General features: G+C 29.6%; 70 protein-coding genes and 1 tRNA gene (1 of these 71 running past the window's edge). 3 read left to right on the top strand and 68 right to left on the bottom strand.

Annotated features, from left to right (window positions below; translation table 11 throughout):
- Nucleotides 1–475: the 5' portion of an alpha/beta fold hydrolase gene (locus MRZ80_RS01175; RefSeq protein WP_292535402.1), read on the bottom strand. Its footprint begins 269 nt before the window's first position; the window shows 475 of its 744 coding nt (coding positions 1–475); the start codon lies at nt 473–475; its stop codon lies off the left edge, out of view.
- 248 nt (nt 476–723) lie between these two features.
- On the opposite strand from MRZ80_RS01175, the gene MRZ80_RS01170 reads away from it, so the two are divergent.
- On the top strand, nt 724–1,737 hold the full coding sequence (locus tag MRZ80_RS01170) for a DNA cytosine methyltransferase (protein WP_292535400.1): 1,014 nt from the start codon (nt 724–726) through the stop codon (nt 1,735–1,737).
- Here the strand turns inward: MRZ80_RS01170 and MRZ80_RS01165 are convergent.
- The 32 genes from MRZ80_RS01165 to MRZ80_RS01010 form a co-directional block, all read right to left on the bottom strand.
- Nucleotides 1,734–2,498 carry an Eco47II family restriction endonuclease gene (locus MRZ80_RS01165; RefSeq protein ID WP_292535398.1) on the bottom strand — a complete coding sequence of 255 codons (765 nt, stop codon included), beginning with the start codon at nt 2,496–2,498 and terminating at the stop codon, nt 1,734–1,736. The two genes, MRZ80_RS01170 and MRZ80_RS01165, sit on opposite strands and share 4 nt — an antisense overlap.
- A gap of 168 nt (nt 2,499–2,666) precedes the next feature.
- Nucleotides 2,667–3,167 carry a ferritin gene (locus MRZ80_RS01160; protein WP_292535396.1) on the bottom strand — a complete coding sequence of 167 codons (501 nt, stop codon included), beginning with the start codon at nt 3,165–3,167 and terminating at the stop codon, nt 2,667–2,669.
- 300 nt (nt 3,168–3,467) lie between these two features.
- Nucleotides 3,468–4,451: a short chain isoprenyl diphosphate synthase IdsA gene (gene idsA, locus MRZ80_RS01155; RefSeq protein ID WP_292535394.1), complete on the bottom strand. Its 984-nt coding sequence runs from the start codon at nt 4,449–4,451 to the stop codon at nt 3,468–3,470.
- 82 nt (nt 4,452–4,533) lie between these two features.
- On the bottom strand, nt 4,534–5,874 hold the full coding sequence (locus MRZ80_RS01150) for an RNase J family beta-CASP ribonuclease (RefSeq protein ID WP_292535392.1): 1,341 nt from the start codon (nt 5,872–5,874) through the stop codon (nt 4,534–4,536).
- 4 nt (nt 5,875–5,878) lie between these two features.
- Nucleotides 5,879–6,928 (bottom strand): type 2 isopentenyl-diphosphate Delta-isomerase, encoded by a 1,050-nt coding sequence (gene fni / locus MRZ80_RS01145; protein ID WP_292535390.1) that lies wholly within the window; start codon nt 6,926–6,928, stop codon nt 5,879–5,881.
- A gap of 75 nt (nt 6,929–7,003) precedes the next feature.
- Nucleotides 7,004–7,792, bottom strand: coding sequence for an isopentenyl phosphate kinase (locus MRZ80_RS01140; protein ID WP_292535388.1), 789 nt, complete (start codon nt 7,790–7,792; stop codon nt 7,004–7,006).
- A 53-nt stretch (nt 7,793–7,845) separates the two neighbouring features.
- The gene (gene mvk, locus MRZ80_RS01135; RefSeq protein ID WP_292535386.1) at nt 7,846–8,817 is read right to left on the bottom strand and encodes a mevalonate kinase; all 972 of its coding nucleotides are present in this window, start codon (nt 8,815–8,817) and stop codon (nt 7,846–7,848) included.
- 822 nt (nt 8,818–9,639) lie between these two features.
- Entirely contained in the window at nt 9,640–10,236 is a 597-nt protein-coding gene (gene rpsB / locus MRZ80_RS01130) for a 30S ribosomal protein S2 (RefSeq protein WP_292535384.1), read from the bottom strand.
- 62 nt (nt 10,237–10,298) lie between these two features.
- Nucleotides 10,299–11,543: a phosphopyruvate hydratase gene (gene eno, locus MRZ80_RS01125; protein ID WP_292535382.1), complete on the bottom strand. Its 1,245-nt coding sequence runs from the start codon at nt 11,541–11,543 to the stop codon at nt 10,299–10,301.
- Nucleotides 11,544–11,695: 152 nt separating this feature from the next.
- The gene (locus MRZ80_RS01120) at nt 11,696–11,914 is read right to left on the bottom strand and encodes a DNA-directed RNA polymerase subunit K (protein ID WP_292535380.1); all 219 of its coding nucleotides are present in this window, start codon (nt 11,912–11,914) and stop codon (nt 11,696–11,698) included.
- Between the two features lie 151 nt (nt 11,915–12,065).
- Entirely contained in the window at nt 12,066–12,233 is a 168-nt protein-coding gene (locus MRZ80_RS01115; protein WP_292535379.1) for a DNA-directed RNA polymerase subunit N, read from the bottom strand.
- Between the two features lie 6 nt (nt 12,234–12,239).
- On the bottom strand, nt 12,240–12,644 hold the full coding sequence (locus MRZ80_RS01110; protein ID WP_292535377.1) for a 30S ribosomal protein S9: 405 nt from the start codon (nt 12,642–12,644) through the stop codon (nt 12,240–12,242).
- Nucleotides 12,645–12,669: 25 nt separating this feature from the next.
- Nucleotides 12,670–13,098 (bottom strand): 50S ribosomal protein L13, encoded by a 429-nt coding sequence (locus MRZ80_RS01105; RefSeq protein ID WP_292535375.1) that lies wholly within the window; start codon nt 13,096–13,098, stop codon nt 12,670–12,672.
- 10 nt (nt 13,099–13,108) lie between these two features.
- Nucleotides 13,109–13,477, bottom strand: coding sequence for a 50S ribosomal protein L18e (locus tag MRZ80_RS01100; protein ID WP_320786671.1), 369 nt, complete (start codon nt 13,475–13,477; stop codon nt 13,109–13,111).
- Nucleotides 13,474–14,271 carry a DNA-directed RNA polymerase subunit D gene (locus tag MRZ80_RS01095; RefSeq protein ID WP_292535371.1) on the bottom strand — a complete coding sequence of 266 codons (798 nt, stop codon included), beginning with the start codon at nt 14,269–14,271 and terminating at the stop codon, nt 13,474–13,476. Before MRZ80_RS01095 ends, MRZ80_RS01100 begins: the two co-directional genes overlap by 4 nt.
- Nucleotides 14,272–14,295: 24 nt before the next feature.
- Nucleotides 14,296–14,688 (bottom strand): 30S ribosomal protein S11, encoded by a 393-nt coding sequence (locus tag MRZ80_RS01090; RefSeq protein WP_292535369.1) that lies wholly within the window; start codon nt 14,686–14,688, stop codon nt 14,296–14,298.
- A 36-nt stretch (nt 14,689–14,724) separates the two neighbouring features.
- Entirely contained in the window at nt 14,725–15,291 is a 567-nt protein-coding gene (locus MRZ80_RS01085) for a 30S ribosomal protein S4 (RefSeq protein ID WP_292535367.1), read from the bottom strand.
- A gap of 49 nt (nt 15,292–15,340) precedes the next feature.
- Entirely contained in the window at nt 15,341–15,796 is a 456-nt protein-coding gene (locus MRZ80_RS01080; protein WP_292535365.1) for a 30S ribosomal protein S13, read from the bottom strand.
- A gap of 475 nt (nt 15,797–16,271) precedes the next feature.
- Nucleotides 16,272–16,355: transfer RNA gene (locus MRZ80_RS01075), tRNA-Ser, on the bottom strand.
- Between the two features lie 341 nt (nt 16,356–16,696).
- Nucleotides 16,697–17,662, bottom strand: coding sequence for an RNA-guided pseudouridylation complex pseudouridine synthase subunit Cbf5 (locus MRZ80_RS01070; RefSeq protein WP_292535363.1), 966 nt, complete (start codon nt 17,660–17,662; stop codon nt 16,697–16,699).
- A gap of 142 nt (nt 17,663–17,804) precedes the next feature.
- Nucleotides 17,805–18,164 (bottom strand): hypothetical protein, encoded by a 360-nt coding sequence (locus MRZ80_RS01065; protein WP_292535362.1) that lies wholly within the window; start codon nt 18,162–18,164, stop codon nt 17,805–17,807.
- A gap of 414 nt (nt 18,165–18,578) precedes the next feature.
- Nucleotides 18,579–19,397, bottom strand: a complete 819-nt coding sequence (locus MRZ80_RS01060; RefSeq protein WP_292535360.1) for a DUF4013 domain-containing protein — start codon at nt 19,395–19,397, stop codon at nt 18,579–18,581.
- A gap of 208 nt (nt 19,398–19,605) precedes the next feature.
- Entirely contained in the window at nt 19,606–20,409 is an 804-nt protein-coding gene (locus MRZ80_RS01055) for a DUF4013 domain-containing protein (protein ID WP_292535358.1), read from the bottom strand.
- 200 nt (nt 20,410–20,609) lie between these two features.
- Nucleotides 20,610–21,401, bottom strand: coding sequence for a DUF4013 domain-containing protein (locus tag MRZ80_RS01050; RefSeq protein WP_292535356.1), 792 nt, complete (start codon nt 21,399–21,401; stop codon nt 20,610–20,612).
- A 130-nt stretch (nt 21,402–21,531) separates the two neighbouring features.
- Entirely contained in the window at nt 21,532–22,329 is a 798-nt protein-coding gene (locus MRZ80_RS01045) for a DUF4013 domain-containing protein (protein ID WP_292535355.1), read from the bottom strand.
- Nucleotides 22,330–22,505: 176 nt separating this feature from the next.
- Nucleotides 22,506–23,327 (bottom strand): DUF4013 domain-containing protein, encoded by an 822-nt coding sequence (locus tag MRZ80_RS01040; protein ID WP_292535353.1) that lies wholly within the window; start codon nt 23,325–23,327, stop codon nt 22,506–22,508.
- A gap of 196 nt (nt 23,328–23,523) precedes the next feature.
- A complete protein-coding gene (locus MRZ80_RS01035) occupies nt 23,524–24,348 on the bottom strand; it encodes a DUF4013 domain-containing protein (RefSeq protein ID WP_292535351.1) in 825 nt (274 codons plus the stop codon).
- A 150-nt stretch (nt 24,349–24,498) separates the two neighbouring features.
- On the bottom strand, nt 24,499–25,071 hold the full coding sequence (locus tag MRZ80_RS01030; RefSeq protein WP_292535350.1) for a hypothetical protein: 573 nt from the start codon (nt 25,069–25,071) through the stop codon (nt 24,499–24,501).
- 525 nt (nt 25,072–25,596) lie between these two features.
- Nucleotides 25,597–28,509: a DEAD/DEAH box helicase family protein gene (locus MRZ80_RS01025; RefSeq protein WP_292535349.1), complete on the bottom strand. Its 2,913-nt coding sequence runs from the start codon at nt 28,507–28,509 to the stop codon at nt 25,597–25,599.
- Nucleotides 28,510–28,526: 17 nt separating this feature from the next.
- The gene (locus tag MRZ80_RS01020) at nt 28,527–30,347 is read right to left on the bottom strand and encodes a site-specific DNA-methyltransferase (protein WP_292535347.1); all 1,821 of its coding nucleotides are present in this window, start codon (nt 30,345–30,347) and stop codon (nt 28,527–28,529) included.
- 196 nt (nt 30,348–30,543) lie between these two features.
- A complete protein-coding gene (locus MRZ80_RS01015; protein WP_292535345.1) occupies nt 30,544–31,368 on the bottom strand; it encodes a DUF4013 domain-containing protein in 825 nt (274 codons plus the stop codon).
- Nucleotides 31,369–31,539: 171 nt separating this feature from the next.
- Entirely contained in the window at nt 31,540–32,511 is a 972-nt protein-coding gene (locus MRZ80_RS01010) for a DUF4013 domain-containing protein (RefSeq protein ID WP_292535343.1), read from the bottom strand.
- Between the two features lie 153 nt (nt 32,512–32,664).
- On the opposite strand from MRZ80_RS01010, the gene nudC reads away from it, so the two are divergent.
- Entirely contained in the window at nt 32,665–33,540 is an 876-nt protein-coding gene (gene nudC, locus MRZ80_RS01005; protein ID WP_292535342.1) for an NAD(+) diphosphatase, read from the top strand.
- A 372-nt stretch (nt 33,541–33,912) separates the two neighbouring features.
- On the opposite strand, the gene MRZ80_RS01000 is transcribed toward nudC, so the two are convergent.
- The 32 genes from MRZ80_RS01000 to MRZ80_RS00845 all read right to left on the bottom strand — a co-directional run bounded on the left by MRZ80_RS01000 (nt 33,913) and on the right by MRZ80_RS00845 (nt 52,344).
- The gene (locus MRZ80_RS01000) at nt 33,913–34,134 is read right to left on the bottom strand and encodes a 50S ribosomal protein L14e (protein ID WP_292535340.1); all 222 of its coding nucleotides are present in this window, start codon (nt 34,132–34,134) and stop codon (nt 33,913–33,915) included.
- 16 nt (nt 34,135–34,150) lie between these two features.
- Nucleotides 34,151–34,669: a (d)CMP kinase gene (cmk, locus tag MRZ80_RS00995; protein WP_292535338.1), complete on the bottom strand. Its 519-nt coding sequence runs from the start codon at nt 34,667–34,669 to the stop codon at nt 34,151–34,153.
- Nucleotides 34,666–34,935, bottom strand: coding sequence for a 50S ribosomal protein L34e (locus tag MRZ80_RS00990; RefSeq protein ID WP_292535336.1), 270 nt, complete (start codon nt 34,933–34,935; stop codon nt 34,666–34,668). Before MRZ80_RS00990 ends, cmk begins: the two co-directional genes overlap by 4 nt.
- 46 nt (nt 34,936–34,981) lie before the next feature.
- Nucleotides 34,982–35,521 carry an EMC3/TMCO1 family protein gene (locus MRZ80_RS00985; RefSeq protein ID WP_292535334.1) on the bottom strand — a complete coding sequence of 180 codons (540 nt, stop codon included), beginning with the start codon at nt 35,519–35,521 and terminating at the stop codon, nt 34,982–34,984.
- Between the two features lie 15 nt (nt 35,522–35,536).
- Nucleotides 35,537–36,094 (bottom strand): adenylate kinase, encoded by a 558-nt coding sequence (locus tag MRZ80_RS00980; protein ID WP_292535333.1) that lies wholly within the window; start codon nt 36,092–36,094, stop codon nt 35,537–35,539.
- 139 nt (nt 36,095–36,233) lie between these two features.
- Nucleotides 36,234–37,583 carry a preprotein translocase subunit SecY gene (secY, locus tag MRZ80_RS00975; protein WP_292535331.1) on the bottom strand — a complete coding sequence of 450 codons (1,350 nt, stop codon included), beginning with the start codon at nt 37,581–37,583 and terminating at the stop codon, nt 36,234–36,236.
- A gap of 71 nt (nt 37,584–37,654) precedes the next feature.
- Entirely contained in the window at nt 37,655–38,092 is a 438-nt protein-coding gene (locus MRZ80_RS00970; RefSeq protein WP_292535329.1) for an uL15m family ribosomal protein, read from the bottom strand.
- A gap of 17 nt (nt 38,093–38,109) precedes the next feature.
- A complete protein-coding gene (gene rpmD, locus MRZ80_RS00965) occupies nt 38,110–38,568 on the bottom strand; it encodes a 50S ribosomal protein L30 (protein ID WP_292535328.1) in 459 nt (152 codons plus the stop codon).
- Nucleotides 38,569–38,584: 16 nt separating this feature from the next.
- Nucleotides 38,585–39,265, bottom strand: a complete 681-nt coding sequence (locus MRZ80_RS00960; RefSeq protein ID WP_292535326.1) for a 30S ribosomal protein S5 — start codon at nt 39,263–39,265, stop codon at nt 38,585–38,587.
- Complete coding sequence (locus tag MRZ80_RS00955) at nt 39,262–39,843, bottom strand: 50S ribosomal protein L18 (RefSeq protein WP_292535324.1); 582 nt, start codon at nt 39,841–39,843, stop codon at nt 39,262–39,264. Before MRZ80_RS00955 ends, MRZ80_RS00960 begins: the two co-directional genes overlap by 4 nt.
- 2 nt (nt 39,844–39,845) lie before the next feature.
- On the bottom strand, nt 39,846–40,304 hold the full coding sequence (locus MRZ80_RS00950; protein ID WP_292535322.1) for a 50S ribosomal protein L19e: 459 nt from the start codon (nt 40,302–40,304) through the stop codon (nt 39,846–39,848).
- A gap of 93 nt (nt 40,305–40,397) precedes the next feature.
- The gene (locus MRZ80_RS00945) at nt 40,398–40,727 is read right to left on the bottom strand and encodes a 50S ribosomal protein L32e (RefSeq protein WP_292535319.1); all 330 of its coding nucleotides are present in this window, start codon (nt 40,725–40,727) and stop codon (nt 40,398–40,400) included.
- Between the two features lie 22 nt (nt 40,728–40,749).
- Nucleotides 40,750–41,310, bottom strand: a complete 561-nt coding sequence (locus MRZ80_RS00940) for a 50S ribosomal protein L6 (protein ID WP_292535309.1) — start codon at nt 41,308–41,310, stop codon at nt 40,750–40,752.
- Between the two features lie 18 nt (nt 41,311–41,328).
- Nucleotides 41,329–41,721 carry a 30S ribosomal protein S8 gene (locus MRZ80_RS00935; RefSeq protein ID WP_292535307.1) on the bottom strand — a complete coding sequence of 131 codons (393 nt, stop codon included), beginning with the start codon at nt 41,719–41,721 and terminating at the stop codon, nt 41,329–41,331.
- 16 nt (nt 41,722–41,737) lie between these two features.
- Nucleotides 41,738–41,890 carry a 30S ribosomal protein S14 gene (locus tag MRZ80_RS00930; RefSeq protein WP_292535305.1) on the bottom strand — a complete coding sequence of 51 codons (153 nt, stop codon included), beginning with the start codon at nt 41,888–41,890 and terminating at the stop codon, nt 41,738–41,740.
- A 3-nt stretch (nt 41,891–41,893) separates the two neighbouring features.
- Entirely contained in the window at nt 41,894–42,403 is a 510-nt protein-coding gene (locus MRZ80_RS00925; RefSeq protein WP_292535304.1) for a 50S ribosomal protein L5, read from the bottom strand.
- A gap of 2 nt (nt 42,404–42,405) precedes the next feature.
- Nucleotides 42,406–43,131, bottom strand: coding sequence for a 30S ribosomal protein S4e (locus MRZ80_RS00920; RefSeq protein WP_292535302.1), 726 nt, complete (start codon nt 43,129–43,131; stop codon nt 42,406–42,408).
- 2 nt (nt 43,132–43,133) lie between these two features.
- On the bottom strand, nt 43,134–43,487 hold the full coding sequence (rplX, locus tag MRZ80_RS00915; protein WP_292535300.1) for a 50S ribosomal protein L24: 354 nt from the start codon (nt 43,485–43,487) through the stop codon (nt 43,134–43,136).
- Between the two features lie 14 nt (nt 43,488–43,501).
- Nucleotides 43,502–43,900 carry a 50S ribosomal protein L14 gene (locus MRZ80_RS00910; protein WP_292535298.1) on the bottom strand — a complete coding sequence of 133 codons (399 nt, stop codon included), beginning with the start codon at nt 43,898–43,900 and terminating at the stop codon, nt 43,502–43,504.
- A 3-nt stretch (nt 43,901–43,903) separates the two neighbouring features.
- On the bottom strand, nt 43,904–44,224 hold the full coding sequence (locus MRZ80_RS00905) for a 30S ribosomal protein S17 (RefSeq protein ID WP_292535296.1): 321 nt from the start codon (nt 44,222–44,224) through the stop codon (nt 43,904–43,906).
- A 4-nt stretch (nt 44,225–44,228) separates the two neighbouring features.
- The gene (gene rnp1, locus MRZ80_RS00900; protein WP_292535294.1) at nt 44,229–44,510 is read right to left on the bottom strand and encodes a ribonuclease P protein component 1; all 282 of its coding nucleotides are present in this window, start codon (nt 44,508–44,510) and stop codon (nt 44,229–44,231) included.
- A gap of 117 nt (nt 44,511–44,627) precedes the next feature.
- The gene (yciH, locus tag MRZ80_RS00895; protein WP_095609304.1) at nt 44,628–44,933 is read right to left on the bottom strand and encodes a stress response translation initiation inhibitor YciH; all 306 of its coding nucleotides are present in this window, start codon (nt 44,931–44,933) and stop codon (nt 44,628–44,630) included.
- Between the two features lie 7 nt (nt 44,934–44,940).
- Nucleotides 44,941–45,147, bottom strand: a complete 207-nt coding sequence (gene rpmC / locus MRZ80_RS00890; RefSeq protein WP_292535290.1) for a 50S ribosomal protein L29 — start codon at nt 45,145–45,147, stop codon at nt 44,941–44,943.
- 13 nt (nt 45,148–45,160) lie between these two features.
- Nucleotides 45,161–45,913, bottom strand: coding sequence for a 30S ribosomal protein S3 (locus MRZ80_RS00885; RefSeq protein WP_292535288.1), 753 nt, complete (start codon nt 45,911–45,913; stop codon nt 45,161–45,163).
- 6 nt (nt 45,914–45,919) lie between these two features.
- Entirely contained in the window at nt 45,920–46,384 is a 465-nt protein-coding gene (locus tag MRZ80_RS00880) for a 50S ribosomal protein L22 (RefSeq protein ID WP_292535286.1), read from the bottom strand.
- A 15-nt stretch (nt 46,385–46,399) separates the two neighbouring features.
- Complete coding sequence (locus MRZ80_RS00875; RefSeq protein WP_292535284.1) at nt 46,400–46,810, bottom strand: 30S ribosomal protein S19; 411 nt, start codon at nt 46,808–46,810, stop codon at nt 46,400–46,402.
- A gap of 15 nt (nt 46,811–46,825) precedes the next feature.
- Nucleotides 46,826–47,551: a 50S ribosomal protein L2 gene (locus MRZ80_RS00870; RefSeq protein WP_292535282.1), complete on the bottom strand. Its 726-nt coding sequence runs from the start codon at nt 47,549–47,551 to the stop codon at nt 46,826–46,828.
- A 28-nt stretch (nt 47,552–47,579) separates the two neighbouring features.
- Nucleotides 47,580–47,840, bottom strand: a complete 261-nt coding sequence (locus MRZ80_RS00865; RefSeq protein ID WP_292535280.1) for a 50S ribosomal protein L23 — start codon at nt 47,838–47,840, stop codon at nt 47,580–47,582.
- Nucleotides 47,841–47,845: 5 nt separating this feature from the next.
- A complete protein-coding gene (gene rpl4p, locus MRZ80_RS00860; protein WP_292535278.1) occupies nt 47,846–48,625 on the bottom strand; it encodes a 50S ribosomal protein L4 in 780 nt (259 codons plus the stop codon).
- An 18-nt stretch (nt 48,626–48,643) separates the two neighbouring features.
- Entirely contained in the window at nt 48,644–49,657 is a 1,014-nt protein-coding gene (gene rpl3p, locus MRZ80_RS00855) for a 50S ribosomal protein L3 (protein WP_292535276.1), read from the bottom strand.
- Between the two features lie 86 nt (nt 49,658–49,743).
- Nucleotides 49,744–50,562, bottom strand: a complete 819-nt coding sequence (locus MRZ80_RS00850) for a putative RNA uridine N3 methyltransferase (protein ID WP_292535414.1) — start codon at nt 50,560–50,562, stop codon at nt 49,744–49,746.
- 285 nt (nt 50,563–50,847) lie between these two features.
- On the bottom strand, nt 50,848–52,344 hold the full coding sequence (locus MRZ80_RS00845) for an acetyl-CoA carboxylase biotin carboxylase subunit (RefSeq protein WP_292535274.1): 1,497 nt from the start codon (nt 52,342–52,344) through the stop codon (nt 50,848–50,850).
- A gap of 478 nt (nt 52,345–52,822) precedes the next feature.
- On the opposite strand from MRZ80_RS00845, the gene MRZ80_RS00840 reads away from it, so the two are divergent.
- Nucleotides 52,823–53,788, top strand: coding sequence for a biotin--[acetyl-CoA-carboxylase] ligase (locus MRZ80_RS00840; protein ID WP_292535272.1), 966 nt, complete (start codon nt 52,823–52,825; stop codon nt 53,786–53,788).
- A 275-nt stretch (nt 53,789–54,063) separates the two neighbouring features.
- Here MRZ80_RS00840 and MRZ80_RS00835 read toward each other — a convergent pair whose 3' ends face one another.
- From MRZ80_RS00835 to MRZ80_RS00825, 3 genes are all read right to left on the bottom strand, one after another.
- Nucleotides 54,064–55,212 carry a TIGR03576 family pyridoxal phosphate-dependent enzyme gene (locus tag MRZ80_RS00835; protein WP_292535270.1) on the bottom strand — a complete coding sequence of 383 codons (1,149 nt, stop codon included), beginning with the start codon at nt 55,210–55,212 and terminating at the stop codon, nt 54,064–54,066.
- A gap of 162 nt (nt 55,213–55,374) precedes the next feature.
- Nucleotides 55,375–55,689 carry a hypothetical protein gene (locus MRZ80_RS00830; RefSeq protein WP_292535268.1) on the bottom strand — a complete coding sequence of 105 codons (315 nt, stop codon included), beginning with the start codon at nt 55,687–55,689 and terminating at the stop codon, nt 55,375–55,377.
- A 224-nt stretch (nt 55,690–55,913) separates the two neighbouring features.
- Nucleotides 55,914–57,464, bottom strand: a complete 1,551-nt coding sequence (locus tag MRZ80_RS00825; protein ID WP_292535266.1) for a flippase — start codon at nt 57,462–57,464, stop codon at nt 55,914–55,916.
- Nucleotides 57,465–57,671: the final 207 nt, after the last annotated feature.

Here is a 57,671-nt window from a genome sequence, read left to right as displayed (position 1 = left end):
GTTCTAAGACATTTTTTGGTCGTGTTGTATTTGTCATATCATCAACTATAACATATGCAGGAGCAAATAAGAACAATGCATTAATATCAGATCTTTTATTTGCAACAAGACTGCTTATGAATCCTCCCTGACTGTGACCTGCAAGGTAGATACTATCATTGTTAATAAATTCAAGATCTTTGATAAATTCTATAACACATTCTAAATCCTCTACTTCTGATGTTAATGTCATATCACATATTTTACCATCACTAAGTGAGTCATAACCACCACCACGAAAATCAAATACAAATGCTGCAACACCCATACTTTGAAGTTTTTGTGCATATGCAATCATAAATGTATGATTTAAAGAAAGTCCATGTGATAGTATAACACAATCAAGCAACTCATCATTACCTTCCATGTCAGGTAGGTAAGCTTTTATGTAAATTTTTTCACTACCAACAAAACAGTCATATTCTTTTGTATTCATTTTATAATTTCATCTCCCAATTAATAATTTTTGTACTCTATTTATATAATCTAGTAATTTAAATATAAATAATATTAAAATAATTAAAATATATTGAAAATATTTCAAAAGATCTTAGAAAAATATATAAAAAAATAAAAATAATAATAGTATATAATCATAAAAATTAAACATAATATGAAACATATATAATATAGAATATAAATAATAAAAAAAAGAATTATACATTTAGGGGAATATTAAATAAAATGAAAGCTATTGAATTATTTACAGGAGCAGGAGGTCTTGCATTAGGTCTTGAAAATGCAGGAATTGAACATGAACTTCTTGTTGAAATTGACAAAGATTGTGTTGAAACATTAAAAAATAATAGACCAAACTGGAATGTTATACATGATGATGTTCATAATGTTGATTTTAGTAAATATGATGCAGATATAGTTGCAGGTGGTTTTCCATGTCAAGCATTTAGTTATGCTGGTAAAAGACTTGGATTTGAAGATACACGTGGAACATTATTTTTTGAATTTGCACGATGTGTAAAGGAAGTTTCACCTAAAATTTGTGTAGCAGAAAATGTTCAAGGACTCATAAGACATGATAAAGGTCGAACATTAAAGACAATGATTGAAGTACTTGAAAGTCTTGGTTATAGAGTAGAATATAAAGTACTTAATGCATGGGATTATGGTGTTGCACAGAAAAGAAAAAGAATGTTTCTCATAGGAGTTAAAGATGGTATTATATTTAACTATCCTGAAGTTTCAGATGAAAAACCTACACTTGCTGATGTTCTAAAAGATGTACCAGAATCTGATGGTATGAGTTATTCTGAAAATAAAAGAAAAGTTCTTGAACTTGTTCCTCCAGGTGGATGCTGGGTAGATTTACCTGTTGATATACAAAAACAGTACATGGGTAAAAGTTACTATAGTGGTGGTGGAAAAAGAGGTATGGCAAGAAGACTTGCATGGGATGAACCATCACTTACACTTACAACAAGTCCGGCACAAAAACAAACAGAAAGATGTCATCCTGATGAAACAAGACCATTTACTATACGTGAGTATGCAAGAATACAATCATTTCCAGATGCATGGCAATTTAGTGGAACAACCTCATCACAATATAAACAGATTGGTAATGCAGTACCTGTTAAATTAGCCGAAGCTGTTGGTAAATCAATAGTATCTGCATTAACTCAAAACAGTTTAAGTGAAAGTAGTACAACAAAATCTATACAAACAAAATTACCATTTTAGTCATCATAATTAAAAACATAATCACCATAACTATCTAAGATTTCCTGATCACTTTTTGATAATTTAAAATCAGGAAGATCATATTTATTTTTTAAAACATCATTTATTGCCAAAGGAAGTGCTTCATATACCTGTTTAAGTGCAGTTCTATCACCTGTTACAAGTTCATACACCTTATATCCACTAACTAATTTTATATTTTCATTACAATGATCAATTGTAACTTTACTTCCATCTGAATTTTCCCTATTTTCTTTCACATGCCATATTTTATCTTTTGATTTATATTTCTTCTCAACAATATAACAAATATAAGCCTTAGCATTAGGATGTTCATGAATAATATTTTCAAGTTTTAACATTGTTGCTAAAGATGAAGAAGAATTTAAAGTATTAAACTTATTTTTCAATTCAATAAATACAGTGTTATCATCATTTTTAAGATCAACACCATATGGACTTCCAATCTTTAAATCTTGCCATCCTGGAACCTTTCCCAATACTTTTTGATGGAATTCACCAATCTTATTATTTCGTGATTTATCTTTTTGTCTGTTAATTTCAGAATCTAACCATCCTTGAAGTGATATTTGTTTTGTATATACATCAAAGATTAATTTAATAAAATCAGTAGTATTTTTTCCATGTTTTAATTCATCTTCAATCATTTTCACAGAATTTTCCACTATGTATGATTTAACAACAAATTCAACAGCATCTAAAAAATCTTCATCACTAATAAAACTCACATACTTATTCATAAAAATTCCTTCAGTTTTAAACTCAATTAACTCTATTTTAAAAATTATATTATATATTTAATTAATTATCTTAATAAAAAGTAGTATTCAAGTTTTATAATAAAAATAGTTTTTTTTAATTTTAAAATAGGGTGGTGAAAAAATAAAAAGAATAAAAATTTAGAAAATTTATTCTTCGTTTGAAGTTAAACTTCCGTATTCTTTGTCTAATTCATATAAGAGGTGTCTTGAATCTACAGCCATTCTTACTTTTCTTAGATCTTCATGTGCTAATTCTTCTTCTTCAACTTGTTCTTCTACAAACCATAATAAGAATTGGATTGTTGCATGATCATTAAGTTCTTCTGCTAAATCCATTAAGTCGTTAATTAATGAAGTTACAAGTTCTTCGTGTTCAAGAATAGCTTCATATACAGCTACAATTCCATCCCATTGACGTTCTGGTGTTTCAAATCCTTCAAGTACTACACTACCATTTTTACGGATGATGTAATCATAGATTTTCATACCATGTTCAAGTTCTTCTTCTGCATGTACTCTGAGGGAGTTTGCAAATCCTGGTAAGTCTTCATCTTCAAAGTATGTTGCCATTGATAAGTATAAGTATCCTGATGCTAATTCTGCGTTGATTTGTTTATTTAATGCTTCTTCCATTCTTTTATCTAACATTTAAAATATCTCCTTATATTTTAGTTTTATATATCCAACCACTTTGTTGTAAATTATATCCTACTTTTTTTTGTTATTGAATAATATCCTTAAAAAAATTTTTTTTGTATTTACTCGTTAACAATTAAAAATATAGTAGCCATTATATTTAAATATTTATTGTTTATTTATCAATTAAAATTAAAAAATAAAAATATCACTAAAAAAAATAAAAATGGTATAAAAAAAGGGGGGAGGTTAGTGGCTTTAAAAAATATTTTAGGGTGTAAATTAATCTTAAAACATTTTTTCTAAGAATAATTATACTTTTCTACTAAATACATAATCAGCAAGTTTAAATAATACTTCTTTTGCATCTGAATCTGGAAGTACACTAAGTGCTTCTTTTGCTCTTATTACATGATCATATGCTGCAAGTCTTGCATGATCAATAGCACCATACTTGTTAAGTAATTCCATTGCTTCAGGAATAATAGCTTCATCATTTGCCTGGAGAAGCTCAATGAGTCTGTCATGATCTTCACTATTTGCTTTTTCAAGTGCAAAGAGAACCATCATTGTTTTTTTACCTTCTACAAGATCACTACCAACAGGTTTTCCTATTGAATCATCACCTGTAAGGTCGATGTAGTCGTCTTGTATCTGGAATGCAATACCAATATTTTCACCATATTTACGTAGTGCATCAATTTGTATTTCTGATGCTCCACCAATAATTGCACCAATTGTAGTTGATGCAGTGATAAGTGCACCTGTTTTTTTATAGATCATATCATTGTATGCATCAAGTGTTACATCAAATGTATCTTCAAATGACATGTCAAGTACTTGTCCTTCACAGATACTTATACATGCATCAGATAAAATTCTTAGTGAGTCAAGAACTTTTTCATATGGTATGTTTTCTGAAGCTGTTGAAATTAATGATTCATATGCTTTAGAAAATAGTGTGTCTCCTGCAAGAATAGCTGTAGGTTCTCCCCATACTTTATGTACAGCAGGCATTCCACGACGTGTATCATCATTGTCCATTATATCATCATGTATAAGACTGAATGTATGGATTAATTCAATAGCAACAGCAGCTTTAAGAGCTCTTTCTGTTGATCCTGATACTGCCTGACAACTTAACATTGTAAGAGCTGGTCTAATTTTTTTTCCACCAGCTTTTGTTAGATATTCTGATGACTCTCTAAGTTCATCTGGTTGTAAAGTAGATAGTAACGATTCTATTTCTCTATCTACATCTTCTGAGTATGCTTTTAATATTTCTAATATATCCATTATAAATCACCCTATTATATAAAATTCTCTTATATAGTATATTTCTATGTTTTAATATTACTACTTTTTTAATTTTTCTTTTCTAGTTAAATACTTGTGCCTGTCCATTACGTAGTACATGTACATCGTTGCCAAGTTTATATCCTTCTTCTTCTGCAAGTTCTACAAATGCTGAAAGATGGCTAATATCACCGTGTGCAGGTATTAGTTGTTCTGGTTGAAGCATACGTATAAAGTCACGCATATCTTCAGGTCCTGCATGTCCTGATACGTGTACATTGTTATAAATTCTTGCTCCTCTTTCTTTAAGACGTCTGTCAAGTAAGTTACGATTTGCAATATTTATAGGATTTGGTATTGTTGATGATGAAAATACAACGTTATCTCCAGGTTTTATTTCAAAGTTTGTCTTATTTGCAGCTATTCTTGGAAGAAGTGCATCAGGTTCTCCCTGGTGTCCTGTTACAATAAGCATGTACTTTGACCGGTGATCATTTGCACGTGCTAATGCCTTATTTATTGCCTTAGAATTTCCATATAAACTTACATTACGTGGAAGATTTAATATTCCCATTGACTCTGCAATTGAACAGTAACGTTCCATTGAACGACCAAGAATCATAATTTTTCTACGACTTCTTTCTGTAATTTTTGTAATTGCCTGAATTCTTTCAATATGACTTGCAAATGTTGTTACAATAAGACCTTTTTTCTCTTCGAGTGGTTCTTTAAGAACATCTTTTAGAAGATCTCGTGCAATTTTTTCAGAGTAGGTTTTACTTTCCTGAACTTCCTTAATATTAGTTGTATCTACAATTGCTGCTTTTACACCTTTTTTACCTAGTTCTCTGAATCTTCTATAATCAGGTGGTGGTGATACCATCTGGTGGTTGTCAAATTTAAAGTCGTTTGCATATATTACAACACCCTCTGGTGTGTGTAGTGCTGCTGTTATTGTTTGTGGTATACTGTGTGTTGTTCTTACAAATTCAAGTGTAAGATTTGGTGAAATTTGTTGTTTTTCTCCAGGATTTAATGCTTTAAGTGGATTGTTTACCTTAAATTTACGTTCACTTTTTATTGTTTTTTCAATTAATGCAAGAGTATATGGTGTTGCAATAATTGGTGCTTCATAACGGTGTGCAAGTTTTGCAATAGCACCAATGTGGTCAAGGTGTCCATGTGTACATACAATTGCACGTACCTTTCCATCTACCTCACGCATAAGTGTATCATCAGGTATTACTCCACGTTCAATTAAATCTAAACTATGCATCCGTGAAATATCAGTATCTTCATGTATGTGAAGTCTGTCAAGATGTATACCCATATCAAATATTACTACATCATCATTTACTTTTACAGCAGTCATGTTTTTTCCAATTTCTTCATATCCTCCAACTGCAATTACTTCTATTGTCATATATTTATATTCTCCTTGCAAATTTTTTTGTATCAATTTCTAGTTGTTCTAATACTTCTCGTGTTTTTCCTGTTATAATAACCTTTTTTTGTTGTAATTGTTCAATGTTTTCTGCTCCAACAAGGAACATTGCAGTTTTAAGTTCACGATTAAACTGTTTAATTTTCTCCTCAACATAGGTATGTCCAAGATAGGAATGTTTTAAAAATGGAAGAGCCATACCAACACAATCAGCACCAAGTGCTATTGCCTTTGCAGCTTCAAGTCCATTTCTTATACCACCTGATGAAATTACAGGAAGATTTGTTGCCTCAAGTACTTCAACAGTACTTACAGCAGTTGTTATACCCCAATCCCAGAATAGATTTCCAAGGGAGGGATTTTCAGCCCTGTATGTTTCAACAGCAGCCCAGCTTGTACCTCCAACACCTTCAATGTCAATCATATTAACACCAATATCTTCAAGGATCTTTGCATCCTGGCTACTAATTCCTGCACCAGTTTCTTTTGCAATGATTGGAATATCTACATTTGAACATATTTCAGATATAGAATCTACATATCCTTTAGCATTAATATCTCCTTCAGGTTGTATAATTTCCTGTAATGGATTAAGATGTATTGCTAGTGCATCACAGTTAAGCATCTCTATTGCATCGTATGCATATTCTACCTGTGGTGCTCCAATATTTCCTATTATTGCAGCTTCAGGTGCACAATTGCGTACTACTGTGAATGTTTCTTTAAGTTCAGGATTTGTAATTCCTGCTCTTTGACTTCCAACACCCATTGCAATGTTCATATTTTCTGCTGCTGTTGCAAGAGTTTCATTAATCTTTGTACTTTCAGGATGTCCACCAGTAATTGCTGTTATTATTAGTGGTGAATCTAGTGTTTTTCCATTAAAATCAATTGATGTATCAATTTCATCATAGTCTACTTCTGGTAATGATCTGTGAACAAGATTTATATCTTCAAATCCAGTGGTTATTGTATGTTCAACATCGTAGTTTTTACATATTTCAAGATGTTGAAGTTTTCGATCTGATATCATACATTAATCACATCCTTTAAATTTTATTTTATTTAATTCTATAATTTTTTAATATTCAAAAAATAAAGAGAAACCTTATTTTATAATTGTTCCTTTAACTTTACTACCTGATACTGCAGCTTTTATATTTCCTTCAACTTCACCATTAATAATCTGGGATGTAATACCTTTATCTGCAAGTTCTAGAAGTTCATTAATTTTACCTTCCATTCCACCTGTTACATCTGCATGAGAATTTTTTGATGTAAGATTAAGTTGTGTATCTTTTGTTACTTCCTCGATTAGTTGTGCATCAGGATTTGTTTTTGGATTATCTGTATAGATTCCATCAACATCAGATGCAAGAATTACCTTATCAGCATTTAGTTCTTCTGCAAGATATGTTATTATCTGATCACCTGAAAGAATTGCAAACTTAATTGCATCATTATAGTCAAGTACAGCATCACCATAAAGTACTGGTACAAAACCATTTTCCAGGTAGTTTTTAATAACAGTTGTATCACATACTGCAATTCTTTTATTTTCTGTTATTATAAATGATGATGGCTTAATTGCCACAGCAGGTATTCCTTTTTGTTGAAGTTTACGACACACCATGTAATTTAGGCGATGTACTGATGTTTGTGTTATACACATTCCCTCAATTTTACGTAGATGATCATTTACATCTTTTACTTCACTGCCTATTTCATAGTCTCGTGCATAGATATGTCCAAAAGATCCTGCTCCATGTACTATTATCATGTCTTGGTTGTATGATGTTAATTCATCAGCAATTCGCTCTAAATTAACTTCATCTATAGTTGGTGATTTTGCATCTTTTATTGTAAGAGCACTTCCACCGAGTTTTATTATCATCATATAAAAAACCTACTTATCTAATTTATTTCTTTAAATTATATTTTTTATTTTTCTTATTCATCTATTATCTCAGCATAAACCCCACTTTGTGACTGTTCACACATAAATGTAGGATAAAGTTTTGATAATTTCACGTAGACATAATCTATATCATCTGGTGTATATGCAATAATACATCCTCCACCACCACTACCTGTAAGTTTAGATCCAGCAGATCCAAATTTACGTGATTGATATACCATGTCAGATAACTCTGCAGTATTTACACCCATTGCATCAAGAAGTCCCTGATTAATATTCATTAAATCAGCAAGTTTCTGAGAATTACCATCTTCTAATGCCTTTTTTGCATCTATTGCAACGTTTGCTGTTGCTGTGAAGATATGCTCTAAAACCTCTGGATACTTCTCATATTTATTGCGTACTGATGCAACAAGCTTTCCTGTATTACCAGCAATTTCACAATTTGAAACTAGTAATGGTAATTTCATATCAAAATCTATAGGATTAAGATTTGAATTTTCATCAATATAGATAATTCCACCATATGTACTCATTGCTGTATCAATAGGACTTGCAGCTCCTTGTATTTTAATTTCAATAGAACGTGCAATTTTTGCAATCTCATCAAGTGATAAGTCATTACCACTATAGAGTGCAAGTGCTTTAAGTGTTGATACAGTTACAGCAGCTGATGATCCTAAACCTGCACCTAAATACATTTTAATATCAACAGATAAGTCAAAGCCACCCTCATATTCAAAGAGGCTTATAACTTCATATATATAATCAGTAATCTGTTTTTGACTATCATCATATTCATAGACTAGCTTTCCATTATTAAGCTTTAATTTCTTTGAATAGTTAATTGTTTCAACATTAATATTAACAATATCATCACTACGTGATGTAAGTGTTACATCTACTCCCCGATTTATTGCAACTGCAATAGCAGGCTTGTTATATACAACTGTATGTTCACCAAAAAGAATTATTTTCCCTGGTGCAAATGCTTTTATTTTCATAAAATGAATCAATTCCTAATAGTCAATATTATTAATTTTTTTTAAAATAAAAGGTAAAAATGATAATGAAAATTTTGTTCAAAAAAAAGAGTTTTTAAATTAAAAAGACAACAATTTCCCACACACACACTAAATATGTCGGAAAATATTTTCCTCTTTATAAATATGATAAATACAAAACATGGAAAAAAAAGATTTTAAAACTTTCCACTCCCATATTTATAGAAAAAAACTTGTTATAGCAGTAAATATTTCAAGTATCAATTCTTTGGAATTAAATATTAAATCTACTATAAAATAAATTTTTTCTTATAATATCTATCATTAGTAATTAAATTTTCAGAATTTAAATCATACCTGCAAAATAATATATGCTTAAATTTCCTAATTTAATTGGTGTTGAACAAAAAATATATCATATATCTCTATAGAATGGAAAAATAAAAATCCAATCTCTAAAGATAAATACCCCTTTTAATATGATTCTCAAGTATAAAAACCTATTATACTTAAATTACAAATCTGAATTATTTATTATGAGAATCTGTTATGAAGTATTTATGTATTAAGTATATAATAAATATTACTCTAATTTAATAATTTATAACTAAAAATAATTACATTACTTTAATTTAGTAAAAAAAATCTGAAAATTATAAATAAAAAAAGTTTAATAAAAAATAAGTTTTCTCTTTAATTAAAAGATTAAAACACAGGTAAACTATAAAAATTATAGCCTACAATGTTAATCTTTAAAGTGTCTGTGTACAAATATATTCAAAAGTCAAATTACCATCTACATATAACCTTAGTTAAATAAGATTATATTTTTAATTCAAAGTCTGATGGTTCTAAATCAAATTCTTCATCAGAGGATAAGATACCTCTTTCTCTTAGAATTTGTCTTGCAAGTAACCAGTAAACTAAAGCAATAGCTTTTCTTCCTTTGTTGTTTACAGGAATTGTAACATCAACGTTACATAATAAGTTTTCTGTATCACATAAAGCTACTACAGGAATGTTGTTCTGTTTAGCTTCAATAACAGCTTGTGAGTCAGCTCTTGGGTCTGTTACAACTAAGATTTTTGGTTCAATAAATTTGGAGTATTGAGGGTTTGTAAGTGTACCTGGTATGAATCTACCTGGTATTGTTTTTGTACCTGTTACTTCTCCGAATTTTTTAACTGGTGCTTGACCATACTGTCTTGTTGATACTACAAGTACTTCATCAGGGTCGTATTTTGATAAAAGTTTTGCTGCAACAATAATTTTATTGTTACTGCTTTTTACATCAAGTACGTGAAGCCCATCTGCTCTTACTCTGTAGATGTATTTTTCCATATCTTTTGTTTTTTGTTGTGTACCTATGTGTAATCCTGCTGCAAGGTACTTGTCTAATGGTATTAATAATTCTGACATATTAATTTCCTCTTTTATTGTAAATTTTTATTCATTAAAATATTATCTTTTAATTTCTTTAATTATAAATCAGCCATCTTAGGATTTAATAATTCTTCTTCGATTCTGACTAGTTCATTGAGTTTTGCAATTCTTTCTCCACCAGCTGCTCCTGTTTTAATAATAGGTGCATTGAATGCTACAGCAAGGTGTGCAATGGTTTCATCAGTTGTTTCACCAGAACGGTGTGATACAACAGGAACATATCCATTATCTTTTGCTAACTCAATTGTATTATATGTATCTGTAAGTGTTCCAATCTGGTTTGGTTTAATAATTAAACTGTTACCAGCATTAGCTTCAATACCTTTTGCAAGGATTTCAGCATTTGTTACAAACAAGTCGTCACCACAAATAAGACAATTATCTCCACTTTTTGCTGTAAGTTCAGCAAATGCTTCGAAATTATTTTCTTCAATTGGATCTTCTACATAGAATAATTTATATGTATCAATTAAATCTGCAATGTAGTCGATTTGTTCGCCAGTTGTTCTTTGAACACCTTCACGTTCATATACATATTTTTGTTCTTTTTCATTCCAAAATTCACTAGATGCAACATCTAAACCAGGTCTTACTAAAATACCAGTTTCGTCACTAATTTCTTCACATGATGTGAATTGAATTTCTAAAGCTTGTTGGTTTGTAAGGTTAGGTGCCCATCCACCTTCGTCTCCTTTACCACCAGTAAATGTAGAATCTACATTTTGAATCTTTTCTTTAATTCTTCTGTGAACATTAATATTAGTTGTAATTGCTTCTGTTATGTTTGATGCACCAACAGGAATTACAAGGAATTCTTGAATATCAGGTGCATTAACTCCTGCGTGAGCTCCACCATTAATCATGTTTCCTAAAGGATAAGGAATTGCTGTTGGCATAACTCCGCCAAGGAATTTGTATACTGGAAGGTTGTAGCTTGATGCTGCAGCTTTAACAGTTGCCATTGAAACTGCTACTGCTGTATTTCCACCAATATTTGAGAAGTTATCTGTTCCATCAATTTCTTTAAGAACATTATCAATTTCTCTGATGTCTTCTGCTTCCATTCCTATAATTTCTGAGGATATTAAATCTTCAATATCTTCAACTACTCTGTCTACTCCACCATCAGGGAAAGATACTACTTCGTTAACTCCAGTACTTGCTCCACTAGGTGCTGCTGCTCTTCCAAATCCATTCCATGTTAAAACATCAGCTTCAACGGTAGGATTTCCTCTACTATCTATAATTTTTCTTAATCGTACGTCTTCTATTACACTATCCATAAAAAACACCTCTTTTAAATGTAGAAATAGTTGCTTAATTAAAGGGCTATTTTTTTATCTCTTAAAAAGTGTAGAAATAAAGAAAGTTAGTTTTTACATTTAGTTATCAACAATCAATTTTACTATGAAAAAAAATAATTTATAATGATGATCTATTCATCATCAGCTTCATCATTATTTTCTGAAAATTTCTCATTTTTAACTACTGCATCTAATGGAAGTACTCCTTCCTCATATTCTCTTATTGCTATTTTAATAGGATCTTCATCAGGACTAAATTCAACTTTAGGATATGCTCCCATAGAAATTTGTAATCCTCTTGAACCAATTAATCTAGCTCTATCAAATCTTGTATTACTTCTAGATTGCATTATAATTAAATGCTCCTTATTTAGTTTTTCTAATACTATTCAACAACTCAACTAAATTCCCCAAATTAACATGTAAAAAAGGGGAGAGGAGTTCAAAATAAATGAAGTAAATACTCCATATTAGCTCCTTATTATTTTAGTATCTAAATATCTACCATACATCAACATGTGAGATAAACATTCTTCTACAACAATATTTTGTAATTCCAAGATCGTCAAGAACAGCTCCAGGATCTTCACCATCTGCTACTCTTTCTTGAAATTCATCAAAACTTGCTGAAATAACCTTTCCACACGTAAAACATCTTACGAGTAACATAAAAAATTACCTGTAACTTTTTTGTTTTCTTGCTCTTGCTCCAGGTCCACCGAATTTTTTGGATTCTGTACGACGTGGGTCTCCTACTAACATTGTTCTGTCATACTGTACGTATCTGTCTTTAAGATTCATGTCACCAGTGTATTCAACTAGTCCTTTAGCAATAACCATACGAGCTGCTTCTGCTTGACCCATTACTCCTCCACCAACAACTCTTATGCTGATATCTACAGAGTTTATTAAGTCTTCCCCTGCAAGCTCTATAGGTTCATAAATTTTAAGTCTTGCTAATTCAGGGTTATATAATTCAACTGGTTTACTGTTAATTTTTATTCTTCCGCTACCTTCTTTAACTGTTCCTCTAGCAATAGCGGTTTTTCTTTTTCCACTAGCGTGTACTGTTTTAGCCATAATTTACACTACCTTCTGAATTTATCTAAAATTTAGCACCTAATAATTTTGATACTGTACCTAATTGCATACTTTTTGTTATGTTTTTAGGTTGTGCTTCTTTTACTTCAACTGTTTCTTGTCCTTCGAGTTCTACTGGAACACCTACATTTACTTTTAAGTTTTTGTAAGCTGTTCTTCCATGTGCTTTTCTGTATGGAAGCATTCCACGAACTGTTCTTCTGAATATATCATCTGGTCTACGTGGGTATTTTGGACCTAAATCTCTTGGGTTTGAGATACTTGCTCTGTCCACTCTTTGTTTGTATCTTGCATAGATAAAATCTTTATTTCCAGATATAATAATTTTGTCAGCATTGATTATTGTAATTTCTTCCCCGTTAAGTAATCTTTTACTGACTGTACTTGCTAGTCTTCCTAATACAAGTCCTTCTCCATCTATAATTGTAACCATTCAAATTCACCTACTTTATGATTTTAACGTTAGATCCTTTTGGATTTTCAGCCATAAGTTCATCGATTTTTAGGCATTTTCCGCCTGCAGCTGTTATTTTTTCTTCTGCTTCTGCTGAGAATTTAAATGCTGCTACAGTTACGCTGTGTTCTATGTTACCTTCACCTAAAACTTTTGTTGGTACAACTATAGTATCATCTTCAGCTGTGTTTTTTGCTATATGGTAAACATTTACTTCTTTATTTTTTCTATTAGCTCTTGAAAGATCGTTAGCAACAGCTTTCCATATAGGAGCATTTTCTGCAGATGATTGTTTGGTGAGGGATTTTATTAAATTTACAGTATTTGGGTTAGTTTTTGTTAATTTCATTTTTACTATTCCTCCTCATTCACAAAATTTATGATATTATCTGCTTTTTCTGATAGTATATCACAAGCTATTGTAAGAACTTCAACAGGTGTTAGTGAACCATCTGTTTCAAGGTTGAAAATATATTTATTTTCTTCAAAGTCAACTACTATTGCATTGTCATCTTTTTCAGATAATCTTTGACATGTTCGGCATGTTGAACATTTTTCAATATCACCAATTGCAAGTTCATCACCATCAATTGATAATACATTTCTTGGACATTCTTCAACATATTCTTCAAGATCTGATAATTTATCCTGTTCTATTGAAATTCTTGGATAATATTTATATCCACAAGTTGTTGTTGCCTGCCATTTTGCATGTTCTGAACCTAATCCTATTTCTGCAATAGCTTCAAGTTCTACTTCTTCGCCTTCCCGAAGTCTTACTATTGGTATTGTATCATAAACTGGTTTTACAACTGGGTCGTCTGATTTAAGATCTTTTGAATATACTATTTTAGGACCTTTTTCTTTTAGAAGAAATGAAACGCTGCATTTTTCACAGTGTGATTCACAGTCACAATCTTTCGGCATGATATGAGAATCAAGATCAGTTACTAATGGAATTAATCCTAATCTGTGAGCTAAAACTTCATCAAACATTTTTGCATCGTTTTTGTAAATATTTACATCTTCTATTGCAAATGTTGGAATTTCAACAAGACAAATTCTTCTTATTGTATTAATAAATGTATCATCTACACCATCTACAACAAATACAGCTTTTTCTTCATCCTTATATCTAATTTCTATATTCATGTTATGACCCTTTTCTTAAAATACTTATACTCTTCTACCTCTTTTACCACCAGGTCTACCAGTACCATCGTGAGGTATAGGAGTTACATCTTCAATTTTACCAATTTTTATACCAGCTCTTGCTAATGCTCTTATTGTTGCTTGAGCACCAGGTCCTGGTGTTCTTGGACCATTTCCTCCAGAAGCTCGTACTTTAATATGAAGACCAGCAATTCCTTTTTCTTTAATATCATCTGCTACTCTGTTTGCTGCTTCCATAGCTGCAAATGGTGATGATTCTTGTCTGTCTGATCTTACAACTTTTCCACCAGACCATTGTGTTATGGTTTCAGCACCAGTAATATCTGTAACAGTTATAATAGTGTTGTTAAAAGATGAGTAAACGTGAGCTACACCCCATTTCTCTTGTTCTGCCATTTTATCACCCTTATAATTTATTCCTTATATTTGGATCTATTCGTCCTTTGGTTCTTCATCTGCTGTTGCTTCTACTTCTGCAGCTTCTTCTTTTGTTTCTTCTGTGCTTGTGAAGTTTTTAGCAACTGGTGAACCTGGATAGAATCCTATGTTATCTTCGTCAGCTTTTTCAACTAAATGTCCTGGTGCATTAATTTTTTTACCGTTAAGTGTAATGTGACCGTGTACAACAAATAGTCTTGCTTCTTTAGCTGTGTTACTTAAACCTTTTTTGAATACTAAACTTTGTAATCTACGTCTTAATACGTCTTCTACGTTAAGATCTAATACTTCTTCGAGTTTAGCATTAGGTGAAATGAATCCAAGTCTTACTAAATGATTCATTAATTCAGTTTCTTGTGCTTCTCTTTCATCTGCATCCATACCTAAGATGATACGAGCATCTCTTCGGTATCTTTTTACTTTAGATTCAGCTTTCCATATTTCTTTTTTGTTTTTTAATCCATATTTACTTGCTAATCTGTTTTCTTCTTTAATACGTTCTGCATTCCATGGATGTGATGGAGTGTCATACTGTTTTCGTGGTTTTTTAGGATTTCCCATAATCAAATCTCCTTTAAATTTATATTAAAAAATTTTTGTATTTCCTTATCTATTGACCAGGTCTTGTTCTGCTTACACCAACAGAAGATCCGTGTCTAAATGTTGATTTAGTTCTTTGACCACGTACTGGAAGTCCAACTTCATGTCTTTTACCTTTGTAACTTCTAACCATTTTCATTCTGTTAAGGTCGTCACGAAGTGTCATGTTTAAGTCAGCTTCGATTAAGTGTTTTGTTTCACCTGTTGTATAGTCGTTTCTTCTGTTTAAGAACCATTCAGGAATTCCGAATTCTTGAGGGTTTTCAAGAACTTCTTCGATTTTTTGTACTGATTCATCATCGATGTATCCGATTTGTGCATCTTGATCTAAGTCAGCAACTTTACATATTGCAACAGCGAAAGCTTTACCAATACCTTTAATTTCTGTTAAAGCAGAAGCTATTGTTTTGTTTCCGTCAACGTCTTTACGAGTTATACGAACCATATGTCTAAATTCTTCAGCCATGCTAATTCTCCAATTTATTTGTTTTTATTAATTTTACTAAAAAAGTTCTGAATAAATAACTCAATAATAATTCTAAACTAGATTTGTGTGTTTGAAAGTAATTTCTAGTTTATAAGAAAAAAATAAGCTTTGATTTTCATTATAATTATTTCAACTAAGAAATATTATTTTTTGGTGTTTAATTGTTTTATCTAGAAGGTGATTTCTCTTATTTATTATATTTTTTCTAATCCATCTAGTTTAGAATTCTTTTTACAATTTATTCAGATGAAAAAATATTCTCAAAAGCTAATAATAAACTTTTTATTGTAAGAAATTTTTTTACAGTTAAATTGTGATTAAAAAAAAGTATATGCATAATAAATAATTTTAATAATTTATAAAAAAAGTCATTTTTTTTAAAATGAAATCTTTTTCTAGATAATTATTAATTAAATAAAAAATATTTCTCTTATTTATAAAAAATAATTATAAACGCCGAGACTGGGATTTGAACCCAGGAGGAGATCACTCCACAAGATTTCCAGTCTTGCGCCTTACCAAGCTAGACTATCTCGGCAGTTGTAATTTTCTAATATTAATCATTGCTTCAATAGCTAATTTTTCATTTGCCATAGAATTTTCTACAAGATTAATACTAAATTTCTTATTTAACAACTACTATCTAGAAAAATTTAATTGAGTTTCATTTTTCCTTGAATAATTTTACATAGCCAAAGCTAATAATCTACATAAAATCATTAAAATATCATCCAAAAAATCATATTGGATAATGTGTTGTTTTTAAATATTGACCTCGCCCTTAACTAAATTAAAGGTTCTACAGTTAATAAAAAATGTTTTCATATTGAAGAATAATTCATACTAAAAAAATAAATTTTATTATTTTTTACTATGTAATTACTTCCACATCATAGGATATGTTTTTGGTAATATAAATACTTTTTGTATATCTACTACAATTTTTGTATCTGATGTAATAATTTCACTAGTTGAACATAGTGCCTGACCAATTGCAAGTAGTTCATCTTTAAGTGTCATAACAGCAACAATATTATTTTTATTAATTTTACTATCTAGTTTTACAATTCCACTATTTGCAAGATCAGATCCATGACATACTGCATCAACTGCTGAATCTTTTACATATATTTTCTTTACATAACGTGTTGCATTTTCCATTGGCTGTATTATATCAAATAGATATGATGGATCATCTTCATGTTCATAGAAGTAATATGCATCTGTTACATCTTGAAGTGTTGTTAGTGTTTCATCTTCTTTAAATGCACCAGCCATTGTACGTCTAAGTTCTGCCATGTGTGCACCACAGCCAATAACTTCACCTATATCATGGCATAATTTACGAATATATGTTCCAGCCTCACATGTTACTCTAAAAAGTACATCCTGGTTATCTTGTATTTCAAGAAGCTTTATTTCATACACCTTTCTTACACGTAATTCACGTTTTACTGCTGATTTAACAGGTGGTAATTGATAGATTTTACCTGTAAATTCATCAAGAACACTACGTATTACATCATCATCTATTGGTTTGTGTAATCTCATAAGACATACATATTCCTTTGGTGATAAAAGTAGTAGTTGTAATGCTTTTGTTGCAGAATTTAATGCAACAGGTAGTACTCCTGTAACTTTAGGATCAAGTGTTCCACCATGACCTGTTTTTGATGTATGCATTATATCTTTTACCCATATATCAATTTCATGTGATGTTGGACCTGATGGTTTATCAAGATTAATAATTCCACGATCTATATGTTCTTCAATACTTCTTTCATCTGGAGGACAACCATAACTATAATCAGTTTCAGCCTCACATAAATACTCATAATCTGCCATAAATATCAACTTTATATTACGCTTATATAATTAATTTATAAAGTTAATAATTAATAAAATCCACGATTTTAGGAAAATATAAAAAAAGAGAAAAAAAGAAAAAAATAGAAATCATAATGATTTAATTAAAAAAGGATCTAAATTATAGACTACCCCATCCATATCCACAAGAATAACATTTCCATGAACGTCCTTCAAGAGCAAATCTCATTCCAACATTATCACTTCCACAACTAGGACAGTGTACACCATAACTACTTTTAGCATTTTTATCATGTTTTACTTTTTCACATGCCACTTCTGCTGCTGCATGATAAAGATGATGTTCTTTAAGTGCTTCTACTTTATCCATAGACTTACAATTACAATCAGTATGATGAAGGATAAAAGGATTATCACTTCCATCTTCTATTGTAGTTACTGGTGTTGCTGTTGCCATTCCCATCATTGTCATACTAAAAAGTAGTACCATTAAAACAGCAATTATTTTATTTAATTTCATAGTTTTTCACCTCTTAATTAGAAAAATTCTTTTTAAAAGTTTATTAATACTTAAAAAAAGAAATATTTAATCTTTTTTATATAATTACTAGTATATTTTTTTGTATTATATATTAATTATCAATATATTATTCTTATTACAGCAACATTAATGAAATAATACTGCTATATATGATAAAACTAATTTAAATAATTGTAAATTAACAAAAAAAGAATTAAATGAATATAATTAATTATTTACACATACTAAATCCACTTACTACATAAACAATGCACTTACACATAATAATATGAAATATACTTTGAATCTGAAATTGAAATAAAAAATAATCTAAAAAAAATAGAATAGTCTTGAAGAAATTAGAATTTTATAAAAAAAATAAAAAAAAGAAAAGAAAAAAAATGTTTTCCAATCTTAGTATGCACAAAGTTTACCAAGTGCAATAGATGAAAACATTATATAGAATGATACTACAATTGTATCTGAAACTATAGGACCAACTGCTGGAATCATACTTACAATTAATTGAATGATAAAACAAACAATTCCAAGAATAGCCATTATAATTGCATATACAATGTATCTTCCCCATCCAATTGATGATATTTTTTCAACTACAACTTTGAAGTTAATTGCATCTGTTATACTTCCTGTTTCTGCAAGTTTAGCTGTTGCAATTTCAAGAAGTAATGTAAATACAATCATAAGAATTACACCAAGAATTGTAAGGAACATTGCAGATGATGCAAAGTCTACAATTACAGCGTTAGGAATTGCATTTACAACAGCTTCAGGATTTGACATAACTGCATTAATTCCTGCATTTGTAAAATATCCTACAAATACACTAATTTTACTCCATGCACCTGTAAGGAATGCAAGAATTGCAAATATAATTGCAGGTACAATCATGTATACTATTGCCACTACTGTTAATTTTATACCATCTATAAATTCATTTTTAATTACTTCTGGAAGTTCATCCATTTTCTTTACTGTTACTTCAGGACCATTAATTTGACTTTTTGTAAGTTTAAGACAATATCCAAGTTCAATAAATGTTACAAGTATTACTATAATTGACATTACAGCTGATACTATAGAGTTATTTACTGAGTATTGTGCTAGTGAACATATACTTATTATGAAACATATTACAGCAAGTACTGCCCATGTCATATAATTTTCTGTTGGATATCTTAATGAGTCCTTAATCATATCTACTAAATCCATATCTTTTCACCTCATTAAAATTAGATTTGATAAAGTTAATTTATAATAAGTTATTATTATAGTTTAGTTAATAAAATAAACATATGAATAAAAATTCATACAATAAAAAACATAAATGAAAGTGATATTTTAAAAAATAAGATAAAATATTGAAATACTGCTAAATTAAAGCTCTTAAAAAAAAGAAAAAAGAAGATTAAGTGAATTATTACTGTGTATAAATTTTCCCAAGTGATACATTAGTAACAATTAAGATATATGATCCTACCATTGTAAATGAAATAACCTTACCAACATATGGAATCATACAAACAATAGTGAGTATAATATTAAGAACTGATATTGTTAGTATAAGTAAAATTAGATACACTACATATTCATCCCATCCAATTGATGAAATTTTTGAAAGAATACCCCTGATATTTAATGCACTCATCATACTTTCATCTGCTGCATGTTTTGCAATAGCAATTGTTGAAATTAGAAACATTACAGATTCAACAGCAACACCACAAAATACTATAGATATTAATGTATGAATAAAACTACTAAGTTGACTAAATACTACACCATCAATACCACTACTCATAAGAAGTTGTATTGTAAAATTAACAATCCAGTCAAATAAACCTGTAATATATGTTAGGATAAATAAAAACATGGCAGGAATAACCAGATATATAACTTCAACTACTACTGCCTCGATTCCTTCAATAAAATCATCCTTAATATTTGATGGAATTTCATCCATATCATCTACTATTACATCAGATCCATATATTTGATTTCTTATAATCTTCATACTAAAACCAAGTGTTATAACAGACATAACAATAAATAAGATACCAAATATTACAAATAAAGGTGTATTATCTATAGTTGAAAATACTGTTAAACTAAAAATTGTTGTTATAAAAAATAGAATAATAAAACTTAGCCAAACTTTTGGATTTTCTATTGGATATCTTAATGAATCCTTAAATAAATCTAAACTACCCTCTATATTTAGCATAAAATCATCACCAAACACTCCTAATAAAATTATTTTTTTGTTTATAATATTAATTTCCCATTAAAAAAAATTAGATTTACATATAAAATATTGTTTTTATCCTAACTAATTGATATAATTTTTTAAATAATGAAAATAAGCCCGGGTAAAAAAAAGAAAAATAAAAAAAAGGGAAGGTTAAATAATTTTTTTTTCATATTCTAGTTTGCAAATAATTTACCAATAGATGCATACATCATAAGAATTATGTATGATCCAACGATTGTATCTGCAATAATTCCACCAACATATGGAATCATAGAAACAATACCAAGTACAATTACAGCAACAAATAGTATAATTGCAAGAAGTACCATGAATATAATGTATCTTCCCCATCCAACTGTTGAAATTCTGGATAATACATCTTTAATATTAAGAGCATCCATTATACTTCCAGTTTCTGCAAGTTTTACTATAGATGTTGTTTGTAGTAAATATACAATAATTGCAAGAATTACTCCAACAAATACAACAAATATCATAGAATATGCAAAGCTAACAATTTGACTTGTTGGGATAACATCAACATTTCCAACAGCAAGAAGTTGACTTATGAAACTTATAATTTTATCCCATGATCCTGAAAGATATGTGAATATAAATGTAATTGCAAATGCAACAAGTGAATATACTATTTCAACAACTGCAACTTTTATTCCACCTACTAGATCTGATGTAATATTTTCAGGTAATTGTGTCATGTCATTTGTTGTAACTTCTGTATTATCAATTTGACTTCTTATAACTTTAAGAGAAAAACCCGCACATACTAAAGATACAATAAGTACTATGATTGAAACAATTACTGTTACAACAATATTATCTTCAATTGATGCTAAAGCCATAGAAAATATTGAATTAACAAAACAAATTACCATAATCATAAGCCATGCCATACGATTTTCTGCCGGATATCTTAATGAATCCTTAAATAAATCTACTAAATCCATACTTTTTCACCCCATTATAGTTTGTGTGTTTAGAGTTAATTTATAATAAGTTATTCATATAAGTTTAGATAATAAAAATAGCCATATTAAAAAAAAAGAATAAAAAAAGAGAAGATCAAGATAAAAAAATCTACTCATTATTATATGTGTAAATTTTAGCAATTGATACATTAGTAAATATCAACATAAATGATTTAACAATAGTATCTGCTGCAATATTTCCAACATATGGTATTGAACCCATAACTATGAAGATAAGACCAATAACAACACCTACACATAAAAGTAGTAGAAGATATGAAATATATCCTCCCCATCCAATTGATGAAATTCTACTAAGTATAGATTTTATATCAAATGCATCTAATATTTTTCCAGTTTCTGCAAGTTTTGCTGTTGCAATTGTAGTAAATACATATAATATAATTGCAAAAATTAAACTAATTACCACTATAAGTATTGCTGATGTGAAAAATTCATCAAATAAGCTTGTTGGAATCAATCTAATATCTGCTGTAATGAGAAGTTGTGATATAAAACTTATAACACTACCTTCTGCCCCTGTAATATATGAAATTATAGCAACTACTACTGCAAAAATAAGGAAGTATACCATTTCAACAACTAAAACTTTTAAACCACAGATAAAATCATCTTTAAGATTTCCAATTAATTTATCTTTAGTTGCCACTTTAATTTCAGATCCATTAATTTGACTTTTAAGAACTTTCAAACAAAAACCTGCAATCATAAGCGTTATAATAAATGACATTAATGCAATAATAGATGATAATATCATATTTGTTGTAACTTTAGATACTATATCAAGCAATGATGATAAAAAACATAAAATTGCAACAATTATCCATACTTTGTAGTTGTCTGCCGGATATTTTAATGATTTTTTAAATAAACCTACTAAATTCATGATTTTTAATCTTCCTCCTTTAAATTTTTAAATTATAAATCCCTTTCTAGTTAATATTTTTTTAAATAATCATGTAATATATGTTTTATAAATTATCTCCCAAAAAAAAACAAGTCCATTTAGAAAAATTAGAATAAAATAAAAAAAAAGATGGTGAGGGGGGAGAATTATATTTTTCAATTATCTGTATATACCATTCCAATAGCTGTATATGTAAATATAACAATAAAAGTTTCAAAAACTGTTGCCCCAATAATTACACCTACTACTGGAATTTTTGATAAAAGCTCACCAACAACTCCAAGAACAATAAGAGTAAGTGATGAAAATATCCAAAATCCAAAGTATTTCATCCAACCAATAGATGATATTCTAGAATGCACATCTCTAATTTTAATTGCCTCTCTAATACTTCCAGTCTGTGCAAGAACTCCATATGCAGCATAGGTAAGTAAGTTAAAAAGAATATACAATAAAGCTGCCAGTGCACATAAAACAAAGAGTGAAGATATAAGAGATGATGTAACATCTGATGGTATTGAATTAAATATAGATGAAATAGTTACAGCATTAGTTGTTAAATTTATTGCATCATCAAGATAACCTAGGAATATGAAAAGCTTTTCAAATGTTCCTGTTATAAATCCTACCACTATAACAATTACAGCCGGCACAATATTATAAAATACTCTGACAATTGTAATTTTAATACCATCAACAAAGTCCTCAAGAATCATTGCAGGTAAAGTTTTAAGTGTTACAGTTAGACTTTCACCAACAATATGATGTTTTAATATCTTTAATGCAAATCCCTTAATTACAAATGTTGCAATCAATGTTAAAATTAAAAATATGAAAAATTGTAATATATCATCAGTTTTCATAGTATATGCAATAAGTAATGAATTAATAAAACTCAGCATTGCATCAACAAGTAATATTTTAGGATTTTTAAATGGAAACTTTAAAGAATCATTAATTATATTTGACAATCCCATCTATTATTTCACCTCCATATCATTAAATCAATTAATATATTATATTACTTAAAATATTTAATAGTTTACAATATTAAAATGGAAAATTTCTAAAATAATAGGTATGAGGAAACTTTCATAGAAAAAATAAGGAATTTTGAGTTTAATAATTTAAAAAAAAAATAAAAAAAAGGGAAGGTTTATATTATTAGTTTATTTATTCTGTATAAATTTTACCTAAAGCAACATATACAAACATCATAATGAATGATTCTACAATTGTTGCTGCAATAATATTACCTACTGCAGGAATTAATGCTACGATACCACTAATAATATCGAGAATTATCAATACAATAATAAAGATTATACAAAATACTACAAATTTACCAATACCAATTTCTGATATTTTTTTGCATACTTCAGGAACATTTAATGCTGCAACTATTGAATCTGTTTCTGCAAATCTACCAATAGCAACATATGAAATAACTGCTGTAATTATTATAAGAATAACTCCAATAACTGCTACTATAAATGATGCTGTCATAACATTTGCTAAAACATCTGTAGGTATAGTGTTAATTACAGCGTTTATATTAAATGCAGCTGGATTTGCTTGGTATGCATTAATAAAGTATGATGAAAATTGTGTAACTTTATCAAAGAATCCAAGTAGGTATGATATAATTGCCATGATTATTCCATATACAAGTAAGTATACTAAACCAATAACTGCTAATTTGAAACCGTTAATAAGATCTGCTACAAGGTTTGTTGGAAGTTCATTCATATCAAGTGATGTAACTTCTGATCCTACGATCTGTTTTTTAGCAAATTTTAAAGCATAACCTTCTGTTATGAGTAATATAACTAAGCTAATAACTGAAAAGATTACTCCCACTACTGCATTATCTGCACTACTTCCAATTACTACTGAAACAAGTGATGATACAAAGAATAATATTGCCATCATGATCCATTCAACGTAGTTATCTACTGGGTATTGTAGTGAATCTTTAATAATATCTACTATATCCATTGTCTTTTTCACCCCTTTTAAATTTATATTACTTATAGATATGTACTTTTTAATAAATACTTTTAGTTACAATTTTAATCTAGAATAAAACTTATAAGAGAACATAAAAATAGGAAAATACAAACTATTTTTTTAAAGATAGTAAATAGATTAATTATCATTGTATCTTTCTTCTAATTCTTTTTCTAATTTTCTTTCAAATAAATATTTGACTCTTTTAACCATTTTTTGATGGGAATTCCAAGTTCTATATTTAAAATTACATTCTATACAATTCCAAGTATACCATAATAAATGTTTTGAATATTCAAGTTTTGTTCCACATTTTGGACATCGGGGTGTATCTTCCACATTGAAATGATTAAGAATTTGATATAATGAAGGATGATCATCATAATCTGATGAAATACTTATATCCCAACATAATCCATTATAATTATATCTACATATAGTAGTAAAACCACAATGAACAATTCGAAATGGTAATGTACCTTCTTTCATTTTTGATTTTATTACTACAATAATTAGCATTGCAATGAATGGAATAAAAAAGATAATATAAATATACCATGATATGCTTTTTAAATACTCATAAAAAGTCATATTATTAAATATTGAACTAAAATATGCATATAAAAATGGAATTAGTCCAATTATAAAAGATATGGCTCCTTCAACAATATTATTTAAAATGATTTTAACTAGATTATCTTTATTAATCATATTAGACCTGTTCTCCCTTCTTCATACAAAAGATCTACTGAATCATATTCTAATGTTTTTTTAAATTCTTGATTAGTGTTTATCTTATTGTAAAATTTCTTATTACTTTGGAAAATATTTACTAACTGTTTATCTAATAATTTATCAAATATTACTGATACAGTCTCTTTTGAATTATGTTCTATTTTCTATGGGTAACTATCCATTATTTATACCAGGTAATTCTGCCCATAATATTCCATTAAATCTAAGTTCTACTTCAGCAACAACTTCTTATTTATCTTTTTTTTTTCTAATTACAATTATAAGGTGGATTTAAAATCATATAATTAAATTTATCAGATATCGATCATTAAATAATGTTGGTTAAGGGTCTTTAATATTTATCTGCTCCTTCTCCTTTCATTTTTTATACTAATAATCATCAGCATATAATTTTCCTAATTAATCTATATTAACCTAATAATTATATTTTCTTTTTAAAGTTTTCATATGAATCAGATTCGGTGAATTTAATATCATTATCTAATGCCTCAAAGTGTTTTTACCACATTTAATTTTATCAGATTCTAAAGGTCTATTTCCTAAGTATTCAATTGTTCCTTTTGTTTCAACAACAAAATACATTTTTTCCTCACCTTCTTCACCTAACATCACTGCCCAATCAGGATTATAATTACCAACTGGTGTTTTTATTTTAAACCATCCTGGAAGTTTAGCAAAGAATTTAACTTCAGGATCATGATCTAATCTCTCAGCAAAACATTTTTCAACTTCACTATCATAGATAATATAATCATAAACAGAATGCTCAGTTTTAACAAGATTTTTTTCTAGATATCCAAATAATTCTTCATTTTTGAATAACTCCTGTGAATAAGATTCACCTGTTTTTGTATATTTGATACCATCAACAATTAACTCACCCAAGACTTTATTAATTAATTTTGCAGTTTGTTGCATGTATTCTTGAGGATTTATCTTAAATTGATCTAAAGTTTCACTATCTTTTAATATTCTAACAATTGTCCTTCTAGTTAAATCTGTTTCATTTTGTAAATATTTGACAATATCTGGAAGAGCTATTTCTTCATCTTCATATATTTCTGAAGTTATAAATCCATTTTTATCACAATTAACTCCAGATGATTCAATAGTTAAACCACTTTTGGTATAAATTAATTTTGGAGGTTGTATATCTAACTTTTCTTTCATTACTTTTATTGCTTTTGAAACTAGTTCATCAGTGTCATAGTCAACAGAATATGTTGTTTTATGTTTAATTTTATCCCATAATAATTTAAATTCTTCATTATCAAATACACTTTCTTTAAGTTTAACTTGACGACGTTTAGTAGCAGCATTTTGTATTTTAAGACCTTTGGTTGATTTTTCAACAACTTTAACAATCTCTTCTTTAATATCTTCATATTCATCAGGTACATCAACAGTATTATCTCTTACAGCAACTTTAAGTGCATCTTGTATTTTACCTTTTGAGTCAACATATTTTTTAAGTTTAAAGTGATTGAAAATTAATTGTGAGTATTGTTTTCCTAGTGGCTCTTTATTTCCTTTTTTATTTATCCTATGAATATGTGCAAACGCATCTTTTTCAATTATGCCAAATTTAATTCCAGTTTCATCTGCAATTTCTTTTTGAAGATTATGTGCAAATTCTTCATAAGACTCATTAGCCATAATAGTTAATGTATTTACTGTTTTATCATGAACACGTTCACCATCTTGGTTTACACAAAGTCTTAAACCTCGACCAATTTCTTGACGTTTTTTCATAGTTGATTTAGTTTCATTTAATGTACAAATTTGGAAGACATTTGGATTATCCCATCCTTCTCTTAAAGCAGAATGTGAAAAAATAAATTTTAATTTAGTATCAAAACTTAAAAGTTTTTCTTTATCTTTCATGATTAATTCATATGCATAATTATCAGCATCTGCCTTTCCAGTTTTTGTTTCTTTAAATTTATCTTTATTTTTTCCCTTACGATCTTGTGAGAAATATCCTTTATGAACTTCATGAGCTTCTAAATCTAAATCAATATCTAAATCTAGGTAATTATATAATGTTGAATATTTATGTTTCTTTACAAGTTTTTTATATTCTTCTTCAAATATATCTGCATAAATTCCATTAGACCATGTATTATCAGGATTATATTTACGATATTTATCCACACTATCAATAAAGAACAAACTTAATACTTTAATCTTTTTACCAGCTCTTGCAAATCTAAGTTCTTTATCTAAGTGTTCTTCAATTGTTTTACGAATTTGTGCTCTTTTAATTGTCAAATCATCAAAATCTCCAATAATTTGACCTTTTATTAATTTTTCATCTATTGGACTAAATTTAATAAATTCATTTCCTTCTTCACAACTAATTTCACTAACAATATAACTATTATAAATTTCTCGTTTACTTAGTTCTGATAAATCATTTCCTTTTCTTACATTAACTGTTTTTCTTTTTATAGAACCTCCTACATTAGCATCAATTTTAATCTTTGCTGATATTGGAGAACCTGGTTTATTATTAGTTGAAATTAATTCCACATATGCTTTATTGTGTTGACCTTCAGATACTAAACTTGCTACTTCGATCTGTTTTACAAGTTCCATTTCAGATGCATCAACTGCATCAAGTTTATAAATAAGATTTTGTATTTCTTTATGTGTTGCAGAATATCTTAATGTACACAGTGGATTTAAGGATGAAACAGCTTTTTCACCTTTACCGCCCATAACTGATTGAGGTTCATCAATAATAACAACTGGATTAGTTTTAGCAATTAAATCAATAGGTTTATATCCATTTAATTTATCTTGTTCCCTGTGAATAATATTTGCTTTATTTTCCTTAGAAGGATCCTTAAAACTTTTATTAAAAGCATCTATATTAATTATCATTATTTGAATATTAGAACTAACTACAAATTTACGCACCTGTTCTAATTTAGATGAATCATAAATAAAATAGTCATAGATAACATTATTATATAATCCTTTAAAGTGTTCTTTTGTAATTTCAAGGGTTTTATTAACTCCTTCTTTAATAGCGATATTTGGAACAACAATAATAAATTTTGTAAAATTATATTTTTTATTTAGTTCGAAAATTGTTTTAAGATAAACATAGGTTTTACCAGTACCTGTTTCCATTTCAATATTAAAATCTAAACTTGGAAGTGTTTCAGAAGGGGCTAGTTTATGATAAGATTGTACTCTCCTTAAGTTTTCTAAGATATCTTCATTTGAAATATCAATTTTATTTCCAATACCTTGTCTTGAATATAAAGTAAATATATTTGAAACATTAAAATATTGATGCATGGAATTTTGACCTTTAAATAGGTCAACAACTGCATCTACAGCTTCGGTTTGATAATCAAGATTAGAATCAAATTTAAACTTCATTATTATCCCCCTTTTTTTTATATTGTTATGAACTCATCAATATTATTGGTTTTTAATATTTCTTTAATATTAGTTTTAATTGCATCAGAAGCAAATCCGCTGTCTTTAAAAACAACTCGTGATATTGAATCATTTTTAGTTAAATTAATAACATCATAAGCAATTTCTTTAGTTATATTATCATCAAGACATATTATTAATTCACCCGAACCAACTGAATAAATTTTACCATATTGTTCAATTGGATATGTTAATTCAATTCCATATTTTATCATTATTTCATAAATTAAGTCTTTATCAGATCTTCCTTCTTTGATTTGGTCAATAATTAAAGATTTTTGAATATTATTATAATCAGGATCCCATTTTTCTAAATTAGAAGAATCAAGTTTGAAAACTTTAAAACCAATATCTAAATCTTCATTTCCAGATTCTTCAATAATTTTCTCACCAGCTCTTCTGATACGTTCCTTTGCAATTTCACAAATATCCATATACCCTTCTTTATATGCTTCTGTTTTTTTATCAGTTGGTTCTGGTATTTGAACCATTATAAATTTATAATTCTTATTTTCATTAGAATTAGCTTTGATAACTGCATGTGCTGTTGTAGACGATCCGGAAAAGAAATCTAAGACTATATCATTTTCTTTAAAATTACAATATTCAATCATTAATTCAATAAGTTCAATAGGTTTAGGATGATCAAAAATTGAGTCATTAACTTCAGGGAATAATTGTTTTATTAATTTAGTTCCACTACTTGTTGTTCCAGCTTCATCCCACCACGTGCTTATTTTTTTTACTTTATCTTTTAAATCAGACAAATAAGTTTTTTGATATAAATTATTATTTTTTTTGATAACTTTTCCCTCATTATATAATTTAGTCATAGTTTTTTCAGAAAATCTAAAATAACCTTCAACTCCTAAAAAATTATAATATGGATTACCTTTTCTTGCACCACCAGGACCACTTACTGGATTTAAAGAGTAAGGTCCTTTACCATCATTATCATCTTTATTGAAACGTTTAAAATCATCTTCAGTCTTTTTAACACCATATTCTGATCTTGTTTCATGTATAATTGACTTGTTTTTTGCATAAAATAGTTGATAATTATGATTTTCGGAAATTATTTTATCATTTGAAATTCCTCCTCGGGATTTTTGACATATTGTAGTAATAAAATTATCTTCACCAAAAATTTCATCACATATTTTTTTAAGATTATCTTTTTCGTTATCATCTATACTTATAAATATAATTCCTTCATCAGACAATAAGTTTCTCGCTAATTTTAAACGAGGATACATCATATTAAGCCAATTTGAATGAAAACGACCCATAGTTTCAGTATTTGTAGATACTTTATTCCTGTCCTTAATTTGAGATGTTAATTTTAAGTAATTATCCAGATTATCATCATAATTATCCATATAAACAAATTCATTACCTGTATTATATGGAGGATCAATATAAATCATTTTTATTTTATTATTATAACTTTTTTGAAGTAATTTGAGAACTTCTAGATTATCTCCTTCAATATATAAATTTTGTGTTGTATCCCAATCTTTAGATTCTTCTTCACATGGTCTTAATGTTCCTGTTGATTGTTTTTGTGATTCACGAATAGCTTGTGTTTTACCAGGCCAAGTAAAACTATACTTTTCTTTTGAATCATCAACAAATTCACCTAAATTACATTTTAATTTATCAAAATCAATTTTATTTTCTGTGAAAATATCTGGAAATATTTCTTTAAGTTTTTGAATATTATCTGAAACAATATTTTTACTTTCACCTGTTAATTTAATTTCCTCCAAAATGTTCACCCTTTTAAATTTATCAAATTTTTTTAATATTATTTTAATTTATGTAATTTATCATTATAATAATATATAAAAAAAAATAGAAGGGATAGATAATTTTTTAAAAAAAGAATATGATTGCTGAGAATAATTTAAATAATATAAAAATAAGAAAGAATTAGTTTTAAAAAAAATAAAGGTAAAAGGAAAAATTATACCACTAATAAGCATCAGCATATAATTTTCCTATTGCAACGTATGTAAATACTGATGTAAATGATGTTACTATTGTTGCTGCAAGTATACTACCTACACCTGGAATCATTTCAACAATACCAGAAACTAATGCAAGTATTACTAACATAACAGCAAGAAGTACTATGAATACAAAGTATTTTACAACTCCTATATCACCAATTTTATGTGCTACATCAATAAAGTTTAATGAAGCTAAAACATCACCAGTTTCAGCTAACTTTGCACATGCAATAGCATCAAGTAATCCAAATACTACTAAAAGTACAACTCCCACTACTGCAATAAATACAAATGATGAAAGAAGATTTGTCATCATATCAGCAGGCATAGTGCTAATTACATCTGCAACATTTGCACTAGCTCCAGCTTTTGCTAAAGCATCAGATACATATAATATACTGTTGCATATTTTATCAATTGAACCACTAAGATATCCAAGAATTGTTATGATAATTGTAGGAATTATAAAGTATACAATATTTACAATTAATAATTTAATACCATTTATGAAGTCATCTACAACATTTGTTGCAAGATCAACAACATTTACAGTTGTAACTTCAGAACCATCAATTTGGTTTCTTACAAGCTTTAAACAGTATCCCATAACTATAACTTCAACTATAAGGTTGATAATTAAGATAATTGCCTGACCTACTTCTCCAACATTATTTGAAACCACTGTTAGTACACTTGTAATGAAGAATAATACAGCCATCATTGCCCATATAAATGGATTATCTAATGAAAATTTCAAAGAATCCTTAATTATATCTGCTACATCCATACTTTTTCACCTCTTATTTATTAAATTATATAAAATTATGATTATTTATTTTTAGATTTTATGTATTTAAACTTTATGTATAATAAAAGAGTATGAAAGATTACTAAAAATTTAGGATACTTCTATAAAAAAAAATAAAAAAAGAATTATGGTGGTTAAATTATTTAATTTTTAGTATTGGTTGTTAAAATACACTGTATCATCATCTTGTTGAATAATATCATTATCATACTGTGCTTGTTGTACTTGCTGTGGTTGTTGTGGCTGTTGTGATTGTGGTTGTTGTTTATTTCTATATTCAGCATATAATGTACCAATAGCTGTGTATATAAATATACTACTAAATGTATCAATAATAACAACAGAAATAATTGTACCAACAACTGGAATTAATTCACCAATAAAGCCTGATATAAACGTAATAATAACTGTAATTAATGTAAGTAACACGTAAAATCCAAGATATCTAAATATTTCAATTTCTTTAATTGTTCTGCATACATCAACAATATTTAATGCATCGCCTAAACTACCAGTGTCTGCAAGTTTTGCTGTTGCAATATATAATAATAATGAATATAATATTAAAAGAATAATTCCAACAATGAAAAGTATCATAAATGAACCAGCAAAGTTCATAAGAATATCCTCAGGTATTGAATTTATAAATGCTGTTGAATCTGCAAATGCTGCTACATTTTCCATGTATGGAATAATTTTAGCAAAAGCATCAAATGCACCAGTAATAAATGCAACAATTGCAAATATAATAAATGCAATAAACATGTAAACTACATCTAATACTAAGTATTTTATACCACTAATAAGATCATCTTTAATATTTCCAATAAGTTGATCAGCTTTACTTCCAGTCATTGGATTTGAATTCTTATTTTCAAGATCAATTGTAATTTCAGATCCATCTATCTGATTTTTAATAACTTTCAAATAATAACCTGAACTTATAATAGATGCAAGCATCATAAGAAGTGAAAATACTATAACAACAATTCCATTATCAAATTTTAATGAAATAAGTGATGAAATAGATGAAACAAGTGCAATAACTGCTGCCATTATCCATACTGAATGATTTTCAAATGGAAATTTTAAAGATTTCTTAAAAATATCTGTTAAATCCATGGTTTTTCTTCCTCCCTTTAAATTTTATAGTTATAATATTTTTATATCTATAATAACTATTATTTTTTATTTAAATAATAAATAAACTATTCCTTAAATATTATATAAAATGTATGTAATTTTTATGGTATATGAATTATATAACTATGTGATATGTTAAGAAATACATTATATGATAATTATGAGATAGATTTTAGTGATGATTATAGTAAATATGAAAAAGCTTATGCATTTATTATAGATCAAAACCGTAACTTCTACTTAAATAGTGAAGATGATATAGAAATAGTAGATGTTAAAGAATTAGAAGAAGTATGTGATGTAAACTTCATACTCTACATAGGACAATACAAAGATGAACCATGTCTTGTTGCAAATATAAATAGTAAAACAGAAAAATGTGGAGTATTTAGTGTTAATGAAGCATATAACAAAAAACGTGTAAATGATTACTTCACACCACTTATTAATATCTATGATCTTAATGAGGACTTATACTATGTAGCATCACGTGCTGCACTTATAAATGACTGGTATATACGCAACCAGTACTGTGGTGGATGTGGATGTAAAACTGTTGTTGATGATGTAGATATGATGATGAAATGTCCAGAATGTGGACAGATGCACTATCCTATGATGGCACCAGCAATCATTGTAACAATAAATAATAATGATAAACTACTAATGGCAAAACACAGCTATCATCATACAGATGCATATGCACTTATTGCAGGATATGTTGAAATTGGTGAATCAATAGAACAAACAGTTGCACGTGAAGTTAAAGAAGAAGTTGGTCTTGAAGTTGAAAATATCCAGTATGTTACAAGTCAAGCATGGCCATTTCCAAACTCTCTTATGCTAGGATTTACTGCTGATTATAAATCTGGTGAAATTAAAGTTGATGGTAATGAAATTGTTGATGCTAAATGGTTTGATGTAGAAAAAATCAGAGAACCTAAATCTGATATTAGCATATCATCATTTTTAATTAAGAAATTTATAGCAGAACATTCAAAACAATAAAAATTTGGGGTAATGTGTAAAAAATCTAGGATAATTATCAACACCCCAAAACTTTTCTTTTTTTTTACTTATTTTTAAAATAATTAATATATTCCTTATAAATTATATACATTTTAATTAAAACTAGATGTAAATATATTAAAAATAAAATGTAATTTTATTAAATAATTAAAACATACACCTCATAAATAATAGAGGATCGATAAATTTCTAAATAAAAAATAGTTAATCTACATGAGAAGATAATAATTTATAAAAACTAGATAAAAATTAACTTAAAAATTCAATAATCAAAAAAAAATCTACATAAAAAAAAATAAAAATAAATGGGGGTTAAAAAAATAAAGTGAGTAATAAAAAGAAACTCTAAACTTATAAGTTTGCTAAAGCTTCTTTAACTGCTTCAATATCATCTGATACTTCTACAGTTTCATCCACTGGTTCTAAGTGTTTGATGTTACATCTTTTATTTTTAACGTTAACTCCTGCAATTTCTACGAAGTTTTCATCAATAACATCTACAATAACACATTTTTCTCCAGTTTCTCTTCCTGCGATTTTAACACATACTCTTCCTTTTTCTATTGCTGGCATTCATATCACCTATACTTTATTTTCTATTAATACAATTTTGTAAAATTTCAACTGTTAACTTTTCATCAAAAGTATGAGTATTAACAATAAGATCATAAATATCTAAATTGTCAATATCAATACCATGAATTTCCATATATCTTTTTCTTTCACTAGCTGTTCTTTCTTCCATCTCGGAAATTACAACGTCAAGATCTTTGTCTTCTCTGTAACTAATACGTTGTGCACGAATGTTATCTGGAGCCATAAGCCAAAACTTGTAATCAGCATCTACAAAAAAAGCAGAAATTCTACCTTCAACAATCAAGTTATCAGAATTATTTGCTATTTCAGCTTGTCTTTTATCTAAAGCCTTATCAATATCATCATTACCCTCAGCAAACTCACTAAATTCTAGTAAAGTCATACCACTTTCTGCAGCCATCTGTCTGAAAACATCACCTGCAGAGATATAAGGTATGTCTAAACACTCTGATAAATTCTTAGCAGCAGTGCTTGTACCAGTTCCTGCAAGTCCACCAATAGTAATAATCATAATGATCTTGCCTCTTCTTTAACTAATTTTTTTGTACAGTTAGTACAGTACATTCCACCGTATGGTCTGTTTGGTCTTCTCTGGTTTTTAGATAATTTTTTAATCTCATAAGCTCTTCCTCTAGGAACAGCATCTAAAACTTTTCCACATTTAGCACAAACATGTTTGGAAGGTTTTTTCTTTTTGTAATGAGTAATTTTTCTTCCACCAGGAGCAACTTTTGATACTCTTTTAAATGTTGAATTTCTAAATCTTGGTGCTGGCATAAATAATCCTCCTTTTTAATTTTTTCTTTTAAACGTCTTTATATATTTAATTTGTTGTATTTAATCCAAACAATCTTCTGAATATGAAACTCATTGTAAATGATACAAGTAAGTACCATCCAAAGAAGTTAATTGTTAATGGATTTGCCTGAGTCCAGAAAATGTTCCATATAGGAATTAACAATAAGTAATACTGTGGTGCTGCAATATTAATTACAACATGACTTATTGTGTGATTGAAAATCATACCATAATAAATAATTAATATAGGAATCATTGTAAGAATAGTTGGTTTCATCTGCATCTTCATTAATTCCGTATTTTTTGGTAGAAGTTCCATCTGTTTTTTCTGAACTTTAGCTAATGCTTTTGGATCCCCTGAACTTTGAGCTGCTCTCATTTCATCTTGTAGTTGTTTCATCTCATCTTGAAGCTCATGCATCTTATCATAATCAATCAATATTTTCTGGAATACAACAATAATAAATGAAATTATTGCTGCAATAAGAAATATTGTAAAGATAGGATTTGATGGTGTTGCATCAAGACTCATTAAAGGAGTTAAGATAAAATCTAAATAATTCATAACTAATCCCTATATTTATGATAATATATCAACTATATCAGATACAGCTTTTTCTAATCCATTATCATTATTTTGAACAATTGCTACAGTACATCCTGTTTGTACAGCATAAGCCATAGCTGTTGCTCTTGACATTTTCTGATGTAAATCAATATCATCAGTATATTCAACATCACGTACACGTGATTCGTCATTTAATCTTCTGAAAATAATTTCACTAGGTTCAGCTTCAACTAATATAAACTGATTAGGTTGTAACTGATCTAATACCCAAACAGGTAATCCTGGAAGGAAACCTTTAGGTGTTTTTATAGTACAGTGTGTATCAATGATAACATTATCATCCTGAGCCATTTCATGGATTTTCTCAGCTGCTTGTTTTTGTACATCTTTTTGAATTGAAGGATCTAATTTACGCATATCATCACGTGTTTCAACTAATCCTTTTTCAGATGCAATATCAAACATAACATTACCATAGTTGATATTTACATAATCAACTTGTTCTAATACTTCATTTAATACTGTTGTACTACCAGTACCAGGAATTCCTGCAAGTACTACTATGTTCATTATAATCACTTCAAATTTAATTTTATAATATTTATTGATAATTCGATATTTCAAACTATAAAAAGAGAAAAGATGTAAAAAGTTAATTAAAAACTTTATACAAATTCCACTTCCTTTTTAAAGTTATTTTTTCCCATTTCTATTCATCACCAAAGAATCTTCTCATCATTGGATGCATATCCATGAGTTGTTCTTTAGCAATTTCTTCATATAACTTGTATACTATACCAACAGTTAAAAGTACACCAGTACCTCCACCTAAAGCTCCTGTAAGATCAGCAACAAATGCTAGAAGTCCTACAAATGCTCCACCTAAAACTGTGATAGGAGGTATGTATTTATCCATAATTTTTCTGAAATGAACTCTACTGTTTCTGAATCCAGGAACTTGAACTCCCATTCCAGATAATTGTTTTGCAACTTGTTTAGGACCAATACCACTAATTTCAACCCATAAAAGTGCAAATATCATACAAAGTCCAACAAAGACTATTGCATAGAATATTACACGTAATGGATCTGTAAATAGTACAGATATACTTGATGGTGTAGTAAGATAATATGCTATTCCACTAATTGCTTGTCCCTGTGAAACTTCACCAAGAATTGGATAACCAAGAGACTGGAATAAACCTGCAAATAATTGTACATTTAAAAATAATGCACTTACTAATATAACAGGCATGTTACTTGCATATACAAATTTTAATGGATATTTTGATCTTGCTCCTTTAACTCCACCGTAAGATAATGGAATTTCAACTCTCATACATTCAGCATATACAACAATTAAAAATACAGCAATTGTTGCAATAACCGGAATTAGTAAACCAAAGTTTGGCTGTCCAGCTATTAATGAATATATGAAAGCAGGTATTTTTCCTGCAGGGGTATTTGTACCAACAGCAGGTAAGAAGTTAAATGCACCAACTATAATTTGTTCTGCAACTCCTGCAGCAATAAATAGTCCGATTCCACTTCCGAATCCCCATTTACTTACAACTTCATCTAAATAAATTATTATTATACCACCAAGAACCATCTGAATGATAAGAATCAAGGTGTAATCACCAGAAATTGGAGGAAGAGAACCTGTAAGTACAAGAACTAAACCTTCAAAGAGAGTGAATATGATAGCTAATAATTTTTGTGTTCCCTGAAAAGCAGCCTTATCATTGGCATCTGACAAATCAAGATTTATCAGCTTACCACCAACTAATAGCTGCATTACAATAGAGGCAGTTACTATTGGTCCTATACCTAAAGTAATAATTGAACCAAAACTACCTGCCATAACTGATCTTAACTGCGCAAATTGATCCACAGCTGTAGGACTGAGACCAAAAAGTGATACTTGTGTCAATACAAAGTATAATATTAAAATTATTCCTGTCCATTTAAGCTTATCTTTAAACCCGATGTTTCCAGTTGGAGACTTCACATGAGGTAAAAGAGAATAAAATGGTTTAACAAAATCTAGTGATGACATATCTACTACCCATGAAAAGAAATATAACTTTATTATATTCCCTTATAATTTATAAATGAGATGGAGAAATTTTAAATAATTTCTGCAACTCCACCAGCATCCTCAATTTTTGCTACTGCACTTTTTGAGAATTTAGGTGCTTTTATTGTTATAGCTTGAGATAATGAACCTTTACCTAATACTTTGTTGTAACCTAAATCTGTTACATCAATAACAATTTGTCCATCTTCTTTAACTGCAATTTCAGCATCTAATAATTTTTCAATATCATTATCAATAGTTGATAAGTTTATTGGATTAAATTTTTGAACTGTTTTTTGTGGACGTTTAAAACCATATTTACCAAAGTGTTTTGGATCGTTTATTACCATCCAAGTCCAGTGATGTTTGTTTCCACCTGCAAGTCCACGACCTCCACGGTGTCCTGCACCACGTCTTTTTTTGGTACATCCTCCACCAACTGATCTTGAACCTCGTTGTTTTCTGATTTTTTTAGTTTTTCTAATCATTCATAACACCTGCTTATTTAGATCATCTTTTCAAGTAATTCATTAATGTTTTCTGATCTGTAACCAAGTGATCCTCCTTTAGTATATGCTTGTTTTGTACCTTCATATCCTTTTCTAGGAGGGTTTAAACGGAATATTGGTTTTAAACCAGATTCTTTGAGAGTTGTTTCTTGGTTGAATATAGCAACAGCTAATTCTTCTACAGATTCATAATCTGTATTTTCTTTTACATATTCATCAGTTACTCTTTTATTTCCAGGAAGTCTTCCTCTTTCTGCAACTAATAATTTGAATGTATCTTCTGAAACTTCTCCCCAAGTGATGTAATCTTTACCTTTTTGTAACATACCTTTGTAACTTGGTGTTTCAGGTATTACTACAGCATGACTAATTCTTGTAAGATTGAGCATGTCAAGGGTATCTGCGATATTCTTTTTAATTCCTGTTCTTCCACGAACTCTTATAACTGCATACATAAATTACACCTCAAATTTATATTACTCCAAGAGCTTTAAGATCATCTTCACTTGTTTTTACACTTGATAGAACTTTAAGAGCATCAAATACTGCACCTGCGAAGTTGATTGTAGTCTGTGTTTGTCCACGTGTCATGGACCATACATCTGCTATTCCTGCAAGTGATAATATTGTTTTTCCTACATCTCCTATTGCAAGTCCTACTCCTGCTGGTGCTGGCATAAGTGTAACATTTACACTGCTTCTTTTACCTTCAACTTTGTAAGGTACTGTGTGTTGTCTTCCACATCCACAACCCCAGTCACCGCAACCTCTTCGAACTTTAATAAGGTTGTATTTAGCTTCGTCTACAGCTTTTCTGATAGCTGGTCCTACTTCTTGAGATTTACCTTCTCCAAGACCTACATATCCGTTTCTGTTTCCTACAGCTACAATTACTCTAAAGTTAACTTTTCTACCAGATTTGTGCATTCTTTGAACAAGGTTAACATCCATAACTTCTTCTTCAAGATCTGGTAATAGTGCGTCAACAATTTCTAATTCCATTATTGGAAGTCCTTTGTCTAATATTTGATCAATATCTGTAATTTCACCGTCTTTTACTTTACGTCCAAGTTCGGTTTTAGGTTCCCATGCTTCAATATTGAATCTATTAGAGTTGTTCTTGTTGTTTGATCTATTTGATCTTTTGCTCATTGTGTTGCCTCATCTATTTTACTTTTTACGCTTTCAAAATGATCTGGTATTTCTTCTGGAGATAATCCACATCTTATGTAGTTAGCGAATTTAGCATTTTTCTCTTCATCATCCATGCTTTTTGCATATTCTGCAATATGTTCTCCTCTGATTCTGGATTCTTCAGGTAATACAACTTCGTTGTGTGGTACGTAAACTCCTGCATCAAGAACTCCTTTGAGTGTTGCATAAATTTTTGTACCTCTGATTGATGGTTGAAGACCAATATCAAGTATTGTTTCATCATATCCTTCAGCTAATGCTTTTTTACCGAATAAGTAACCAGTTAAGTAAGCAGCAGATGTGTTTTTACCATTACCTAACCATCCGTATTGTTTTAATTGTTTGGAGTTAGCTGAAACTAATGTTTCGTCACCGTTTTCTCCGATTTTTACAAGTTGTACAATAGTATGATTAGAAGTAACTCTAACAACCATTCTTGTCTTATCAAGATCTACTAATCTATATCTTTGATTATAGTTAGTTTTTCCTTCTCTTCTTCTTTTGAAATGTACTTTATAAGTTGCGCTACGTGCCACTTCTATTCCTCCACTTCTTTGAGCATTCCGTGATCTTTAGCATAAGTTTTCATGTAAGACTTACTTCTGAATGATCCACCTTTTGCCATGTTATATAATTTACGGTAAGTAGTTCTGTCAATTTCATCATTGTCACGCATGTCTTTGAGAACAACTCTTAATGAACGGATGGTACTCATCCATGCTTGTTTCTTAGGAGTTCTTGCGTGTTTTGCCCCTTTTCTACTACCTTGACCTTTTCTTCTACCTTTACTTTTTTGTCTAGCGTTCTTTTTGCTTCTGTAACTGCTTATTCCTTGAACAGGTTTTGCTTTGATAATTCCATCATTAATCAAAGCTCTGATACTGTCTCTTGTGATTGCTCTTGACACTTCTTCGATGTGTTCTGGGTCAATCCATACCCTGTTAACTCCTACTTTTAGGATTTTTGCAGCTAATTTTTTCTGTGTGGTAAGATTCATGAAAATCCTCCTTAAATAAAATTGAAATTATTAATTAAGATAAGAGAGTATAATGTATTCAAATTAATGAATCATTACAACTAAATTATAATCTTAATTTAATAATTTTACCCCTAAATTTTTAGCTTCTGCTTCAATTAACTGTCTTTTTCTTTTTCCTACTGATGATGCAATTCTTGCTGCATCAGATTCAGGATTTAAAGCTTTGATTTGTTCTACGTTTTCAACTAGGATGTCATTGTAACCTGAAGGATGTAATCCTCTGGTTGCTTTAGGACAACGGTATCCAACTCTAGCCATAGCAGGTTTTCTTGCCTGGTATCGTCGTCTTTTACTTAGTTTACCTCTAGGTCTACGGTAACTATCACCAAGTTTTTTATATCTCCAATATTCTTGTCTTTTGAAGGTTGGTTTTTTAGTCATAAAATAACTTCCTCTATTAAATTTATTCTTCTAATTCTTCCTGTTTTTTGTCCACTAAGTAAATTCCGTCCTGGAATATACGAGGATCTCTTCCTTTAATTTTGGTAGCTTGTTCAATGTTTGCCATTGTTTGACCAACATTTTCTTTGTTAATACCAGTAATTGTTACATCGTCACCTTTAACTGATACTTTTACATCGTCACCAATAATTTTTGCTGTACGTGGATGTCTTTCCCCTAGGAAGTTGTCGATTGTTACAAGTTTACCTTTTACTTTCACTGTCATAGGGAAGTGAGCGTAAACAATTTTCATTTTGTAGGTAAAACCATGTTTTACACCGTATATCATGTTTGATATGTGTGATCTGATAGTTCCAACCATAGCTTTATCTTTTTTATTTGGGAATGCTACGTAAACTGTAACATTTTCATCATCGTTAGATATGGTAATATTATTATGGTTGAAGTTTCTCTTAATTTCTCCGCCATTACCTTTTACAGTTACATCTGCGTTTTCTGAAACATCAACTGTAACTCCTTCAGGAATAGGGATTGTCTCTGTTATATTTGCTAATTTAACCATTTTGTATTCACCTTAAATTTAATAAACATATACTAATAATCTTCCACCAATACCTGCTTCTTTAGCTTCGTGGTGAGTCATTACACCTTGAGGTGTTGTTACAATTAGTATACCAAAGTTTTTTGCTGGTAAGTATCTTTTCTCATAATCTTCGAATTCTGTATTTTTTACAGCGTGACGTGGTTTGATAACTCCACATTTGTTTATGTTACCATTTAATTCAACATTGAATATACCAGCTTTACCATCATCAACTAATTCAAAATTACCTATATAATTTTCCTTTTGCATTGTGTCTAATACACGACCAATAAGTTTTGATGCAGGTTTAATAACACATTTGTTATTACCTTGTAACTCATTGTTTCTGATGTTTGTTAGTGCATCTGCAAGAGGATCCATAAGAGACATTCTTTAAACACTCCTTCTAGTTGTATTTTTTAAATCCGATTTTTGGAGCTATTTCTCTAAAGCATTGACGGCATAAGTTTAATCCGTATCTTCTTACAATAGCAGAATGATCTCCACATCGACTACATTTTCTTGCTGCTTTTCCGTATTTTTTTGCCACAATAATCACCTTCTATTCTTCTATGGTTACTTGGAATTTTTCTCTCATTAATTCCATTGATTCTTCTTTTGTAACTCTTTGTGCTTGTGGTATTTTTTTAGGTCTTAATCTTCTTTCTTTGATTCTGTGACCTGGTTTTTGGAATGTTACAGAAACATCCATACCGAAAATTCCTATATCAGGGTCGTATCTTACACCTGGAATATCAATATGTTCTCTGATACCGAAGGATACATTTCCTTCTTTATCGAATTGAGAAGCTTTTATTCTATTTTCAAGTCCAGCTAAAACCATTGATATAATTTTGTCAGCTTTTTCTCCTCTTAAAGTTACTTTACATGCGATTGGTTGTTTTTTTCTGATACCAAATTCAGGGTTTGTAACTTTTGAGTATGTTCTTACAGGTTTTTGATCTACAAGAGTTTCAATTAATTTTTCTGCTCTTGTAAGTTTTTCTCCACCTTCACCTACACCAATGTTTACAGTTGCTTTTGCAATGTATGGTTTTTCCATTACATTCATGATTAGTCATCTCCTAATAATGATATAACAGGTTTGTCATTACCAACAACAAATACGTATTGTTCTAAGGTTAAGAATGATCCTTCTTCAGTTTCCATTAATACTGTGTTTGATTTTGAAGATTTAGTTACATTGATTTCTTTAATTTGTCCGATTTCACCTGTGTGTTTACCACCTGTGATTAAACCAATTGCTCCTTCTTTAAATTCAATTGAATCAGAGATTTTCTGATCAGGAATACTTAATAAAAGAACATCTTTTGTACTGTATTCATCGTCTGTTAATACATTTCTTCCATCGTGTAAGTTAAGTTGTGTTTTTCCACCTTTAACTGTGGTTTTATCCTTAATACTTGCAAGTTTGAAAGTTGAATCTTTTTCTTCAATTTCTTTAAGTACTAATCTTGCTTTTTCATCTTGTAACATTCTGTAGTATTTATTGATTTTTGGTATTGCAATAACATCCATAAATCCTACAGGGAATCTGTGATCTTTTCTTGCTGTACCATCAACTAATACATCACCATTGTTTAAGATAATTTTAGCTTCACGTGTGTTTTTTGCTAATCCTAAAATTTCTCTTAATACCATTACAAGAGGTATAGATTCGTTTAAAGCGTGTGGTCCTGCACTTGTTTTTGTAGTCCAAGTTTCTTCTTTTTTGTGAATAGGCCACATTTTAGGTGCTTTGAATCTTTTTAAGTGTTTTCTTGATCCCATATTTGCCATGCTTATAACTTCCTATTTAATGCATCGTTTCTTCTTTCATCATCTAAATAAATTTCTGTTAGAACTAAGTTTGATGGGTGAATTGGTTGATATAATTTAGATCCATCTTGTTTTTGACTTGATGCACCATCAACAAGAACACGGTAATTTTTAAGATCTATTCCTTCAACTTTTCCTTCAGTTCCTTTAAAGTCACCACGTACTATTTCAACTTTGTCCCCTTTTCTTACAGGGAATGATCTTCTGTTGAATTCATCTTTAAGAGCGTTTGATAAGTGTACACTCATTGAGTTGTGACGTTTATGTAGTGGTGCTGTATATAATGCTTTACGTTGTTTTCTTGGTTGTTTTGACATAATTACCACCCTATTTATACAATTATACTTGCAGCACTACCAATTGCTGGCCAAAGATCTGCAGCTTCTTTTGCTACAGGTTCTCTGATTTCTGAACCTTTAAGTACACCATCTTCTGTAATAATTACAGCTGCATTGTCTTCGAATTTAACTCTTAGACCATCAGCACGTCTGTATTCTTTTTTCTGACGAACTATTACTGCGGTTGTTACTTCTCTTCTCATGTCAGCAGTTCCTTTCTTAACTGAAACTACTACCATGTCACCTACTCCAGCTGTAGCAAGTCTTCTTCTTACTCCTTTAAATCCTTTTACGGAAATAATTTCTACTTCACGTGCACCAGTATTATCTACACATTTAAGTCTAGCACCGATTGGAAGTGATTTGGAGACGCTTGATGTAATTGCTTTCATGATTTATTCTCCTTTTTTAACTTCAACTAGCACAAAATGTTTAGTTTTACTAAGTTGTCTGCATTCTGCAATTTTAACAGAATCTCCAACTTTAACATCAATACAATCTGGTTTATGTGCTTGTATTTTAGATTTTCTTTTTTCGTATCTTTCGAATTTTTTAATATACTTGTAAAAACTTCTTTCTACAGTAATTGTACGATCTGCCTTGTCACTAGTAACTGTTCCTTCTATAACTTGACCTCTTACAGAGAGTTCACCGTGAAATGGACAGTTAGGATCTTGACATTCTTTTTCTGGTTGCTCTACGTTAATGCCTACCATATTTTCACCTAATTTTCTTAAATTTCTTCTTTATCCGGTCTTCAGGGCGGGCTACTATATATTTTCCATCAACAGAAACCTTCTTATTTTCAGGTAAGTATAATGTAAATACTACCGTATCCTTAATAAGTTGTTTCTCCTGGCTACCCGTATCTACAACGATTGTATTACGAGTTTCATCAATAATTTTCCCTTTAATTCCTATGTTTTGCTTATGGTTACTGTCTGTAACTTCAACAGTCAAACCTATAAGTTCATGTCGGAATACATTTTGTGGAGTTATCATAAACTACACATCTTATTTAATTTAATTCCCCTGTTTCAATAAAAATAATTAAATAAAAAAATTCCTCTTTTTATTGAAATTATTATTTTTAATCTTCTCATTAAATAGATAATCTATCTATTTTATTTCTATAGTATCTGAGGAAAATCCCATTCCTGCAAGTACTTCTTTAACTTTACGTTTATGGTCTCCTTGAAGTTCAATTTGACCTTTTTTGGAAGTACCTCCACAAGCACATTTAGATTTAAGAGTTTTTGTTAACTCACGTATATCTATATCATGTTCATCAATACCTTCAACTATAGTCATAAGTTTACCAAATCGACGACGTACAGTATATACTTTAACTTTCTGAACTTCACGTGCTATTTCTTCACAGACACATAGATCTTCTGGAAGACCGCATATTTCACAGATTTTCATCTCTAGCTTATTCTCCCTGTTGTTTGTTTTCATTCATTATAGTAAGAACACGGGCAATAGTTCTTCTGGTTTCTCTAATTTTACCAGGATTATCTACTCCAGAAACTGATGCTTTACCAATTAAGGTATCGTATTCAGCATGAAGTTCGTTTAATTTAGCCTGAAGTTCATCAGCGCTTAAATCTCTTAACTCTTTACTTCTTAAAATAACCATTAGTAATATCCCCTTATTCTTCTACTGTTTCGATATCTTCTTCAGTAATTTCTTCAACTTCAGATTCTTCTGCAAGTTCTTCTAAAATATCTTCACCAGTGATTTCTTCTTGAATTGTTTCTTCAGCTTCTGCAGCTTCTACAGGTGCTTCAACTGCTGCTTCTTCAACTTCTTCAGGTTCACTGATTTGTATATTATCAGGTAAAATTACTTCAGGTGGCATGATTCTTACATAAATTCCAAGAACACCAGGTTTTAATTGTACTGTAGCAAATCCTTCTTTTACGTGTTTAATTGAAGGTTCTCCACATTTTTTGATGTATCCATCATTGAATTTAGCACATGCTGATCTTGAACCTCTGATTTTTCCAGAAATTGTTACTTCTACCCCTTGAGCTCCAGCAGACATAATTCTTCTAATAATTGAATATGCTACTCTTCTGAATTGCATACCTCTTTGAAGCATTGCAACGATTTTGTGAGCCATAATTCTAGGATTTAATTCAGGAACTTCTACTTCTTTAACTTCAACTTGTGGGTTTTCTAGGTCGAAATTGTTTTTAAGTGTTTTTGTAATTGATCTTACAGTTTTTCCACCTCTACCGATAACCATACCAGGTTTTTCAGCATAAACAATAACCATAGTTCCTACAGGTGTTACTTGAATATCCATTCCACCGTAACCTGCTCTTTCGAGTTTTTCTTCAAGATATTCATCTATTCGTGTTCTTTTTAGTCCTTCTTTAACGAAATCTTTTTCAATCATGTGTACTTATGCCTCCCCTAATACGATTTGAATGTGAGTAGTAGGTGTATTTGAAGGGCTTGCTCTTCCAAATGCTCTTGGAGTCCAACCTCTTATGATTACTCCTCTGTTTGCAGATGCATGAACTAATTTTAAGTTTTCTACATCTAATTCCATGTTTTCTGCATTAGCTTCTGCATTTTCTAAAACTTTTAAGATAGCTGCTGCTGCTTTAACAGGGTATCTTCCTGAAGGCCATCCTTTTAAGTCTGATCTGTGACCAACTTTTTTGTTGTGTCTTTTGAAAGGTACAACTGCTTTTTTAGCAATTACATCTTCTAAGAATGCTTTAGCATCTTCTAAGTACATGTTACGAATAGATCTACATATTTCCACTGAGTGTTTTGGAGATATTTTAAGATTGTGACCTGAAGCTTTTGCAATTTTTTCATCAGCTTTTGCTTGATATGAATATGTGTTTTTCTTAGCCATAAATAACAATCTCCTCTATTTAAGTGGTACGAACATTGAAGATCTTGTAGCTCCCATACCTGGGTCACCGTGTTGTACTCTTCCACGTGTTTGTGCAAATTCACCAAAGTAGCATCCGATCATTTCTGGTTTAATTGTAACTTCTACAAATTCGCGTCCGTTGTAAATACCGAATGTTAATCCTACCATGTTTGGAAGTACGATCATATCACGACAATGTGTTTTGATAACTATTGGTCTTCCATCTTCATTTTTCATGTTTTTAACTTTTTCTATTTTATCAAGAACTTTTTGTTGTCTTGGTAAAAATCCTCTTTTAAGAGATCTTCTTTGTCTTGATGGTAATAATTCTATAATTTCATCAAGTGACTTTTCTTGAAGCTCTTCAAGAGTAAATCCTCTAAATTTAAATATCTTACGAGCCAATTAAGTGCCTCCTTTCTATCGTCTTTTACCTGTACGTTTAGCTGCTATGGAACCAACTTTTCTACCTGCAGGTGCGTGTCTTGAGATAGTAGTAGGTCTTCCTGGATGTTGTCTGTTACCTCCACCGTGTGGGTGATCTACAGCGTTCATTGCAACTCCTCTTACAGTCATCATTTTCTTACCTTTAGCTTTGAGTGCGTGGTATCTGTTACCAGCTTTGAGGAATGGTTTATCTTTTCTTCCTCCACCTGCAACTACACCAACGGTTGCTCTGCTTCTAGGATTGAATGCTTTTAATTCACCTGATGGTAATTCAATCATTGTTTTACCAACATCGTGTGTAATTAATGAAGCATATGTTCCAGATGATCTAACGAATTTTCCACCGTCTCCAGGGTTGTTTTCTATGTTGAAAACTGGTGTTCCTTCTGGAATTTCACTTAATGGTAATGTGTTTCCTGGTTCTACTGGTGCTGTTACACCACATACAATTTCTTCATCTATTGCAATACTTTCTGGTGCAAGAACTAATTTTTCTTCACCATTTTCGAATTTAACTACTGCAACAGGTGCTGATCTTCCAGGATCGTGAATAATATCTGTAACTATACCTTTTAAACATCCTTCTTTTTCAAGTTTATCGTATGAACGGTATGCTACTTTTCCTCTGAATCTGTGTGATGAACTACGATATGTTGGAGTTCCTCTACCTCTTCTTTGAATAATCAATCTTTTTCCCATAATCATTCCTCCTATGTTAATATCTACCTTAGAATATACCTAAACTTAAAGCTATATCTTCAGCTGTTTCAGATGAATCTAATTCAATAGTAGCTACTTTTTCTCCTCTAGGAGTAATATGAGTATTTACTTTTGTAACTTTTGCTTCGTATAATTCTTCGAATGCAGTTTTGATTACTCTTTTATTAGCAGATTTACGAACAACAAATGTAATTTTATTTTCATCATAAATTTGATTCATTGTTTTTTCTGATAATCGTGGTTTGATTATTACTGAATATGGATCCATAATAACTAACTCCTATTTTGTTGGAATAAATCTGCAAGTTTTTCTATAGCAGATTTTGTGTAAATTGTTAATCTTCCTGCGTGTGTTCCTGGTGCAAGTAATTCAGCGTTGATGTTTTCTACTTCAACAACTTCTACTCCAGCATGGTTTCTTGCTCCGAGTTTAATTCCGCGGTCGTTACCAACAACTACTAGAGGTCCTTTAGGTGTTCTGTATTTTCTTCCTCTTAGTTTTCCTTTACCAGATTTGATTTTTCTTCCTTTTTTAGCTCTTAAGATATCGTCCATGATACCAAGATCTTTGAAGATTTCTCTGGTTTCTTTAGCTGTTTTAATGGTTTCTAATTCATCATCAACAATGAAAGGTACTTGTTCAAGATCTTCTACTTTGTGACCTCTTTCAGCTACTAAATCTTTATCAGCTGTTGCTGCAATTGCTGATCTAATTGCTAATACTCTTTCTTTTTTGTTTACTTTTTCATGATAAATTGTATTTACTCGTGGAGGGTGAGCTTTTCTACCACCAATTGCTTGTGGTACAAATCCTGCTTTTGATGAACCTTTTACACGAGGTACCATTGCAACTCCTCTACCAGAACCAAAAGACTCTGCTGTAGTTCTTTTACCTGCCATTGGGTTTGCTCCCCATGGCTGAATTCTAGCAGTTTGTGAAGAAATTACAGCTCTTTTAATAACATCAGGTCTGTATGCTTCTTCGAATATTTCTGGGAGTTCAATTTCGTCAGTGACTTCGCCTTTTAATGAATAAACGTTAACTTTTGCCATAATAATCACTCTTTATATTTAGACTCCCTGTTTTGAAGTTGTGCTTATGTAAGATATTTCTGGAGCTGTTGCATCTTTACTTGCGTTTCTTACTCCTTTTCTTAAAACAACTAATCTTTTTGATGGTCCAGGAAGTGAACCTTTAACCATTATGTAATTGTTTTTAACAAATCCATATTTTACAAATCCACCATCTGGGTTTATTAAATCAACCTCAGATTCATCTCCTATTTTTAGGAGTTTTTTGTTATATTCTGTTCTTTTATGGTAACCCATTTGACCTTGCATAGCAACGGTCCACATTGTTCTGTTAGGTGTCCATGGTCCTATTGAACCAACGTGTCTTTCAATACCACTACGTGCTGCTTTACCATATTGGATTCTTACACCGAATCTTTTTACAGGTCCTTGAACTCCTTTACCTTTGGTGGTTGCTATTGCATCTGTAAATTCTCCTGCTTCAAATACGTCTTGAGCATTGATTTCTTGTCCAAGCATACTTATTGCATAGTCGAGTTTTTCTGCAACTGATTTTCCACCTACACCGAATTCAAGTACTTCTGGTTTTTTCTTAGGCACACTGGTGAGTTTTGGTTTTGTGTGAACTAGAACTCTTATATCAGCGATTTCATCTATTCTACTTTTTAAATCCTCAATTTTAGATTCTACATCTTCAAATTTTGGAATTGAAATTTTTCTTGATAATTCATCGTCTAAATTATCGTTTGCAAGTACATCGGTTAATGTTTTTAAACCGTATGTTGTTTTTGTGTAAGCTCTAATTCCCAACACTACTAAAGGTGGTGCCTCTAATATTGTAACAGGAACGGAAAGTTCCATGTTTTCTGTTGGAGAACCTTTTCTAGAATCCAGAGCCGTTACATGGGTCATACCCACTTTATATCCTGCGAATCCAAGCAATCCTGCCTCGTCAGATTCTGGCCAAGTACTTACGCTAGGTGTTTCTTTAGCCACTCTCTTACGTGGACTGAATGCAACCGATCCTTTTCTTGGTTGGTGATGTCTAGTCATGTTATGTTTCTCCTATATTTAATAAATTTTAATTTTAATTTTTGTTATTTACATGTTTATGTAATAAAATACAACGATCAGCTAAGCTAATCCTGATTAAGAATATTTAGAATTGATAATGTACTAATTAAAGCTTCCTCGGTTCTTACTGTTTCAGTACCTTGACAAGGAAGTGTGTTTATTTCAAAATCTAACTTTCGCTCATTTATTAAGCTGTTTATTCCAGAGTATGGACCTCCAAATAAAATAGCTACATGAGATGCTTGTTTAATACTGTCTTGAACCTCATTAAGAATAGAATTAATGTTAGGAGCATATTTTGATGTACCAATAACTAAGTCAGGTTCCATCATGGTTATGCTGTCATAGAGGTTACTGTCACTAGTAATCGTCTTATATCCCCAATAAACGCTATCAGGTTCATCAGGTTCTACTAAAATTTCTTTACCTAGTTTTACTATACGAAAACTATGTACTTTATTAACACTTAGTTTTTCCTTACATAAAGCTGTTCTTTCCAGACCAATATCTACAACAGTTCCTTTACGGACACGTTTAAGTGTAAGACCTTGTCTGTATTGTCCAACTTCAGCATCAACTGTTAATGGATGATGAGGTGTTCTAAGTGGTGGAAGTATTCCTACATTCTTCAGCTCCGGTGTAATCGGAAATACTTGTTTACGCAAGTATTGAGGTGTATCCATGTATTCTAGGATAGTTTTCATATAGAGAGCATCATCTCTACTACCTCCGTCTGAATTATCATTGTAAATAACTATGTTATTAGCCCTATATAGAGCAGCATATCTTCCCAATAATCCAACTTTATATGTTCTAATTTTCGAATCTTTTGATTCGGCCAAATAACTATTTGGTACGAATATTGAAATTTTCTCCATAAAGATTCTTATGTTTTAAAACATATTAAAATTTTAAGGAAAGATAGTATCATTTGGAATACTATATTATATATTGTTTTTATACTATATATAAACTTACCTATAATAAATCTAAAAAAAATGAGTAAAATCAATTATTTTTAATAAAAATAATTAAATTAATTCTTAAAATGTGAAAAATATTGCTTAAATTATCCTATTTCTAAAAAAAATAAAACCAAATTGATTCATAAATAAAATAAGACTTAATAATTTAAAAAAATAAAATAAAAGAAGGGAAAATTCATAAAACTATTTTTTAGCTTTTTCCTGTTCTTCCATTATTCTTGTCATGTAACTTGCAACACCAGTTGAAATTGCTGCAATCTTCTTATTAGGAAGGAATGTAGATTTATACTGATTAATTTTTTCTTCATCTTCAACTACTACCTGTTCAATAGCAGTTCTTAAGTCCATCTGGTTTTCTTCAATGAAACTTGTATCAAGATTTGCTTTTCTGAAGTTTTCATTTTTCATTAAAGCCTTATGGAATGGAATTGTAGTTTTTACACCAACAACAATAAATTCATTAAGAGCACGTTGCATACGAGCAATAGCTTCATCCCTATTTCTTGCATGAACAATAAGTTTTGCAATCATAGAATCATAAATTGATGGAATAGTATAACCATTATAAACACCACTATCCATACGTACACCAATACCACCAGGTGATCTGTAACCTAAGATTTTACCAGGTGTTGGTATGAAATCATTAAGTGGATCTTCAGCATTGATACGACATTCAATAGCATGACCATTTATATTAATATCATCCTGTGTATATTCTAATTTTTCACCAGATGCAACTTTAATCTGTTGTTTTACAAGATCTACACCAGTAATTGCCTCTGTAATTGGATGTTCTACCTGAATTCTTGTGTTCATTTCAAGGAAATAATATTCACCATTTGAATACATAAATTCAACAGTACCAGCACTGTTATAATCTACACTTTTTGCTGCTTTAATTGCAGATTCTCCCATACGTTCTCTTAATTCTTCAGTCATAATAGGAGATGGTGCTTCTTCTATAAGTTTTTGATGTCTTCTTTGAATTGAACATTCACGATCACATACATGTATTGTATTTCCATAATTATCAGCAAGAACCTGGAATTCTATGTGTCTTGGTTTTTCAATATATTTTTCAAGATATACTGTTCCATCACCAAAGGTAGTTTTTGCAAGATTCTGAGTTGATTCAATTGCACGAACAAGTTCATCTTCTTCATAAACTACTCTCATACCAATTCCTCCACCACCAGCTGAGGATTTGATAATTACAGGATATCCAATTTCTCTTGCTCTGCTTTTTGCAACATCAACATCTTCAATTCCTTCCTTATCTCCAGGAACTGTAGGTACACCAATTTTATTCATTAATTGTTTTGATGTAATTTTATCTCCCATTGCTTCAATTGCATTTTTTCTTGGACCAATGAGTGTAATACCATTTTCATCACATAATTCACCAAGTGTTGGATTTTCAGATAAGAATCCATAACCTGGATGTATAGCATCAGCACCTGTATCTACTGCGATGTTAATAATTTTTTCAACATCAAGATATGATTTTGCAAGAATTGATGAATTAAGTGGTACTGCTTCATCTGCAAATTTTGTAAATAATGCTTTTTCATCTTCATCTGAGTGGATTGCTACAGTATTAACATCTAACTCTTTACATGCTCGCATTACACGTATAGCAATTTCTCCACGATTTGCAATTAATACTTTATCAAACATGAATTTCTTCTCCCTTCAATTTGTTAATGTTATATAATGAATTTTTTTATAAAATATTTTTTTTACTTCATTATATAAATCCTAAGAAATATAATATGTGAATTTAGTAAAATAAATTCTTTATCCATACATTATATTAAACTATATACTATATATGATTTATTTAATAAATACAATTTACTTATAAATTAATAAAAAAAATATCCCCTATTTTACTAAAAAATAGACATTACATTTATCTTACTAAAAAATAACACTAAATTAATTTAAATGTGATGTATTTTTAAATTTAAATTATTCTACATTGTAATTATTTGGGAAATTATTATATTAAAAAAATACATAACAATAATATAATATACTATCCTATTTTTATTTTTAAATAATAGGTTTAGTTCATCATCCTAAAAAAAAGAAAATATATGTATAATAAATATATTTTTTTGAATTTGTAAGAATATATTCAAGGGTTATTGAAATGATAAGAAAAAAAATATTAAAAAATATTGAAGATTCATATGTTACAGAAGAAGAATTACTAGAAAAATTAGATATAACACATGAAAAATTAAAAGATCACATATTGAATCTTAAAGATGTTGGATATGACATATTATATGATTTAGATAAAGGTTACAAACTTAAAGATGTACCAGATATACTTGATGCATATGAAGTTGCACGAGGACTTAAAACTGAGATGATGGGAAACAGTATTCACTTCTATGACACACTTGAATCAACAAATGACACAGCTAAGAAATTTGTAGAAGATGGTGCAAAAGAAGGTTCTGTAATTATTGCAGGAAGCCAAACAGCAGGTCGTACACGTAAGTATGATGATTGGGTATCACCAGAAGGTGGTATATACATGACACTTATACTCAGACCTAAAGTTGCACTACAGGAAGCATCAAAACTTACAATTGTAACAGGTGTAGCAATTGCAAAAACATTACATGATAAATTTGGTATTAATGCAGGAATTAAATGGCCTAATGATATATTAATTGGTGATAAAAAGATTTCAGGAATTCTAACTGAAGCTGTTACAAACTATGAAACAAATGAACTTGAAGCAGTACTTGTTGGTATTGGAATAGATGCAAACATAAAAGAAGAAGACATACCTGATGATCTTAAAGAAGTTGCAACAACAATTAAAAAAGAAATTGATAAAAGAATTAACAGAGCAGATATTCTCAGAACATTCCTTGGAGTATTTGAAGAATTATACAAGGAATTTAACAAAGGAAACTTTAAATATATCATTGCTGAATGGAGAAGATTATCATCAACTACAGGTAACAGAGTAAAAGTATATAAAAATGGAAAAGTTACATATGGTGATGCTGTAGGTATTACAAATAAAGGACTTTTAATTGTTGAAGATGATGATGGAAAACTTATCAAGATCTCATCTGGTGTAGTTGAAATAATATAAACATACAATATTTTTACATCACCCCCTCTTATTCTTCTTTTTTTAACTTTTTTTGGTATACATCATAAATTTAAATAAATATAATTTTCATAGTATTTCATCTAAATTAATAAAAAACCACTTATTTTATAAAACAATTACTAAATATGCCTCTTTTAATTAAAGATAGAATTAAAAATTAACATAGTTAATATCATAGTAGGAAATTATCTGATAAAAAAAATAAAAAAATAGAAAAGTATGGGTGGTGAATTTTAGATTTCATTACAAATACCTTAGTATAATACATCTAAAATTTTACCATCAGCAATAACACTAACAGTCCTGTTAAATGTATCATCAATAGCATTAACCATTTCATCCATAGTTAACTTATCTGAATCTTTAGCAGACCAGTCAATACGTACAGTTTTAGAAGCACCAGGCATTCCAACAGATGGAATAGTAATAATGTTATAATTTTCAAGAAGAATCATTGAATATACAGATGCAATAACATCAGCATCAACATCCACTGTTGCACCTCTTTTTTCAAGTTCAGCTTTAATTTCATCTTCTTTAAACATGAAACCTGTAGGTGTTTTAAGAGGATTTAAATTTCTAGAAATAAGCATTTCATTAAGTTCATCTTTTTGTTTGAAAGCTTCACGAATACGATCAGGTGAATATTTTTCAATACCTTTAATCATAGCAACAACAAGAGGAGCTTGAGCTTCAAGACCATACTGATTAACAACAAGTTTTATTTCATCAATAAGTTTTTCACTTCCAGCCATAAGTCCACCACGAGGACCTTCCATAAGCTTATCAGTACTTGTTACAGATAAATCAGCACCAAGATCAATAGCTCTAGGCTGATCATATACAGCACAACGAATTCTTGCACCAGATGCATCATCAACAAATACAGGTACATCAAATTCTTTAGCTTTAGCAATTACAGCTTTAAAATCTTCAACATCAATTACTTCTAAATCCATTGTAGTACCAGTAATAACTACAAGTGATGTATTTTCATCAACTACAACATCATCAACATTTGTAAATTCTTCATAATCAGCACCTACAAGTTCTGCTGTACGAGGAATTGATGGATGTGCAGGTTTTTTTGCAAGAAAATGTACAATTTTTGTGGAAGGTTTAACAAGTGCAATAATAGTTGCAACAATACCACTTGTTGTACGATTTACAGGTAAGATTTTTTCTCCACCAAGATGTTGACGTCCAAGTTCCTGAATTTTTGCATCAAATACTGCAGGTCCTGCATATGTTTCAAGTAATGATATATCTTCTGCTTCTAAATCAAATCCACCAGCAAGTCCTGTTAGATCAATTAAACTATCAATACCATCATTTTTTATTTTATCATTTATAATACTAAGTCCTTTTTCTCGTCTTTTTACTTCATCTAATGTTATTGACATATTAAAATTCATCTCTATAATAATTTCTTTTACAATATAAAATTTAAGAAATTAATTTATATATAATTTAAGGATAAAAATAGGAAAAAATAGTTTTAAAGTTTAAAAATCTTATTATTATTTTATAAAAAAAAGTAAGTATTGTAGAGTAAGTAAATAAACTTATTCTACATTTACAGCAAATACATCACTGTATAATTCTACTACTAAAGCAAGTTGTTCTTCATTAAAACTTACAATTGTAACTTCACCATCTTCTTTAATGAAGTATTCAGCATTAATTATACCACTATCATCAATATATAGGTATATTCCATCTTCTACATCATCATATTTATTTAAGTTTATGATAATTTTAAGTAACATATCAACAGATTTTATATTTTCAAATGCAAAATCTGGATTTGTTTTCTTATTTTGTAAGTCATTGTTAAGTTCAACCATTCTCTTTTCTAATCTTTCAACTTCATTAGCCATAAAAAAAACAATCCTTTTAATAATTTTATCTAAAATTTATCTAACAAACCCACTATTATTGTTAAATAAATACTTTCTAATTATTAGTTATGTTATTTGTTATATAAAGATATTTTTAGTAAAAAAGAAAGTGTAATTATAAACAATAGAATATTTATGAAAAAATAAAATAAAAAAAAATAAAATATTGGGGGGAGGTTAAAAATTTATAGTTTTTTTTACACCTATTGTGCATGATCATATATAATGTCAGCTACAGGTTCTATGAACTTTCTAAGTGGACCTGATTTACTTACAATTTCATCAATAAATCCAAGGTCATCACGTTTAACTGCTTTAAATGCAAGAACTAATATGAAATATACTACAAGTCCTATGATTGATCCGAAAATCATTCCAATTAAGTTTGCAGGGAACAATTTTAAAACACCAACCATAACCACAGATGCAACAACAAGCTTTGCAATATCTAAATATGGAATATGAATTCCAGAAATCTGTGTTAATCTAGCAATAAGAGATGCCATTAATACAAATGTTGCAATAGTAGTTGCAAATGCAGCACCAGAAATACCATAAATAGGTATTAAAAGATAACTTCCAACAATATTAATAATTGAACCAATAATTAAAGCATACATTGGAGCCTGTGGTTTTCCAAGACCTTGACACATACTACTTGTAATTAAGTATAGTGAAAAGAAGAACATTCCACCAACTAAGATCCAAAGAGCATCAGCTCCCGGTGCATATTCTGCTCCAAAGAACAATGAAATAATTGGAGTTGCAAATACCATGATAATTGCAGACATTGGAAGTGTTGTAAGTGTAGTATATCTAAATGATTGATGAATATAAAGTTCAAGTAACTTCTTATCTTGAAGACTATCAGCTTCACTAGTTGCTGGAAGAACAGATGTAGATACAGCATTAGAAAGCATTAAAGGAATTCTTGAAAGAGCACTAGCATTAGTATAAAATCCTGCAAACATAGTAGGCATAAACATACCAATGAAAAATGTACCAGTATCATAGATAAATATCTCAGCAATACCAGTTATAACAACAGGAACTGCAAATTTAAATATCTGAAAAAGAATCTTTAATTCTTCCCTAACAGGTATCTTTTCAAAATCACCAACAATATACTTATCACGAATATCATGACAGTAAAGATAATATGAACCAATAAGTGACATTAAAAATCCAAGAGCTGTACCAAGTACTGCACCTGATGCATACCAGCCAAGAAGTACTAAACCTACAGCAAATATTAATGTGAAAATCTGTTCTAAAAATTTACTGTAAAATAAATCCTTCATATTATAAAATCCCTGGAAAACTCCACGAATTGCCCCGGCTAGAACACTAAATGGAACAATAAGAGATACAATACGAAGAGGCATTAAAACTTCAGGTTTATGCCACATACCAATTGCCACAGGTTCTGATATTATAAACATAATAGTTGATGCAATAAATGCCATGAAAATCATCAGCTTAACTGATGTGACAATAATCTGATGCACCATCTGCTTTTCATCAATAGCATTATACTGTGCAACATACTTTGCAATAGCCGGTGGAACACCACCACTTGCACCTGTAATTAATGCATTCTGGAAAGGTAATGTTAAACCAACAATACCATAACCTGTCGTTGTTAAAAGTCTACTTAATATAAATCTATAAATAAATCCACCCAATCTAAGAATAATAGAGCCCAGTAGATTAATAATACTACCTGCTGCTAATTTAGATTTTTTATCAGACAAGTAATTAACCTCCAAATAAATAATTAAAATAAAAAAATGATATTATTTATTTTCTAATTTTATAGCTTATAAATCACATAATTTAATTCCTAATCAAAAATTAAATTATAAAAATTCTACTATATTATATGTTAATTTATAGTTTTAAATTTATAGACTTTATTAAAAAAAAGTAGCCTTAAAAAAAAATAATAATATAAAAAAAAA

It is taken from the genome of Methanosphaera sp. (genome assembly GCF_022768985.1).
In the GTDB taxonomy this organism is placed as follows: domain Archaea; phylum Methanobacteriota; class Methanobacteria; order Methanobacteriales; family Methanobacteriaceae; genus Methanosphaera.
Note: the sequence above shows the minus strand (reverse complement) of the source record. Positions and strands in the feature narration are given on the sequence as shown.

Bases quoted from the DNA above. Each gene is read 5' to 3' on its own strand.
- MRZ80_RS00925 (WP_292535304.1), bottom strand. From the start codon at position 42,403: ATGAATGTAATGGAAAAACCATACATTGCAAAAGCAACTGTAAACATT.
- MRZ80_RS01095 (WP_292535371.1), bottom strand. From the start codon at position 14,271: ATGAATATAGAAATTAGATATAAGGATGAAGAAAAAGCTGTATTTGTT.
- MRZ80_RS00980 (WP_292535333.1), bottom strand. From the start codon at position 36,094: ATGAACATAGTAGTACTTGCAGGAATTCCTGGTACTGGTAGTACAACA.
- MRZ80_RS01015 (WP_292535345.1), bottom strand. From the start codon at position 31,368: ATGGATGTAGCAGATATAATTAAGGATTCTTTGAAATTTTCATTAGAT.
- rplX (WP_292535300.1), bottom strand. From the start codon at position 43,487: ATGTCAAAACAACCAAGAAAACAACGTAAAGCATTATATACAGCACCA.
- MRZ80_RS00905 (WP_292535296.1), bottom strand. From the start codon at position 44,224: ATGGTAGGCATTAACGTAGAGCAACCAGAAAAAGAATGTCAAGATCCT.
- yciH (WP_095609304.1), bottom strand. From the start codon at position 44,933: ATGAAAATCTGTGAAATATGCGGTCTTCCAGAAGATCTATGTGTCTGT.
- idsA (WP_292535394.1), bottom strand. From the start codon at position 4,451: ATGGATATATTAGAAATATTAAAAGCATACTCAGAAGATGTAGATAGA.
- MRZ80_RS01065 (WP_292535362.1), bottom strand. From the start codon at position 18,164: ATGAAATTAAATAAAATAATTGCTGTTTTAATGGTACTACTTTTTAGT.
- MRZ80_RS00985 (WP_292535334.1), bottom strand. From the start codon at position 35,521: ATGAATTATTTAGATTTTATCTTAACTCCTTTAATGAGTCTTGATGCA.
- mvk (WP_292535386.1), bottom strand. From the start codon at position 8,817: ATGAAAATAAAAGCATTTGCACCAGGGAAAATAATTCTTTTTGGTGAA.
- rpl4p (WP_292535278.1), bottom strand. From the start codon at position 48,625: ATGGCAAAAGTTAACGTTTATTCATTAAAAGGCGAAGTCACTGACGAA.
- MRZ80_RS00950 (WP_292535322.1), bottom strand. From the start codon at position 40,304: ATGAATCTTACCACACAGAAAAAATTAGCTGCAAAAATCCTAAAAGTA.
- rpl3p (WP_292535276.1), bottom strand. From the start codon at position 49,657: ATGACTAGACATCACCAACCAAGAAAAGGATCGGTTGCATTCAGTCCA.
- MRZ80_RS01040 (WP_292535353.1), bottom strand. From the start codon at position 23,327: ATGGGATTGTCAAATATAATTAATGATTCTTTAAAGTTTCCATTTAAA.
- cmk (WP_292535338.1), bottom strand. From the start codon at position 34,669: ATGATTATTACTATTGGTGGACTTGCAGGAACTGGTACAAGCACTGCT.
- MRZ80_RS00830 (WP_292535268.1), bottom strand. From the start codon at position 55,689: ATGGCTAATGAAGTTGAAAGATTAGAAAAGAGAATGGTTGAACTTAAC.
- MRZ80_RS01055 (WP_292535358.1), bottom strand. From the start codon at position 20,409: ATGCTAAATATAGAGGGTAGTTTAGATTTATTTAAGGATTCATTAAGA.
- MRZ80_RS01140 (WP_292535388.1), bottom strand. From the start codon at position 7,792: ATGATGATAATAAAACTCGGTGGAAGTGCTCTTACAATAAAAGATGCA.
- MRZ80_RS01050 (WP_292535356.1), bottom strand. From the start codon at position 21,401: ATGGATTTAGTAGATTTATTTAAGGATTCATTAAGATATCCGGCAGAA.
- MRZ80_RS00990 (WP_292535336.1), bottom strand. From the start codon at position 34,935: ATGCCAGCACCAAGATTTAGAAATTCAACATTTAAAAGAGTATCAAAA.
- rpsB (WP_292535384.1), bottom strand. From the start codon at position 10,236: ATGTCAGAATTATTAATACCATTAGACAAGTACCTTGCAGCAGGATTA.
- MRZ80_RS01080 (WP_292535365.1), bottom strand. From the start codon at position 15,796: ATGGCTGAAGAATTTAGACATATGGTTCGTATAACTCGTAAAGACGTT.
- MRZ80_RS00880 (WP_292535286.1), bottom strand. From the start codon at position 46,384: ATGGCTAAGAAAAACACATATTCATATCAAGCAAAAGCTGATGAAAAA.
- MRZ80_RS01105 (WP_292535375.1), bottom strand. From the start codon at position 13,098: ATGGTTACAATTATAGATGGAGAAGGACTTGTATTAGGAAGACTAGCA.
- MRZ80_RS01085 (WP_292535367.1), bottom strand. From the start codon at position 15,291: ATGGGAAATCCTAAAAAACCACGAAAACAGTATGACACTCCATCACAT.
- MRZ80_RS00835 (WP_292535270.1), bottom strand. From the start codon at position 55,212: ATGTCAATAACATTAGATGAAGTAAAAAGACGAGAAAAAGGACTTAGT.
- MRZ80_RS00910 (WP_292535298.1), bottom strand. From the start codon at position 43,900: ATGAAAGCAATTACATCAAGCGTCTCCAAATCACTTCCAATCGGTGCT.
- MRZ80_RS01110 (WP_292535377.1), bottom strand. From the start codon at position 12,644: ATGGCTAAAACAGTACACGCTAGTGGAAAAAGAAAAACCGCTATTGCT.
- MRZ80_RS00840 (WP_292535272.1), top strand. From the start codon at position 52,823: ATGATAAGAAAAAAAATATTAAAAAATATTGAAGATTCATATGTTACA.
- MRZ80_RS00885 (WP_292535288.1), bottom strand. From the start codon at position 45,913: ATGATTGAAAAAGATTTCGTTAAAGAAGGACTAAAAAGAACACGAATA.
- MRZ80_RS01030 (WP_292535350.1), bottom strand. From the start codon at position 25,071: ATGATTAATAAAGATAATCTAGTTAAAATCATTTTAAATAATATTGTT.
- secY (WP_292535331.1), bottom strand. From the start codon at position 37,583: ATGTCATCACTAGATTTTGTTAAACCATTTTATTCTCTTTTACCTCAT.
- MRZ80_RS01115 (WP_292535379.1), bottom strand. From the start codon at position 12,233: ATGTTACTCGTAAGATGTTTTACGTGTGGAAAGGTTATTTCAGCAAGT.
- MRZ80_RS00935 (WP_292535307.1), bottom strand. From the start codon at position 41,721: ATGTCTCTTATGGATCCTCTTGCAGATGCACTAACAAACATCAGAAAC.
- MRZ80_RS00920 (WP_292535302.1), bottom strand. From the start codon at position 43,131: ATGGCAAATATGGGATCAAGAAAACACTTAAAAAGATTCAAAGCACCT.
- MRZ80_RS01035 (WP_292535351.1), bottom strand. From the start codon at position 24,348: ATGGATATAGTAGATATTATTAAAGATTCACTACAATACCCAGTAGAT.
- MRZ80_RS00845 (WP_292535274.1), bottom strand. From the start codon at position 52,344: ATGTTTGATAAAGTATTAATTGCAAATCGTGGAGAAATTGCTATACGT.
- MRZ80_RS00960 (WP_292535326.1), bottom strand. From the start codon at position 39,265: ATGAGCAAAAGATCAAATAGATCAAACAACAAGAACAACTCTAATAGA.
- MRZ80_RS01120 (WP_292535380.1), bottom strand. From the start codon at position 11,914: ATGCAATCTAGAAGTAATACAAGATTTGATAGAGCTAGATTAATTGGT.
- MRZ80_RS01010 (WP_292535343.1), bottom strand. From the start codon at position 32,511: ATGGATTTAACAGATATTTTTAAGAAATCTTTAAAATTTCCATTTGAA.
- rnp1 (WP_292535294.1), bottom strand. From the start codon at position 44,510: ATGATAACTCCACAAAATGTATTCCGACATGAACTTATAGGTTTGACT.
- MRZ80_RS00940 (WP_292535309.1), bottom strand. From the start codon at position 41,310: ATGGTTAAATTAGCAAATATAACAGAGACAATCCCTATTCCTGAAGGA.
- MRZ80_RS01150 (WP_292535392.1), bottom strand. From the start codon at position 5,874: ATGACAATAGAAGTAATTGCAGTTGGAGGATATGAAGAAATTGGAAAA.
- MRZ80_RS00865 (WP_292535280.1), bottom strand. From the start codon at position 47,840: ATGGATCCATATTCAGTAATAATCAAACCACGATTATCAGAAAAAACA.
- rpmC (WP_292535290.1), bottom strand. From the start codon at position 45,147: ATGGTTATTTTAAGAAGTAAAGAGTTAAGAGATTTAAGCGCTGATGAA.
- MRZ80_RS01090 (WP_292535369.1), bottom strand. From the start codon at position 14,688: ATGGCAGAACAAGAGAAATGGGGTGTAGCTCACGTTTACTCATCTTTT.
- MRZ80_RS01070 (WP_292535363.1), bottom strand. From the start codon at position 17,662: ATGGCAGATTATGAGTATTTATGTGAGGCTGAAACTGATTATAGTTAT.
- MRZ80_RS01025 (WP_292535349.1), bottom strand. From the start codon at position 28,509: ATGAAGTTTAAATTTGATTCTAATCTTGATTATCAAACCGAAGCTGTA.
- nudC (WP_292535342.1), top strand. From the start codon at position 32,665: ATGTTAAGAAATACATTATATGATAATTATGAGATAGATTTTAGTGAT.
- MRZ80_RS00970 (WP_292535329.1), bottom strand. From the start codon at position 38,092: ATGATTAGAAAAACTAAAAAAATCAGAAAACAACGAGGTTCAAGATCA.
- MRZ80_RS00870 (WP_292535282.1), bottom strand. From the start codon at position 47,551: ATGGGAAAAAGATTGATTATTCAAAGAAGAGGTAGAGGAACTCCAACA.
- MRZ80_RS01000 (WP_292535340.1), bottom strand. From the start codon at position 34,134: ATGCCAGCAATAGAAAAAGGAAGAGTATGTGTTAAAATCGCAGGAAGA.
- eno (WP_292535382.1), bottom strand. From the start codon at position 11,543: ATGGATAGTGTAATAGAAGACGTACGATTAAGAAAAATTATAGATAGT.
- MRZ80_RS01170 (WP_292535400.1), top strand. From the start codon at position 724: ATGAAAGCTATTGAATTATTTACAGGAGCAGGAGGTCTTGCATTAGGT.
- MRZ80_RS01045 (WP_292535355.1), bottom strand. From the start codon at position 22,329: ATGAATTTAGTAGGTTTATTTAAAAAATCATTAAAATATCCGGCAGAC.
- MRZ80_RS01165 (WP_292535398.1), bottom strand. From the start codon at position 2,498: ATGAATAAGTATGTGAGTTTTATTAGTGATGAAGATTTTTTAGATGCT.
- MRZ80_RS01060 (WP_292535360.1), bottom strand. From the start codon at position 19,397: ATGGATTTAGTAGATATGATTAAGGACTCATTAAGATATCCAACAGAA.
- MRZ80_RS00945 (WP_292535319.1), bottom strand. From the start codon at position 40,727: ATGACTAAAAAACCAACCTTCAAAAGACAAGAATATTGGAGATATAAA.
- MRZ80_RS01160 (WP_292535396.1), bottom strand. From the start codon at position 3,167: ATGTTAGATAAAAGAATGGAAGAAGCATTAAATAAACAAATCAACGCA.
- fni (WP_292535390.1), bottom strand. From the start codon at position 6,928: ATGATATCAGATCGAAAACTTCAACATCTTGAAATATGTAAAAACTAC.
- rpmD (WP_292535328.1), bottom strand. From the start codon at position 38,568: ATGTATGCAGTTATAAGAGTTCGTGGAAGAACAGGAATTAAAAAGAAT.